46 protein-coding genes and 1 riboswitch are annotated in these 50,024 nt (G+C 72.6%); of the genes, 12 read left to right on the forward strand and 34 right to left on the reverse strand.

Annotation, left to right across the window (positions count from 1 at the left end; all coding sequences use genetic code 11):
* Positions 1 to 164 precede the first annotated feature (164 nt).
* The 4 genes from fxsA to ACX6XY_RS23760 all read right to left on the reverse strand — a co-directional run bounded on the left by fxsA (position 165) and on the right by ACX6XY_RS23760 (position 4,346).
* Positions 165 to 755, reverse strand: coding sequence for an FxsA family membrane protein (gene fxsA / locus ACX6XY_RS23745; RefSeq protein WP_460334332.1), 591 nt, complete (start codon positions 753 to 755; stop codon positions 165 to 167).
* Positions 756 to 849: 94 nt separating this feature from the next.
* Positions 850 to 1,647 carry a polyprenol monophosphomannose synthase gene (locus tag ACX6XY_RS23750; protein ID WP_460334334.1) on the reverse strand — a complete coding sequence of 266 codons (798 nt, stop codon included), beginning with the start codon at positions 1,645 to 1,647 and terminating at the stop codon, positions 850 to 852.
* A gap of 586 nt (positions 1,648 to 2,233) precedes the next feature.
* Positions 2,234 to 3,862 (reverse strand): amidohydrolase, encoded by a 1,629-nt coding sequence (locus ACX6XY_RS23755; RefSeq protein ID WP_460334337.1) that lies wholly within the window; start codon positions 3,860 to 3,862, stop codon positions 2,234 to 2,236.
* Between the two features lie 43 nt (positions 3,863 to 3,905).
* Complete coding sequence (locus ACX6XY_RS23760; protein WP_460334340.1) at positions 3,906 to 4,346, reverse strand: Lrp/AsnC family transcriptional regulator; 441 nt, start codon at positions 4,344 to 4,346, stop codon at positions 3,906 to 3,908.
* Between the two features lie 231 nt (positions 4,347 to 4,577).
* On the opposite strand from ACX6XY_RS23760, the gene ACX6XY_RS23765 reads away from it, so the two are divergent.
* Complete coding sequence (locus tag ACX6XY_RS23765) at positions 4,578 to 5,048, forward strand: hypothetical protein (RefSeq protein ID WP_460334343.1); 471 nt, start codon at positions 4,578 to 4,580, stop codon at positions 5,046 to 5,048.
* Between the two features lie 59 nt (positions 5,049 to 5,107).
* Here the strand turns inward: ACX6XY_RS23765 and ACX6XY_RS23770 are convergent, their stop codons facing one another.
* Together ACX6XY_RS23770 and ACX6XY_RS23775 are read right to left on the reverse strand one after the other, a co-directional pair.
* Positions 5,108 to 6,202, reverse strand: a complete 1,095-nt coding sequence (locus ACX6XY_RS23770; protein WP_460334346.1) for a phosphotransferase family protein — start codon at positions 6,200 to 6,202, stop codon at positions 5,108 to 5,110.
* 128 nt (positions 6,203 to 6,330) lie between these two features.
* Positions 6,331 to 7,449, reverse strand: coding sequence for a hypothetical protein (locus ACX6XY_RS23775; RefSeq protein ID WP_460334349.1), 1,119 nt, complete (start codon positions 7,447 to 7,449; stop codon positions 6,331 to 6,333).
* A 206-nt stretch (positions 7,450 to 7,655) separates the two neighbouring features.
* Here ACX6XY_RS23775 and ACX6XY_RS23780 point away from each other — a divergent pair, with 206 nt between their 5' ends.
* Positions 7,656 to 7,991: a hypothetical protein gene (locus ACX6XY_RS23780; RefSeq protein ID WP_460334352.1), complete on the forward strand. Its 336-nt coding sequence runs from the start codon at positions 7,656 to 7,658 to the stop codon at positions 7,989 to 7,991.
* On the opposite strand, the gene ACX6XY_RS23785 is transcribed toward ACX6XY_RS23780, so the two are convergent.
* Together ACX6XY_RS23785 and ACX6XY_RS23790 are read right to left on the reverse strand one after the other, a co-directional pair.
* Entirely contained in the window at positions 7,954 to 9,126 is a 1,173-nt protein-coding gene (locus ACX6XY_RS23785) for an acyl-CoA dehydrogenase family protein (protein WP_460334355.1), read from the reverse strand. The two genes, ACX6XY_RS23780 and ACX6XY_RS23785, sit on opposite strands and share 38 nt — an antisense overlap.
* Before the next feature lie 266 nt (positions 9,127 to 9,392).
* The gene (locus ACX6XY_RS23790; protein WP_460334358.1) at positions 9,393 to 9,551 is read right to left on the reverse strand and encodes an SCO1431 family membrane protein; all 159 of its coding nucleotides are present in this window, start codon (positions 9,549 to 9,551) and stop codon (positions 9,393 to 9,395) included.
* A 198-nt stretch (positions 9,552 to 9,749) separates the two neighbouring features.
* On the opposite strand from ACX6XY_RS23790, the gene ACX6XY_RS23795 reads away from it, so the two are divergent.
* Positions 9,750 to 9,881, forward strand: coding sequence for a hypothetical protein (locus ACX6XY_RS23795; protein WP_460334361.1), 132 nt, complete (start codon positions 9,750 to 9,752; stop codon positions 9,879 to 9,881).
* Positions 9,882 to 10,002: 121 nt separating this feature from the next.
* On the opposite strand, the gene ACX6XY_RS23800 is transcribed toward ACX6XY_RS23795, so the two are convergent.
* A complete protein-coding gene (locus ACX6XY_RS23800) occupies positions 10,003 to 11,385 on the reverse strand; it encodes a peptidase C39 family protein (protein ID WP_460334364.1) in 1,383 nt (460 codons plus the stop codon).
* A 314-nt stretch (positions 11,386 to 11,699) separates the two neighbouring features.
* On the opposite strand from ACX6XY_RS23800, the gene ACX6XY_RS23805 reads away from it, so the two are divergent.
* On the forward strand, positions 11,700 to 12,338 hold the full coding sequence (locus tag ACX6XY_RS23805; RefSeq protein WP_460334367.1) for a uridine kinase family protein: 639 nt from the start codon (positions 11,700 to 11,702) through the stop codon (positions 12,336 to 12,338).
* Between the two features lie 428 nt (positions 12,339 to 12,766).
* Positions 12,767 to 14,686, forward strand: a complete 1,920-nt coding sequence (locus tag ACX6XY_RS23810; RefSeq protein ID WP_460334454.1) for an AAA family ATPase — start codon at positions 12,767 to 12,769, stop codon at positions 14,684 to 14,686.
* A 42-nt stretch (positions 14,687 to 14,728) separates the two neighbouring features.
* Here ACX6XY_RS23810 and ACX6XY_RS23815 read toward each other — a convergent pair whose 3' ends face one another.
* From ACX6XY_RS23815 to ribD, 10 genes are all read right to left on the reverse strand, one after another.
* Positions 14,729 to 15,844: a hemolysin family protein gene (locus tag ACX6XY_RS23815; protein WP_460334370.1), complete on the reverse strand. Its 1,116-nt coding sequence runs from the start codon at positions 15,842 to 15,844 to the stop codon at positions 14,729 to 14,731.
* Positions 15,841 to 17,184, reverse strand: coding sequence for a hemolysin family protein (locus ACX6XY_RS23820; RefSeq protein WP_460334373.1), 1,344 nt, complete (start codon positions 17,182 to 17,184; stop codon positions 15,841 to 15,843). The genes ACX6XY_RS23815 and ACX6XY_RS23820 overlap by 4 nt, the downstream gene beginning before the upstream one ends.
* A 231-nt stretch (positions 17,185 to 17,415) precedes the next feature.
* The gene (locus ACX6XY_RS23825; protein WP_460334376.1) at positions 17,416 to 17,859 is read right to left on the reverse strand and encodes a PH domain-containing protein; all 444 of its coding nucleotides are present in this window, start codon (positions 17,857 to 17,859) and stop codon (positions 17,416 to 17,418) included.
* A gap of 35 nt (positions 17,860 to 17,894) precedes the next feature.
* Positions 17,895 to 18,743 carry an ATP phosphoribosyltransferase gene (gene hisG / locus ACX6XY_RS23830; RefSeq protein WP_460334379.1) on the reverse strand — a complete coding sequence of 283 codons (849 nt, stop codon included), beginning with the start codon at positions 18,741 to 18,743 and terminating at the stop codon, positions 17,895 to 17,897.
* Between the two features lie 67 nt (positions 18,744 to 18,810).
* Complete coding sequence (locus ACX6XY_RS23835; RefSeq protein WP_460334382.1) at positions 18,811 to 19,083, reverse strand: phosphoribosyl-ATP diphosphatase; 273 nt, start codon at positions 19,081 to 19,083, stop codon at positions 18,811 to 18,813.
* Between the two features lie 35 nt (positions 19,084 to 19,118).
* Positions 19,119 to 19,604 (reverse strand): 6,7-dimethyl-8-ribityllumazine synthase, encoded by a 486-nt coding sequence (gene ribH, locus ACX6XY_RS23840; protein WP_460334385.1) that lies wholly within the window; start codon positions 19,602 to 19,604, stop codon positions 19,119 to 19,121.
* Between the two features lie 82 nt (positions 19,605 to 19,686).
* Complete coding sequence (locus tag ACX6XY_RS23845; protein WP_460334389.1) at positions 19,687 to 20,961, reverse strand: bifunctional 3,4-dihydroxy-2-butanone-4-phosphate synthase/GTP cyclohydrolase II; 1,275 nt, start codon at positions 20,959 to 20,961, stop codon at positions 19,687 to 19,689.
* Complete coding sequence (locus ACX6XY_RS23850) at positions 20,958 to 21,608, reverse strand: nicotinamide mononucleotide transporter family protein (protein ID WP_460334391.1); 651 nt, start codon at positions 21,606 to 21,608, stop codon at positions 20,958 to 20,960. Before ACX6XY_RS23850 ends, ACX6XY_RS23845 begins: the two co-directional genes overlap by 4 nt.
* Positions 21,605 to 22,237, reverse strand: coding sequence for a riboflavin synthase (locus tag ACX6XY_RS23855; protein WP_460334394.1), 633 nt, complete (start codon positions 22,235 to 22,237; stop codon positions 21,605 to 21,607). Before ACX6XY_RS23855 ends, ACX6XY_RS23850 begins: the two co-directional genes overlap by 4 nt.
* A 1-nt stretch (position 22,238) precedes the next feature.
* A complete protein-coding gene (ribD, locus tag ACX6XY_RS23860; RefSeq protein WP_460334457.1) occupies positions 22,239 to 23,360 on the reverse strand; it encodes a bifunctional diaminohydroxyphosphoribosylaminopyrimidine deaminase/5-amino-6-(5-phosphoribosylamino)uracil reductase RibD in 1,122 nt (373 codons plus the stop codon).
* A 215-nt stretch (positions 23,361 to 23,575) separates the two neighbouring features.
* Positions 23,576 to 23,706, reverse strand: a riboswitch (FMN riboswitch).
* Positions 23,707 to 23,947: 241 nt separating this feature from the next.
* Between ribD and ACX6XY_RS23865 the strand changes: the two genes are divergently transcribed.
* Positions 23,948 to 26,287, forward strand: a complete 2,340-nt coding sequence (locus ACX6XY_RS23865) for a chitinase C-terminal domain-containing protein (protein ID WP_460334396.1) — start codon at positions 23,948 to 23,950, stop codon at positions 26,285 to 26,287.
* A gap of 137 nt (positions 26,288 to 26,424) precedes the next feature.
* On the opposite strand, the gene ACX6XY_RS23870 is transcribed toward ACX6XY_RS23865, so the two are convergent.
* On the reverse strand, positions 26,425 to 27,633 hold the full coding sequence (locus ACX6XY_RS23870; protein WP_460334399.1) for an ROK family transcriptional regulator: 1,209 nt from the start codon (positions 27,631 to 27,633) through the stop codon (positions 26,425 to 26,427).
* A gap of 139 nt (positions 27,634 to 27,772) precedes the next feature.
* Here ACX6XY_RS23870 and ACX6XY_RS23875 point away from each other — a divergent pair, with 139 nt between their 5' ends.
* The gene (locus ACX6XY_RS23875) at positions 27,773 to 28,969 is read left to right on the forward strand and encodes an MFS transporter (RefSeq protein WP_460334402.1); all 1,197 of its coding nucleotides are present in this window, start codon (positions 27,773 to 27,775) and stop codon (positions 28,967 to 28,969) included.
* Between the two features lie 103 nt (positions 28,970 to 29,072).
* The gene (locus ACX6XY_RS23880) at positions 29,073 to 29,855 is read left to right on the forward strand and encodes an ABC transporter permease (protein WP_460334405.1); all 783 of its coding nucleotides are present in this window, start codon (positions 29,073 to 29,075) and stop codon (positions 29,853 to 29,855) included.
* On the opposite strand, the gene ACX6XY_RS23885 is transcribed toward ACX6XY_RS23880, so the two are convergent.
* Both ACX6XY_RS23885 and ACX6XY_RS23890 read right to left on the reverse strand, forming a co-directional pair.
* Positions 29,834 to 31,210 carry a uracil-xanthine permease family protein gene (locus tag ACX6XY_RS23885; protein WP_460334408.1) on the reverse strand — a complete coding sequence of 459 codons (1,377 nt, stop codon included), beginning with the start codon at positions 31,208 to 31,210 and terminating at the stop codon, positions 29,834 to 29,836. The genes ACX6XY_RS23880 and ACX6XY_RS23885 overlap by 22 nt on opposite strands.
* Positions 31,211 to 31,305: 95 nt before the next feature.
* On the reverse strand, positions 31,306 to 32,559 hold the full coding sequence (locus tag ACX6XY_RS23890; RefSeq protein ID WP_460334411.1) for a glycoside hydrolase family 6 protein: 1,254 nt from the start codon (positions 32,557 to 32,559) through the stop codon (positions 31,306 to 31,308).
* Between the two features lie 107 nt (positions 32,560 to 32,666).
* On the opposite strand from ACX6XY_RS23890, the gene ACX6XY_RS23895 reads away from it, so the two are divergent.
* Positions 32,667 to 33,395, forward strand: coding sequence for a DUF5995 family protein (locus ACX6XY_RS23895; RefSeq protein ID WP_460334414.1), 729 nt, complete (start codon positions 32,667 to 32,669; stop codon positions 33,393 to 33,395).
* 197 nt (positions 33,396 to 33,592) lie between these two features.
* Positions 33,593 to 34,156, forward strand: coding sequence for a GNAT family N-acetyltransferase (locus ACX6XY_RS23900; RefSeq protein WP_460334417.1), 564 nt, complete (start codon positions 33,593 to 33,595; stop codon positions 34,154 to 34,156).
* Here the strand turns inward: ACX6XY_RS23900 and ACX6XY_RS23905 are convergent.
* The 8 genes from ACX6XY_RS23905 to ACX6XY_RS23940 all read right to left on the reverse strand — a co-directional run bounded on the left by ACX6XY_RS23905 (position 34,144) and on the right by ACX6XY_RS23940 (position 43,008).
* Positions 34,144 to 35,217, reverse strand: a complete 1,074-nt coding sequence (locus ACX6XY_RS23905; RefSeq protein WP_460334460.1) for an IS110 family RNA-guided transposase — start codon at positions 35,215 to 35,217, stop codon at positions 34,144 to 34,146. The genes ACX6XY_RS23900 and ACX6XY_RS23905 overlap by 13 nt on opposite strands.
* Positions 35,218 to 35,452: 235 nt before the next feature.
* Complete coding sequence (locus tag ACX6XY_RS23910) at positions 35,453 to 37,162, reverse strand: flavin monoamine oxidase family protein (protein WP_460334420.1); 1,710 nt, start codon at positions 37,160 to 37,162, stop codon at positions 35,453 to 35,455.
* A gap of 104 nt (positions 37,163 to 37,266) precedes the next feature.
* Positions 37,267 to 38,064, reverse strand: a complete 798-nt coding sequence (locus ACX6XY_RS23915) for a carbon-nitrogen hydrolase family protein (RefSeq protein ID WP_460334423.1) — start codon at positions 38,062 to 38,064, stop codon at positions 37,267 to 37,269.
* A 191-nt stretch (positions 38,065 to 38,255) separates the two neighbouring features.
* Entirely contained in the window at positions 38,256 to 38,711 is a 456-nt protein-coding gene (locus ACX6XY_RS23920) for an Lrp/AsnC family transcriptional regulator (RefSeq protein WP_156721454.1), read from the reverse strand.
* Between the two features lie 10 nt (positions 38,712 to 38,721).
* Positions 38,722 to 40,176 (reverse strand): amino acid permease, encoded by a 1,455-nt coding sequence (locus ACX6XY_RS23925; protein ID WP_460334426.1) that lies wholly within the window; start codon positions 40,174 to 40,176, stop codon positions 38,722 to 38,724.
* Positions 40,177 to 40,548: 372 nt separating this feature from the next.
* Positions 40,549 to 42,015 carry a GuaB1 family IMP dehydrogenase-related protein gene (locus ACX6XY_RS23930; RefSeq protein ID WP_460334429.1) on the reverse strand — a complete coding sequence of 489 codons (1,467 nt, stop codon included), beginning with the start codon at positions 42,013 to 42,015 and terminating at the stop codon, positions 40,549 to 40,551.
* Between the two features lie 169 nt (positions 42,016 to 42,184).
* Positions 42,185 to 42,571, reverse strand: coding sequence for a barstar family protein (locus tag ACX6XY_RS23935; RefSeq protein WP_460334432.1), 387 nt, complete (start codon positions 42,569 to 42,571; stop codon positions 42,185 to 42,187).
* Positions 42,568 to 43,008, reverse strand: coding sequence for a guanyl-specific ribonuclease (locus ACX6XY_RS23940; RefSeq protein WP_460334435.1), 441 nt, complete (start codon positions 43,006 to 43,008; stop codon positions 42,568 to 42,570). Before ACX6XY_RS23940 ends, ACX6XY_RS23935 begins: the two co-directional genes overlap by 4 nt.
* Positions 43,009 to 43,073: 65 nt before the next feature.
* Here ACX6XY_RS23940 and ACX6XY_RS23945 point away from each other — a divergent pair, with 65 nt between their 5' ends.
* Positions 43,074 to 44,612 (forward strand): ATP-dependent DNA ligase, encoded by a 1,539-nt coding sequence (locus tag ACX6XY_RS23945; RefSeq protein ID WP_460334437.1) that lies wholly within the window; start codon positions 43,074 to 43,076, stop codon positions 44,610 to 44,612.
* Between the two features lie 66 nt (positions 44,613 to 44,678).
* Here the strand turns inward: ACX6XY_RS23945 and ACX6XY_RS23950 are convergent, their stop codons facing one another.
* From ACX6XY_RS23950 to fmt, 4 genes are all read right to left on the reverse strand, one after another.
* A complete protein-coding gene (locus tag ACX6XY_RS23950; RefSeq protein WP_460334440.1) occupies positions 44,679 to 45,764 on the reverse strand; it encodes a sugar-binding transcriptional regulator in 1,086 nt (361 codons plus the stop codon).
* Between the two features lie 81 nt (positions 45,765 to 45,845).
* Positions 45,846 to 46,556, reverse strand: coding sequence for a ribulose-phosphate 3-epimerase (gene rpe / locus ACX6XY_RS23955; RefSeq protein ID WP_460334442.1), 711 nt, complete (start codon positions 46,554 to 46,556; stop codon positions 45,846 to 45,848).
* Positions 46,557 to 46,664: 108 nt separating this feature from the next.
* Positions 46,665 to 48,080 carry an RsmB/NOP family class I SAM-dependent RNA methyltransferase gene (locus tag ACX6XY_RS23960; RefSeq protein ID WP_460334445.1) on the reverse strand — a complete coding sequence of 472 codons (1,416 nt, stop codon included), beginning with the start codon at positions 48,078 to 48,080 and terminating at the stop codon, positions 46,665 to 46,667.
* Between the two features lie 80 nt (positions 48,081 to 48,160).
* Complete coding sequence (gene fmt, locus ACX6XY_RS23965) at positions 48,161 to 49,093, reverse strand: methionyl-tRNA formyltransferase (protein ID WP_460334448.1); 933 nt, start codon at positions 49,091 to 49,093, stop codon at positions 48,161 to 48,163.
* Between the two features lie 272 nt (positions 49,094 to 49,365).
* On the opposite strand from fmt, the gene ACX6XY_RS23970 reads away from it, so the two are divergent.
* Positions 49,366 to 49,896: a hypothetical protein gene (locus ACX6XY_RS23970; protein WP_460334451.1), complete on the forward strand. Its 531-nt coding sequence runs from the start codon at positions 49,366 to 49,368 to the stop codon at positions 49,894 to 49,896.
* The last annotated feature ends 128 nt before the right edge of the window (positions 49,897 to 50,024 follow it).

Genomic DNA, 50,024 nt, shown 5'->3' on the forward strand with positions numbered 1-50,024 from the left:
CGCCTGCCCCGGCTCCCGGGGGGGTTGGGGGGGGCGCCGCGCGCCCCCCCCGGGGGGGGGGGGGCCCCCCGGTGGGGGGCGCCCCCCACGGCTTTGTCATGCGTGAGGCACGTGAGGGTCGCCTGTGAGGCTCAGCGGACGCCCCAGGGGGCAAGCGGCAGGCCTCAGGGGGTGAGCGGCGGGCGCGGGCCCTCGTCGGGGCGCGGGGCGTCGCCCCGCGGGTCCTCGTCGTCCCTGATGACCTCGCCCTGGACGACCTTGCCGTCCGGGCGGTGAATGCGGGACTGCTGGAAGGCGTCCTCGAAGCTGCCCGGCTGCGCCTGCCGGACCCGGCGCTCGAAGGCCCGCTCCGCGTACCGGCTCACGGCGGTGCGCACCGGAGGCAGCAGACAGAGCAGGCCCACGCCGTCGGAGAGCACACCGGGCGTCATCAGGAGCAGGCCGCCCAGCATGACCATGCCGTTGCCCCCCGCCTTCTCGGCCGGGACCGGCGGCTCGCCGCGCTGCTGACGCTGGAGCGTCTCGGTGAGGTTCTGAAAAGCCCGCCGCCCGGCGCGCTTGACCACCGCGGCGCCGACCACGAAACCCGCCACGAGCAGCAGGAAGACCGTGAGGCCTCCCGTCGCGCCCCCGATCACGATCAGCAGCCAGATCTCGGCCACCAGCCAGGCGGCGATGCCCAGCGGCAGAAACCTCAGCAGCCGTGAGCGCGGCGGGCGGGCGGGGTCGGTCGGGCGCGGAGTGCCGGTCGTCATACTCCCAGTGTGCCGGGCCCGACGTCCGTACGGAGTAAGCGGGGTACGCGCGACACGCCCGTCCGCCCGCGCGATCCGCCGGGCGGAACCCAGGTCAGCCGGGCCGCTTGTCGCCTGACGTCTGGTTTGTCCGGCTGTGGCCCGTGATCCGGCCGACGCGTTCCCGCACGCCCCAGGCGGTGACCCGCCACAGTGCCTCGACGACGATGTCCCGGCTCATCTTGGAGTCACCCAGCTCCCGCTCGACGAAGGTGATCGGCACCTCCACGACATGGAAACCGGCCGCCACCGCGCGACGGGCCAGGTCCACCTGGAAGCAGTAGCCCTGTGAGGCCACCTCGTCCAGGCCGAGACCCTCCAGGGTCTCCCGCCTGAAGGCCCGGAAGCCGCCGGTGACGTCGCGGATCGGCACGTCGAGGAGCAGCCGCGAGTACGTGCTGCCGCCACGGGAGAGGAACTTCCGGGACGCGGGCCAGTTCACGACCCTGCCGCCCGGCACCCAGCGCGACCCGAGTACCAGGTCGGCGCCCCGTAGCGCGGTCAGCAGCCGGGGCAGTTCCTCGGGCTGATGGGAGCCGTCCGCGTCCATCTCGACCAGGACGCCGTAGCCGTGCTCGATGCCCCAGGAGAAGCCCGCGAGGTAGGCGGCCCCGAGGCCCTCCTTGCCCTCGCGGTGCAGTACCTGGACGTGGTCGTCGTCGGCCGCGAGCTCGTCGGCCAGCTTGCCGGTGCCGTCCGGGCTGTTGTCGTCGGCGACGAGAATGTGCGCGTCGGGCACCGAGGCCCGTACCCGGCCGACGATCGACTTGATGTTCTCGGCCTCGTTGTAGGTCGGGATGATCACCAAGGCTGTGCCGAGCGGGCCGTACCGCCGCTCTTCGCCGTCCTTCACTGCTGCCCCTTAAGTCCGTCCGCAGAGGCCCACCATAGTCGGAGCCGCGCCCGGACTCCCGGTCGCCCGGCGGATGATGTCCGCCGTGGCGGCGGATCGGGGCCCGGCGCCCTTCGGGCCGACCTGGGGCCCGCTGGCTGCGGGTCGACCGAGAGCCGTTGTCTACTGAGCGTCCGGGCCCCACCCGGGTCGCACCCTGCCGACCGGGCGGAACCTTCCTGCCCCCGAGGCGCGGGCGCTGGACCTGGCTGCCAGGGGAGATGAACCGGTGCGGCGCACCCCCCGTGACCCAGCGGCGTTCGACGACTGTGCGGAGGTTCCCCGGTCGGACGTCCTGTGGTGGACCCGGCAGAACCTACCCGGCGCGGTCCGCCGTCTGTCAACAGTCGCGTGATCTGCGGCTCCGCACCGAATCGCCAGGTCAGCGCGGAGGATACGCAGGTCGCGCGACGGGCCGGAAAGCATCGATCGGCGGACGGCGCCGTTCGAGGATCACTCGTTAGGCCCTACCCGGCGCCCGGCCCCGCGCGCGACCCGTTCTCCGCGACGCCACGGTCTCGTCCCGCGCGGGCGTCGCGGCCTCGTCCTACGCGACGTCGGACGCCGCGTAGACGGTCTCGCCGCGCACCACGGTCCGCAGGCAGACCGGCAGTTCGGCGTCCGGGGAGAGCGCGGGCAGCCCCGGAGTGCCGGACCGCGGGTCGGTCGACCAGCGGGCCACCCGGTCGTCGGGGGCCTGCACCACGAGGTCGTCGGTGCGCCACACCGCGTAGTCCGCGGGCGCGCCCGGCACCAGCACCCCGGCGTCGTCCCGGCCGATCGCCCGCCAGCCGCCGCGGGTGTGCGCGGTGAACGCGGCCCGTACGGAGACCCGGTGCTCGGGGGTGCGGTGGAACGCGGCGGCCCGCACCGTGCCCCACGGGTCGAGCGGGGTGACCGGGCCGTCCGAGCCGAAGGCCAGCGGCACGCCGGAACGCAGCAGCGCCGCGTAGGGGTTGAGCGTACGGGCGCGCTCGGCGCCCAGACGCTCGGCGTACATGCCGTCCGAGCCGCCCCACAGCGCGTCGAACGCGGGCTGCACGGACGCGGTGAGCCCGAGCTCGGCGAAACCGGCGATGGTCTCGGGGGTGAGCATCTCGGCGTGCTCGACGCGGTGCCGGGCCGCCCGGACGCGGTCCGCGCCGACCTTCCCGGCCGCGGCGCGCACGCCGTCCACGACGGCGGTCACGGCCGCGTCGCCGATGGCGTGGAACCCCGCCTGCAGGCCCGCTTCGGTGCAGGCCGCCACGTGCGCGGCCACCGCGGCGGCGTCCAGGTAGCCGGTTCCGGTGTGCGCGGCGTCCGCGTACGGCTGGTGCAGACAGGCGGTGTGCGAGCCGAGCGCGCCGTCCACGAACAGGTCCCCGGCGGCGCCGAGCGCCCCGAGGTCCCGGATCCGGTCGGCGTCCGCCGACCCGGCGACCGCTTGCGCCCAGTAGCCGAAGACCCGCGGCCCCGGCTCGTTCGCGGCGAGTTCCAGGAGCCCGGTGAAGTCGTCCTCGCCGGAGATGTCCGGGCCCGCGCACTCGTGTACGGCGCCGATGCCCAGACAGGCCGCGCGGCGCAGCGCCGCCCGCTGGGCCTCGGTGCGCTGCGCGCCGGTGACCGCGCCGTGCGCGGCGGCTCGTACGGCGTGGTGCGCGTCCTTGGTGAGCGGGGCGTCGGCCGCGTAGCCGGGGCGTTCGGTGACGCCGGGCACCAGGTCGAGCAGGGCCGTGGTGACCACCGCGGAGTGCACGTCGATACGGGACAGATACAGCGGGCGGCCGCCGGTGGCCACGTCGAGCTCGGCGCGGGACGGGGGCCGCCGCCCCGGCCAGCGGGCAGCGTCCCAGCCGTGGCCGAGCAGCACCCGGTCGCCCGGCCTGGCGGCGGCGTGGGCGCGTACGAGGGCCAGCGCGTCCTCCAGCGTGCGGGCGCCGGAGAGGTCGAGGCCGGTCAGGGCCAGGCCGATCGCCGTGGTGTGCACATGGGCGTCGGTGAACGCCGGAGTGACCAGCGCCCCCTCCAAGTCGACGACCTCGGCGACGCCCTCGGCGAAGGCGTCGGCCGCGCCTTCGGAGCCGACCCAGGCGATATGCCCGCGTTCGACGACCATCGCGGTGGCGAAGGGGTCGGCGGGGCTGTGGATGTCTCCGCCGCGCAGCAGCACGGTGCGGTTGGCGCTCTCGGTCATGGGGCCAGTCTCTCGCCTGCCCCCGGCCGCGCCGACCACGGGGTCAGATCCGTGGCGGCCTGGCCTCGTACGGCGTGGAGAGGACCACCGTCGTACGGGTGGAGACCCCGGCCAGGGCACGCAGCCGCGCCAGCAGCTCCTCCAGCTCCAGCGGCGTCCCGACCCGGACCTTGAGGATGTAGTTCTCCTCACCTGCCACGCTGTGGCAGGCCTCGATCTCGGGGACTCCGGCCAGCCGTTCCGCGATGTCGTCGGGGGCGCTGGGGTCGAAGGGTTTCACCGAGATGAAGGCGGTCAGCGGCAGCCCCACGGCCTCGGGGTCGACCTCCGCCGCGTAGCCGCGGATGACGCCGCGCTGTTCGAGGCGGCGCACCCGCTGGTGCACCGCCGACGTGGACAGGCCCGTGGCCTTGCCCAGGTCGGTGTAGCTCATCCGCCCGTCCTTGACGAGCAGCTGCACGATCTGCCGGTCCAGCTCCTCCATGACGCAAGAACCTACAGGGCCTTGATCTCCGGGTATACCTGGGTCACTCTCCCGCGACGCCCCGATGACTCCGATGACTCCCGGACGCATGCGCGCCGGGCATGTGACGAAAGCCACACAGCTGTGGCCGTGTCCACCGGGGCGGCGGGATTACGCGTGGGGCGTGGCGGGCAATGCTTGCTGTGGTCGAGGCCGCAGCGCCTTGTCGGCCCACCCGAGGGGGAGAGACCCATGCAGAGTCACAAGCACTCCAACCGTGGTGCACACCACCGGCAGCAGCCAGCCGCCGAGCCCTCGCCGGAGGGCGTCGAACCCGGTGCCGACGGCGGCGGATACGACAGTTGGGACGGCTCCGGCGGCCCCGGTGACACCGACGACGCGTACGACACCTTCGAGATGTACCGGGTGATCTGCCCGGACTGCGCGCAGCCGATCGCGCTTCTGGCGGACGAGGACGCGCTGCCCGAGCACGCCAAGTGCCCCACTCCGTGGAACCCGTTCGGGCTGACGGTGTGCGAGGGCACCGGCCGCCCGGCCGCCGACGCCCGCCCGGCGGATGAGCTGACGGGGCCCCAGGAGCAGGACACCGCCCTGTTGTTGACGCTCCCGCAGGGACTGGACTGGCGGACGCAGCCGTTCTCGCATGTCGGCGGTCCCGGCTCGCGCCCGTTGAAGGCCGCACAACTGCGCCGCGCGGCCTAGGAGGTGGCCAGGGGCGTGTCCTGGGGCCTGCCCGGCGGGTCATCCGCGGCCGCCGCCCGTCAACTCCAGTAGTCGCCCCGCACCATGGCCGCCAGTGAGGCGTGGTGCAGGATCAGCTGGTCCGGGTCGGCGGGTACCGCCGCCTCGCCGAAGTGCACCTGCCGGTAGGCGATGCGCAGCATGATGACGGCCTGCCGCAGCGCCGCGTACAGCGTGTAGAACTCCATGTCGCGCGGGGCGTGGCCGGTGAGCCGGGCGTAGCGCTCCTCGACCCGGTCCCGGCGCAGGAACTCCGGAAGTCCGGCCTGCCCGGAGCTCTCCGTCAGGTCCTGGAAGAACCGGTGCAGATAGACGGTCCAGCCGAGGTCCACCTCGCGCGGGGCGAGCGCCGCCATCTCCCAGTCGAGTACGGCCGCGGGCGTGAAGCCGTCGTAGATGACGTTGCCGATCCGGGCGTCGCCCCAGCTCAGCACCGGGTCTCCCTCATCGCGCGGCCAGAGTTCAGCCAGCCGTGCGAAGCCGCTCTCGATCAGGGGCGAGCGGGGCAGCCCGTCCACCACCCAGGCGTAGTAGGCGCGTTGGGCCTCGACATGCCGGTGCAGGGGGCTGCCGTCACCCGGCAGGGCGAGGAACGCCGCCTGGTCCACGGGGAACTGGTCGTGCAGGGCGGCGATGACGCGTACGGTGTCGGCCTCCAGTGCGGCCCGCTGCGCGTCGCTCGCGGCGTGCAGCCAGTTTCCCTCGTATGTGTAGGGCATCACGTCGGGCGGCACCCGCCCCTCGACACGTTCCATCACGAAGAAGGGCGCGCCGAGCGGCGCGGGGTCCTCTTCCAGCCAGCGCACCGCGGGCACCGGCAGGTCGGTGTGCTCGGCGACCAGGCGCATGGTGCGGTACTGCCGCGGCAGGTCGTAGACGGGGAAGACGGTGTACGCGGCCGGGTCGGCGGCCAGGCGCAGGGCGCAGGCTCGCAGGGGCGGGTCGGGGTGCTCGATGTCGAAGAGGAGGGTCTCGCTCGACATGCCGTTGGAGTCGGGCAGGCGTACCCCGGTGGCCTTGGCGCCGGGCAGCCTGGCGGCCAGCCAGGCTCCGAGGCGGCGGGTGAGTTCCTCGGGGTCACGGGTGGTGGTACGCGGGCGGGGTGCCGTGGCCATCGTCGTACTCCTCTCGGAGGGGGCTGGCGCGCGAATTCGGGGCGCAGAAGGGCGGAACGCGGGGACGCGGGACGTGCGGGGCTCGGCGACGCGGGACGTACGGGGCTCGGGGCTCGGGGCTCGGGCTCTCAGGGCGCGACCGAGTCGAACCCGGTGAAGCCGCTGGGGTCGTGCCTGCCGAAGCTGCCGTGCTCGAAGATCCCGTAGCCGATCCGCCCGTCGAGGGTGAAGCGCGCGGCGTGGTCGGTCACCCCGTACGCGGCGAGGGGGTGGGCCGCCGGGTCGGACAGGTCGTAGGCGTGCCGGTCGGTCCAGCCGCGCCCCCGCCAGGTGCCGTGCTGCCAGTCGTCGGCGGGCGGGTACCCGGCGCCGATCGCGAGCGGTGAGGAGGTGAGGACCTCGACGCCGAGTTCGAGTGACTTGCGGTCCTGGTCGGTGAGGTGGATGACGGCGCGCTCTGGGTGGCGGGTGCCGGGCCGGTAGCGGATGTCTGCGTGCGGCCAGCCGAGCTGGACGTCGCGGGCCCCGTCGCGTACCAGAAGCGCCTCGTTGAGCGAGCGGTGGCCGTCCGCGTCCTCCTGTGCGATGACCATCACGAAGCGGTCGTCGAAGCGCACCGGCGCCCAGATCCAGTGGAAGCCCTCGGTCCGGTGTTCGTCGGCGGCGCGGCCGCCCTCCTCGCCGGGGATCGGCCGCACTCCCCAGCTGCGGTCCCTGGTGCCGGTCCACTCCCCCGGTGCGAGGGGGATCTCCTCGCCTCCGGCCCGGATGACGCCGTGCACGCCGCCCGCCTGGACGAAGCGGCGGCCCTCCAGGGTCAGCCGGTCGCCGCGCCGCTGGATGTGATGCGGTTCCCAGACCGCGGGGAACTCGGCGGTCCAGGTCAGGTCGTACGAGAGCGAGTCGGGGCCGTCCGGGTCGCAGCTCAGGCGCAGGCGCCTGAGGGGTTCGTCGACGGTGATCCGCAGAGGTCCGACGGCGAGCCGCATCCGGTCGTCGCCCAGGGCGTCCGACGCCCGCACGGCGTGCAGGGTGTCACCGGTGCGCAGGGTGGCGTAGGCGTCGATCACCCCCGCGTTGGGGTAGACCCCGAGCCCGAGGATCAGCAGGAACCGGCCCTCGTGGTCGAGGACATGGAAGATGCAGCGGTCGTAGGCGTTGCGGTCCCCGGTCGCGACGTGCTTCATCGACAGCGGGACCTGATGGACGGGGTACTCGTCGAGCGGTATGGGGCGGTCGTCGGCCATGGTGAGCCTCCCTGGACGCGATGGCGGGCGTCGCACGGAGGGGTGCGGCCCCCGGCGGCGAGATTTGACGGTACGTCAGATCTCGTGCGGGGGGCCATACTCAGGATGCCGCCGGCCGGGGGCGCGGCGCGTATGGGCAGCTCTCTGAACTGACGCTCGAATCAACCTGGCGGTGACTTCTGCGCCATGCGCGGCGTTTGCCTGACATGAGCACCCTGTACGAGGCCGTCGACCAACGCCATCGCACGCTGTACGTTCCGGCTCCGACCTTTGCAGAAACGCTTCAGCAGCCCGGCCAGCACACCAGCTCCGGCCAACACCTCGGCCCGCACTCAGGTCAGCACTCCGATCAGCGTCCGGGCTCGGCGGCCGAGATCCACCCGTCCGACCCGCCGATCTACCGGGCCCTGCTGCTCCGCTGGGCGGACCAGGGCAGAACCCTGCCGGGGCACCGCGACCCGGAATGGGCCAGGCTCACGGCGCCCCTGGTGCGGCCAGGGCAGTTCAGCGCGACTCGGGACCCGCGAGGTGGCGGGCGATGACCATGCGCTGGATCTGATTGGTGCCCTCGACGATCTGCAGCACCTTGGCCTCCCGCATCAGACGCTCGACCGGGAAGTCGGCGGTGTAGCCGTACCCGCCGAGCACCTGTACGGCGTCGGTGGTCACCTTCATCGCGGCGTCGGTGCAGAACAGCTTGGCCATCGCGGCCTGCCGCGAGAACGGCCGGCCCGTGTCGCGCAGTCGCGCGGCCGCGAGGTAGAGCGCCCGGCCCGCCTCGATCTGGGTGGCCATGTCGGCGAGCAGGAAGCGCAGCCCCTGGAAGTCGGCGATGGGGCGGCCGAACTGCTTGCGCTCGGCGGCGTACGCGAGGGCCTCGTCCAGGGCGGCCTGGGCCACCCCGATCGCGCAGGCGGCGATGCCCAGACGCCCGGAGTCGAGTGCGGACAGGGCGATCGCGAAGCCCTGGCCCTCGTCGCCGATACGCCGGGCGTCGGGCACCCGTACGCCGTCGAAGTGCAGCTGGGCGGTGGGCGAGCCCTTCATGCCCATCTTGCGCTCGGGCGCGGCGGCGCTCAGCCCCTCCGCGTCGCCCGGCACCAGGAAGGCCGTGATGCCGCGGGCGCCCTCGCCGCCGGTGCGGGCCAGCACGGTGTAGAAGTCGGCCAGGCCGCCGTGGGTGATCCAGGCCTTCGTACCGGTGATGACCCAGTCGTCGCCGTCGCGCACGGCCTTGGTCCGCAGCGACGCCGCGTCGGAGCCCGACGCGGGCTCCGAGAGACCGTAAGCGCCGAGCAGGCCGCCGCCGAGCATCGCGGGCAGGTGGTCCGTCTGCTGCTCCTTGGTGCCGTAACCGGCGAGCGCGTGGCAGGCCAGCGAGTGGACGCTGACGCCGAGGCCCACCGTGAGGCGGGCGGCCGCGAGCTCTTCGAGTACCTGGAGATACACCTCGTACGGCTGGTCGCCGCCTCCGTACGCGGAGTCGTAGGGCAGACCGAGCAGGCCGGACTCCGACAGCAGGGTGAACAGCTCGCGCGGGAAGCGCCCGGCGTCCTCTTCCTCGGCCGCCGTGGGCGCGATCTCCCGCTGAGCGAGCTCACGCACCAGCGCGAACAGGTCCCGTGCCTCTTCGGTGGGCAGTTGACGTTCCACCGGCGGTACGGCGCGGTCTGTCATGGCGGCGCTCTCCTCCCTGTCGGGCGCTCCGGCGGGCGCGCGGGGGTGGGGCGGCGCCGCCGAGTTCTGAACCGTGCCCAGCCGGTGCCGCCCGTTCCGGGTCTCGGACCAGGCTGACCAGCGACTGTGGCGCGTTGAGTATGCCCGATCAGAGGCCGCACGTCACCAGGTTCACGACCGTTCACTCCACTTTTCACCGTACCCCCATAGGGGCCGGTCCACGCGGCGAGGGAGCCGAACGGTACGGGACGGCGGCGGGGGCTCCGTCAGAGCAGGCCCGCCTGCGTGACGAACATCGCCAGGACGACGACCAGGGTCCAGCCCAGCACGTGCTCAAGAACCTTGGGGCCGTCGTCCTCGGGGCCTCCGGTGCTGGTCCGGGCGGGTGCGACGGCGGTAGCGCTGGCGGCGGCGGTGGCGGTCATGGCGGCCTCGGGTTCGGCTGGCTGTGGGGGTCACTGATCCGACCACCATGCCAGCCGCGTCCGCCGCCGCGGGCGAGACCTTGGTCACGTACGTGCGGGGAGTGACGAATCCGTAGCGGATTGTCAGACCCTGCCCCTAGGCTTTACCGCATGTCCCCGAACGCTGAGCGAAGTGGTGCCGTGCGGTCCGCTGCCGTGGTGAATGACCAGATACGCGCCTTATGGGAGGGTGCCCGCGGGCGTCTGAGCATGGAGGAGCGGCGCGAGTACGAACGCCTGGTCACGGAGTGGGCGGCGGCACGGCGCAGCGAGGTCGTCGAGGTGGCCTAGGGATCGTCCCGGCGGCCGGAGGGCCAGGCCGTGCGCGGGCCAGCGGTCCAGGCGTACGGAGGGCGGAGCGCGGTCGTTTCGTCACGGGCGGCGCGCTCCGCCCCGCGTGCGCCGGATGGCGTCAGCGGATGCCCACCGAGGCCAGGGCCCTGCGCTGGGTTCCGGTGAGGCGGGCCGGGAAGTACAGGTAGCAGACGCCTCCGGTGCCCGAGACGACCCTGCCGTCGGCGTGGTAGCGCTTGGTGCGCAGCCAGATGTTCTCCCACTCGCGACGCCGGTAGACGCGGCGTACGGCCTCGTTGGTCGGGGAGTTGGGGTCGTTGGCGATCACATCGCCGGACTCGGTGAATCCGATCACCGTCATCAGGTGGCCCGATGTACCGTATCCGGCCCCGGTGAGCTCGTCGGCGCGGAAGGACTGGGAGGTGATCGCCGGAATCCCGGCCGCGATCAGGGTCTCCAGTTCGGTGAGCGAGCCGAGCCGGGTGACGACGCCTCGCAGGTCCTCGTACGTGGCCGCGTAGGCCGCGTTGAAGGGCCAGTTGCCGCAGCCTTCGTACTGGTAGTCGTAGGTGTGGCGGGCCGCGTGGCAGACCTGCGGGTCGTCGAACTCCGGGTTGACCCAGGCCAGATCGTCGGCGGTGGGCTCGCGGCCCCAGTACTCGATGATCATCTGCGATGAGGTGGGGCTGCACCAGGCCTCGCCGCCGTTGTCGTACTCGGGGTACTGGCCGATGTGCGTCTCCTGCGAGTAGCGCGGCACGATCAGCTCCCGCGCGACGCAGGGCTTCGACGCGGGCACCTCGAAGCGGTCCGGGATGTCCGAGCCCATGGCGCCCAGCCGCCAGACCTTCGGTGTGGCGGAGCTGCCGGGCCTGCGCAGCAGGGTCAGGCGCAGCTGGTAGGAGACCAGTCGCAGGCCGGAGTCGGCGTCGTCGATGGCGAAGGTGTCGGTCCAGACGGAGCTCTTGCCGTCACGCTGGCCGTCGACGCTGGTGCGGCGGATGTCGACGCCGTCGGCGTCGCCCGAGGTCCAGCGTCCCATCACGTACCAGGGGGTGCGGGTGCCGTCGCTGTAGTCGCCCCGCAGCTCCACCTGGAGCCAGGTGCCGGGCGGGGTGTCGGCGTTCCAGGAGGCGATCGCCTCGGTCGAGCGGACGGAGAGCCGGTGGACCGGCGAGGTCCAGTCGGCGTACTCCCAGCCGGCGGTGGTCCCGGTGTGCGGGTCGGTGTAGTCCCTGCGGCCCGCGGGCTCGGCGATGACCAGCGCGGGCCTGGCTCCGGGGACGGCGGTGGTTCCGCGCGCGACGCCGCCGCACCAGTCGCGGTACGAGGTCCAGAAGCGGTTGTCGATGGGCCGCTCGGGTGGCCTGGGCCGGGATGCCGCCGCGGCGGGAGCGCCGGGCGCGGCGGCGGCCGCGGAGGCGGTGACGCCGGTCGCGGCCGCGGCCAGGGCGACGGTCAGCACGGCCCTGCGCGAGGTGGAACGGGACGGTCGGGTCATGAAGAGGACCCCCAGTCGAAGGCGGGTACGGACGGGGCGCCCGGATGGCCCCGTCCGGCCGGGCAACCGGCCCACGGACGGCAGGCGCACGACAGTGAGACAACTATCCCTGGTCACCGCCGACTTCTGCCAGCATCTCGGCCCGCATGGTGACCGGCAATCACGGCGGGCCGCCAGGCGGGGCCCGGCCCGCAGGGCCCGGCAGGCGGGGCCCCGCAGGAGACGCTCCGGCATACGCGGTCCGGGCACACGCGGCTCGGGCATGCGGGGCTCGGGCATGCGGGGCTCGGGCGCGGAAACATAGGCTGGCCGTGATGAACGGCCACACCCCACTCCCCCAGCTCGCCGCGGAGCTGCGCGGGCTCCCCGCGTCCTGCGGGCCGGTCCGGCTGGTCGCGGTCGACGGACACGCCGGGTCGGGCAAGTCGACCTTCGCGGACCGGCTGGCCGAAGCCCTGGACGGCGCCCCGGTACTGCACCTGGACGACTTCGCGACCCACGACGCGCTCTTCGCGTGGACCGACCGGCTGCGGCGCCAGGTCCTGGAGCCGTTCGCGCGCGGCCAGGCGGCCCGCTGCACCCCGTACGACTGGCGGCTGCGCCGCTTCGGGCCCGAGCACGCCGTACCCCCCGCGCCGGTCGTGCTCCTGGAGGGCGTGGGCGCCGGACGGCGGGCACTGCGGCCCGAGCTGGCGCGGCTGTACTGGATGGATCTGCCGCCCACGGACGCCTGGCGGCGCGGACGACGGCGGGACGGAGCCGAGCAGCGGGTCTTCTGGGACGGCTGGGAGCCCGCCGAGCGACGGCATTTCGCCGAAGACCCGTCGCGCCCCTTCGCCGACGCCCTGGTGCGGCAGCGACCCGAGGGATATCTGGTGCTGCCAGCGGGCTCCGGTGCGCCCGGCGACACTCGAGTCGTCACCCACCGTGAAGGGCCGTCAGCGGTGCGCTGAGCTGCCGGAACCCGCTTCCACGACTCCCCCAACTCCGCTTGACCGGGGGGTCATACAGGTCTTACGTTCTCAATGTGCGGTTCTTCGGAACCGCCCGCAGATGCGAGGCCCCCGGTTGTTCCCCCGTGATCGGGGGCTTCGTTCTGCCCTTTGTCCGTTATCGGACCACACCGCCCCGCCCGCCTCTCACCCAGGGTAGTCGTCCGGGATTCCACCCCACGCCCGCCCGCGCGCGGGTCTTTCGCCCGGCGCTCTTCGGTCGACGGCGGGCTCGCGGGTACGATGCCCGTGAGTGCGGCCTGCCGCACGCTGGAGTCGGCATACTGGTCAACTCCTGTTCGCGATGCGAGAGTTCGGTGGGTACGAAGCACGCCGCCGACGGGCGCTCGCTCGACGGCGCATCACGGGGCACGGTGGTGGGGGACGTGATGGACTTCGACGCGACAGGCTCGTCGACCCCGGCCGACCTCGCCTGGCTGCGCGGGGTCGACGCCTACACCATGGGCGCCTACCCGCAGGCCGAGGAGGAGTTCCGGGCCGCGGTGGGGATGGACCCCGGCATGGCGGACGGCTGGCTCGGGCTGCACGCGCTGCGCGTCGACACCACGACGGCGCTGCTGCGGATGTACCACCACCAGGGCCGCTTCGGCGAGCAGCGCGCCCGCCACCGCCGTACGCTCAACTCCTGGTACTGGCTGGGCTGGTGGGTTCAGCCGGTACTCGAGTCGACCCGCGACCTCCAGCTCGCGCACGCCTCGCACTGGCTCGACGGCCGCCATGTCCCGGAGCTGGACCGGGCGCTGGCCGGGCTGCCGCCGGTCGACGCCGACCGCCAGGTGCGCTTTCTGCACGCCTGCCGCTGCTATCTGGTCAAGGACTGGGAGCAGCTCGTACGGCACACCGACCCGCTGCTCGACGACCCGGTGCTCGGCATCGAGGCGGGCCTGTTCGGCGGCATGGCGCGGGTGCGCCTGGAGATGTACGGGCAGGCCGACCCGCTGCTGTGCACGGCGCTGATGCGCTGCCGCAGCGAGCAGCCGCAGCGCAAGGAGCTGCGCTACTGGCTGGCCCGCGCGCACGAGGGCACCGGGCGCAGCGCCGCCGCGCTGCCGCTGTACCGGGCCGTGCACCGGATCGACCCCGCCTTCATGGACACCGCGGCGCGGCTCGCGGCGATCGCCGAGTACGACGGCTTCGACGGGACCGACGACGAGTGCGCCGATCTCGCGTCGGTGACCCTGGGAGGCGTCGGCCAGGAGGGCGCGGACCGCCAGGAGAACGGCGAGGGCACGCTCGGCGTCGAGGGCGTGCTCGGCGCCGAAGGCCGCGAGGCGCAGCTCGACCTCGACCCGCAGGCACCGGGCGCGGGCACGGGCGTGGGAGGGAGCCCCGAGCGTTCTGACGACGTGCGGGAGAAGGCGGTGACTCCCCGCCAGCCGGGCCCCGCGCATCTGCCGGCCGGGCCCGCGGACCCCGAGCTCCTTGAGCAGGCCCTCGCCGAGCTGGAGCGGATGGTCGGGCTTGAGCCGGTGAAACGCCAGGTCAAGGCGCTCTCGGCGCAGCTGCGGATGGCGCGCCTGCGGGCCGGGCAGGGGCTGCCCGTCCAGCCGCCGAAACGGCACTTCGTCTTCTCCGGGCCCTCGGGCACCGGCAAGACCACCGTGGCCCGCATCCTGGGCCGGGTGTTCTACGCGCTCGGGCTGCTCGGCGGCGACCATCTGGTGGAGGCCCAGCGCGCCGATCTGGTCGGCGAGTTCCTCGGCCAGACCGCCGTCAAGGCCAATGAGCTGATCGACTCGGCGATCGGCGGCGTGCTGTTCGTGGACGAGGCGTACGCGCTGTCCAACTCGGGCTACAGCAAGGGCGACGCGTACGGCGACGAGGCGCTCCAGGTGCTCCTCAAGCGCGCCGAGGACAACCGCGACCACCTGGTGGTGATCCTGGCGGGCTATCCGGAGGGCATGGACCGGCTGCTCGCCGCGAACCCCGGACTCGGCTCCCGCTTCACGACACGGGTGGACTTCCCCTCGTACCGTCCGCTGGAGCTGACCGCGATCGGGCAGGTGCTGGCCGCCGAGAACGGCGATGTGTGGGACGAGGAGTCCGTGGAGGAGCTGCGCTCCGTCAGCGGGCATGTGGTCGACCAGGGCTGGATCGACGAGCTCGGCAACGGCCGCTTCCTGCGCACCCTGTACGAGAAGAGCTGCGCCTACCGCGACCTGCGGCTCTCCGGCTTCGCCAGCACCCCGACCCGCGACGACCTGGCGACCCTGCGGCTGCCCGACCTGATGCAGGCGTACGGCGAGGTGCTCTCGGGGCGCGGCCCCCAGGACCCGGCGGGCCCCTGACATCCGCTCCCCGCTCGGGGGAGCGGATGTCAGGGTGCCGGGTCAGCGCACCAGGACCCGTGCGCCGTCCGCGGTGTCCGTGACGTCCGCGACCTTCGGGGCCGCCGGGGCGCGGGTTCCCCTGGGCGTCACCATCCGGTGGGCCGGGTCGCGCACCTCGCCGACGAGGTGTTCGAGTACGTCCTCCAGGGCGACCAGGCCGAGCACCCGGCCGGACGCGTCGGCGACCTGCGCCAGATGCGTCGCGGCCCGGCGCATGACGGACAGGGCGTCGTCCAGGGGGAGTTCGGCGCTCAGGGTGGTCATCGGACGCCAGACGCGCTGGGGCACGGCCCGCTCGTCGTCCTCCAGGTCCAGCATGTCCTTGACGTGCAGGTAGCCCATGAAGGCGCCTCCTTCGGCGCACACCGGAAAGCGGGAGTAGCCGGTGCGTACCGTCAGCTCCTCGATCCGGCGCGGTGTCACCGAGGGGTCGACGGTGATCAGCGCCGCGCGGTCCAGGAGGACGTCGGTGATCGGGTGCGAGCCGAGTTCCAGCGCGTCCCCGAGCCGTTCCTGCGCCTCGGGCTCCAGCAGGCCCGCCTGACGCGAGTCCGCCACCATGCGGCCCAGCTGCTCGCTGGTGTAGACGGCGTCGACCTCCTCCTTGGGCTCGACGCCGAACAGCCGCAGCACCGCGCGGGAGCAGGCGCCGAGCGCCGTGGTGACCGGCTGGCACAGCCGCGCGAACGCGACCAGTCCCGGACTCAGCCGCAGTGCGGTCTTCTCGGGTGCCGCGAGGGCCAGGTTCTTGGGCACCATCTCGCCGATCACCAGGTGCAGGAAGACCACGGCGGCGAGCGCGATCACATAGCCGAGCGGATGCACCAGGCCGTCCGGCACCCGCGCGGCGTGGAAGACGGGTTCGAGCAGCCGCGCGACGGCGGGCTCGGCGACGGCCCCGAGCGTCAGCGAGCAGACGGTGATCCCGAACTGGGCGGCGGCCATCATCCGCGGCAGGTGCTCAAGGCCGTAGAGCACCTGGCGGGCCCGCGCGGACTCCGCCGCGAGGGGCTCGATCTGGCTGCGGCGTACGGAGACCAGCGCGAACTCGGCGCCGACGAAGAAGCCGTTGCCGAGCACCAGGAGCAGGGCGAGGAGGAGGTACAGCACGCTCATCGGACGCTCTCCCCGGTGGCGGCGAGCGGGGCGGCGGGGGCCAGGCAGACCAGCCGGACGCGGGCGGCGCGGTAGTGGTCGACCTGGCGCACTCGCAGCCGCCAGCCCGGCAGTTCGGCCCGGTCACCGGGTGCGGGGATGCGGCCGATGAGGGTGGCGACGAGTCCGGCGACGGTTTCGTACGGCCCTTCGGGGACGTCCAGGCCGATCCGCCGCAGGGTGTCCACGCGGCAGCCGCCGTCGGCCTCCCAGGCGGGCCGCCCGTCCTCGGGGGCGGCCGCGGCGAGTTCCGGCAGGTCGTGCCCGTCGTGCTCGTCCCGTACCTCGCCGACGAGTTCCTCGACGATGTCCTCGAGGGTCACCACGCCCGCCGTGCCGCCGTACTCGTCGACGACCACGGCTATCGGCTGTTCGCTGCGCAGCCGGTCGAGCAGCGGCTGCACCGGCAGGGTGCGCGGGACCAGCAGCGGGGGCAGCGCTATCCGGCCGACGGCGGTGCGCTGGCGCTCCCGCGCGCGGACCGCGAGGGCGTCCTTGAGGTGCACCATGCCGATGATCTCGTCGAGCCGCTCCCGGTAGACGGGGAAGCGCGACAGGCCGGTGGCGCGGGTGAGGTTGACGACGTCGGCGGCGGTCGCCGACGCCTGGAGCGCGTTGACCTTCACGCGTGGGGTCATCACATGCTGCGCGGTCAGCTCACCGAGTGACAGCGTGCGGACGAACAGGTCGGCCGTGTCCGGCTCGATCGCCCCGGCCCGTGCCGAGTGCCGGGCGAGCGAGACCAGTTCGCCGGGCGTACGGGCGGAGGCCAGCTCGTCGGTGGGTTCGACGCCGACGGCGCGCACCAGGCGGTTGGCGACGGTGTTCAGCGCGGCGATCACCGGGCGGAAGAGGGTCGCGAACAGGTGCTGCGGTCCGGCGACGAACCGTGCGACCCGCAGCGGCCGGGAGACCGCCCAGTTCTTGGGCACCAGTTCGCCGATCACCATCTGGACGGCGGACGCCAGCAGCATGCCGACGAGTACGGCCAGTCCCGGCGCCGCGGAGTCCGGGACACCGGCCGCGGTGAACGGTCCCGCCAGCAGGCGGGCCAGCGCGGGCTCGGCCAGCATGCCCACCGCCAGAGAGGTGAGGGTGATGCCGAGCTGGGTCCCGGAGAGCTGGAAGGACAGCTCGCGCAGGGACGTGACGACGCGGCGGGCCCGCCGGTCGCCGTCGGCCGCGGCGCGCTCGGCGTCGGCGCGCTCGACGGTCACCAGGCCGAACTCGGCGGCGACGAAGAAGCCGTTGGCGAGTACCAGGAGGAAGGCGGCCGCGAGGAGCAGCAGGGGAAGGGTCATGCCGCCGCCCCCGCGATGGGCCGGGAGGGGGCGGCGCACGTACTACAGGACGATCCGTCCATTGCCGGAGAGGGTCACTCCTCGGTGAGCAGGAGCCCCGGCCGGCCGGGGCCGGACAAGGCGGAGGCCACGGGTGGCGTCCGCCCCCAGGTTAGTCATGGCACGGCGTTCCGTGTCAGCCCTGCCGCCTCAGCACTCAGCTCTGCCGCCTCAGCACTCAGCCCTGGCGGTTCAGTCCTCCGCGCCGGTGCCGTGTGCCTGGGCGAGTGCGCGCAGGGCGCGCGCGTCGCTGATGGCGCGCGCCTTGCCGTTGCCGGGCTGGATGCCCATGGCCGGGAGGCTGGTGCCGTCGCTGAGGTCGAGGAACACCCAGGGGTCGCCCGGACGGAGGTTGACCTGGAGGATCTCCGCCCAGGCGAGGTGCCGCCTGCTGGTGAGGTTGACGACCGTGACGCCGGACGCGTCGGCGACGACCTTGGGCCTGCTGAGCAGGACCAGCGCGCCGAAGAGCAGGGCGCCGGTGAAGATGAAGCTGACCCGCTCCCCCGGCCCCAGGTTCTCCAGGATCAGGGCGATCGCCGTGATCACCACCACCATCACGACGCCGACCGTGAGCAGCACGATCCGGGTGCGGGTGGGCCGGAAGACGACGGGCAGGGTGGGGACTTCGGACATCGACGTGCTCCGCTGTTCTGGTGTTCCGCTGCGCGTCAGAGCCGGCAGGCGTGGATGGCCGTGGTGAGGATGGCCCGCGCCCCGATGTGGTACAGGTCGTCCATGATCCGCTGGGCCTCCTTGGCCGGGACCATGGCGCGGACGGCGACCCAGCCCTCGTTGTGCAGCGGGGAGATCGTGGGCGACTCCAGGCCCGGAGTGAGGGCGACGGCCTGCTCCAGGTGCTCGGCGCGGCAGTCGTAGTCCATCATCACGTAGGTGCGGGCCACCAGGACGCCCTGGAGGCGGCGCAGGAACTGCTGCACCTTGGGGTCGTCGCCGTCCGCGCCCGTACGGCGGATGACGACGGCCTCGGACTTCATGATCGGCTCGCCGAAGACCTCCAGGCCCGCGTTGCGCAGGCTGGTGCCGGTCTCCACTACGTCGGCGATGACCTGGGCCACGCCCAGTTCGATGGCGGTCTCCACGGCGCCGTCCAGGTGGACGACGGAGGCGGCGACGCCCTCGTCGGCGAGGTGGGCGGCGACGATTCCCTCGTACGAGGTGGCGACCGTGTTCCCGGTCAGGTCCTTGACGCTGTCCGCCGTGCCCGGCTTCGCGGCGAACCGGAAGGTGGAGCGGGCGAAGCCGAGCGGCAGGATCTCCTCGGCGTCGGCGCCCGAGTCGATCAGCAGGTCGCGCCCGGTGATGCCGATGTCCAGCTTCCCGGACGACACGTAGATCGCGATGTCGCGCGGCCGGAGGTAGAAGAACTCGACCTCGTTCTCCGGGTCGACGATGCGCAGTTCCTTGGACTCGCGGCGCTGCTGGTAGCCGGCCTCATGCAGCATCTCCGCCGCAGGGCCTGACAGGGAACCCTTGTTGGGGACGGCGATGCGCAGCATGGGGTCGGCTTCCTTTGCTCGGTGTGCGTGAGATACGGGGTGTACGTGAGAGGCGGGCGGGGCGGGATCAGAGGTGGGCGTAGACGTCTTCGAGGGAGATGCCGCGCGCGACCATCATCACCTGTACGTGGTACAGGAGTTGTGAGATCTCCTCGGCGGCGGCGTCCTTGCTCTCGTACTCGGCGGCCATCCAGACCTCGGCGGCCTCCTCGACGACCTTCTTGCCGATGGCGTGGACGCCCTTGTCCACCAGCTCGGCGGTGCGGGAGGTGGCAGGGTCGCCGCCTGCGGCCTTGTGCTGGAGCTCGGTGAAGAGCTCCTCGAAAGTCTTCTGAGACATGGTGGTGCTCACTCTACGCGGCGCGGGCGTCCGGATCAGCGCCAGGGTTCCGAGACGGCGCGCAGCGTGGCGGCGGTGGCGACGGCCGCGGTGACCGCTTCGTGCCCCTTGTCCTCGTTGGAGCCCTCCAGGCCCGCGCGGTCCAGGGCCTGCTCGTCGGTGTCGCAGGTCAGCACCCCGAAGCCGATGGGCACGCCGGTGTCGATCGAGACCTGGGTGAGGCCCTGGGTGACGCCCTGGCAGACGTAGTCGAAGTGCGGGGTGCCGCCGCGGATGACGACGCCGAGCGCGACGACCGCGTCGTAGCCGCGGTCGGCGAGCACCTTGGCGACCACGGGCAGCTCGAAGCTGCCGGGGACGCGCAGCAGCGTCGGCTCGTCGATGCCCAGCTCGTGCAGGGCCCGCAGGGCACCGTTGACCAGGCCGTCCATGACCTTCTCGTGCCACTGTGCCGCCACTACCGCCACCCGCAGGTCGCCGCAGTTCTTCACGCTCAGTTCGGGTGCGCCCTTGCCGCTCACGTCTCTCCTCGGTGCTGTGCTCGGTGCTGTGCTGTGCTGTGTGCTGGTGGTGCCTGGTATCGGGTGCCTGGTGTCGGGCGCGTCAGTTCGCGTCGAGCCAGGGCAGGTCGTGTCCCATCCGGTCCCGCTTGGTGCGCAGGTACCGCAGATTGTGCTCCCCGGTCTGTACGTGCACCGGCTCGCGCCGGGTCACCCGCAGGCCGTGGCTGACCAGGGCCTCGGTCTTGTCGGGGTTGTTGGTCATCAGCCGCAGGCTGCGTACGCCCAGGTCGGCGAGGATCTGGGCGCCCGCGGCGTAGTCGCGGGCGTCGGCTGGCAGGCCGAGTTCCAGGTTGGCGTCCAGGGTGTCGCGGCCGCGCTCCTGGAGCTCGTACGCGCGCAGCTTGGACAGCAGGCCGATGCCGCGTCCCTCGTGGCCGCGCAGATAGACGACCACGCCCCGGCCCTCGTCGGTGATCCGGTCCATGGAGGCCTGGAGCTGCGGTCCGCAGTCGCAGCGCAGCGAGTGGAAGACGTCGCCGGTCAGGCACTCGGAGTGCACCCGTACCAGGACGTCCTGGCCGTCGCCGATGTCGCCCTGGACGAGGGCGACGTGCTCGACGCCGTCGACGATGGAACGGTAGCCGTAGGCGGTGAACCGTCCGTGGGCCGTGGGCAGCTCGACCTCGGCCTCGCGGCGCACGGTCGGCTCGGCGGTGCGCCGGTAGGCGATCAGGTCCTCGATGGAGATGATCGTCAGGCCGTGCTTGCGGGCGAACGGGATCAGCTCGGGCAGCCGCAGCATCCGGCCGTCCTCGCCGGCGATCTCCACGATCGCCCCGGCGGGGCGCAGTCCGGCGAGCCGGGCCAGGTCGACGGCGGCCTCGGTGTGGCCGTTGCGAACCAGGACGCCGCCGGGCCTGGCGCGCAGCGGGAAGATGTGTCCGGGCCGGACGAAGTCGTCGGCGTCGGCCGTGCCGCCGGCCAGGAGCTGGAGGGTGGTGGCGCGGTCGGCCGCGGAGATGCCGGTGCTCACGCCGTGCGCGGCGGAGGCGTCGACCGAGACGGTGAAGGCGGTCTTCATCGACTCGGTGTTGTCCTGGACCATCTGCGGGAGCGCCAGCCGGTCCAGTTCCTCGCCCTCCATCGGGGCGCAGATCAGGCCGCGGCACTCGCTCATCATGAAGGCGACGACCTCGGGGGTGGCCTTCTCGGCGGCGATCACGAGGTCGCCCTCGTTCTCGCGGTCCTCGTCGTCCACGACGACGACCGGGCGTCCTGCCGCGATGTCGGCGATGGCCAGCTCGACGGGGTCGAGGGCGAGGTCCGCGGTGTCGGCGGTGTCCGCGGGGCCGTACCAGACGGGGGCGGTAGTCATACCAGTGCTCCTTCCAGGGCGGGCTCGGCCGCACGGGAGCGCAGCCACCAGTCGCGCATCCCCCACAGGACGAGGGCGAGGTAGATCACGTACACCAGGCCGGAGAAGGCCAGGCCGCTGCTGAAGGCGAGCGGGACGCCGACGAGGTCGACCAGGAGCCAGGCGAACCAGAACTCCACCAGGCCGCGGGCCTGGGCGACCATGGCGACCAGGGTGCCGACGAAGATGTAGGCGTCGGCCCAGGGGCTCCAGGACAGCGACGGGAAGGCGGTGAACAGGCCGCCCACCACAAGGGTGCCGAGGGCCGCTCCGGTCAGCAGCAGTCCGCGCTCGCGCCAGGAGGCGAAGCGGACGGCGACGGAGCCGTCCTGGGCCCGCTGCCGCCCCTGCTGCCACTGCCGCCAGCCCCACACGGCCACGCCGATCACCAGGAGCTGCTTGCCGACGCCGCCGGACAGCTGCGCGGAGGCGTACGCGGCGACCAGGATCAGCCCGGACAGCAGCTGTGCGGGCCAGGTCCATATCGAGCGCCGCCAGCCGAGCGCGAGCGCGGCCAGGCCGACGCTGTTGCCGATCATGTCGGACCAGATGACGTGCTGGCCGAAGACGGCGAAGGCCTCGGTGTTGAGGAAGTCGAAGGCGCTCATTCGGCGCGCTCCCCGGCTGGCGCCTCGGCTGACACCTCGGCCTGGGACCCGAGCAGCCGCTCGACGTACTTGGCGATGACGTCGACCTCGAGGTTGACCGGGTCGCCCGGCTGCTTGACGCCGAGGGTGGTCAGCGCGAGCGTGGTGGGGATCAGGCTGATCGTGAAGAAGTCCGGGCCCGCCTCGACGACGGTGAGGCTGACGCCGTCCACGGTGATGGAGCCCTTCTCCACGACGTAGCGGGAGAGCCCGGCGGGCAGCGAGACCTTGACGATCTCCCAGTGGTCGGACGGCTGGCGGTCCAGGACGGCGCCGGTGCCGTCCACGTGTCCCTGGACGATGTGGCCGCCGAGCCGGGCGCCGACGGCGGTCGGGCGCTCCAGGTTGACCCGCGAGCCGGTGGTGAGCGCGCCGAGGCTGGAGCGGTTCAGGGTCTCGGCCATCACGTCGGCCGTGAACTCCTCGCCCTCGCGGTCGACGACGGTGAGGCAGACGCCGTTGACGGCGATCGAGTCGCCGTGCTTCGCGTCCTCGGTGACGACGGGGCCGCGCAGGCGGAAGCGGGAGGAGTCGCCGAGGTTCTCGACGGCGGCGACCTCGCCCAGCTCTTCGACGATTCCGGTGAACACTTCAGTGCTCCTTCGAGGCGGGGGTGGCGGTATGGGCGGGACGGTCGGTACCGGCGGGCGTCGCGGGGACGGCGGTGACCCGGAGATCGGGGCCGATGCGTACGGTCTCGGTCACGTCGAGCCGCAACGCCTGGGTGATCGTGGTGACCCCGGCGTCGGCGAGCGCGGCCGGGCCCGCGCCGAGCAGGACCGGGGCGAGATAGCCGACGACCCGGTCGACGGCGCCCGCGGCGACGAACGCCCCGGCCAGCGTCGGTCCGCCCTCCAGAAGGACGGAGCGGACTCCTTCGTCGTACAGGGCGGCGAGGAGCGCGGGGATGTCCAGGCCGGTGGCGGCGCGCTTGACGCGGAGTACTTGCGGCAGGTGCGCGGTGGCCTCGGGGGCGAGGTCCGCGGCGACCGCGACGAGCGTGCGGGCGGCGTCGTCCAGGACGCGCGCGCCGGGCCGTACGGCGGTGGCGTTCGTGTCGACGACGACCCGCAGCGGCTGGGCCGCGGCGGCGTCCGGGCCTGCGGGGCCGCGTACCGCGAGGTGCGGGTCGTCGGTGCGGGCGGTGCCGGAGCCGACGAGGACGGCGTCCGCCTCGGCGCGCAGCCGGTGGACGTCGGCGCGCGCGTCGGCGGAGGTGATCCAGCGGCTGGTGCGGTCGGCGGCGGCGATCCGGCCGTCCAGGGTCGCGGCGTACTTCCAGGTGACGTACGGGCGGCCGGTGCGTACGGCGCTGAGCCAGGCGATGTTGCCCGCGGCGGCCTCGGCTTCGAGCAGCCCCGACGCCACGTCGACGCCCGCGGCGCGCAGGCGCTGGGCGCCGCCGGTCGCGGTGGGCGTGGGGTCGGCCACGGCGTAGACCACGCGGGCGATCCCGGCGTCGATCAGGGCCTGGGCGCAGGGGCCGGTGCGGCCGGTGTGGGCGCAGGGTTCGAGGGTGACCAGGGCGGTGCCGCCGCGGGCCAGGACGCCTGCCGCGCGCAGGGCGTGGACCTCGGCGTGCGGGCCGCCCGCGCGCTGGTGGTAGCCCTCGCCCACACGCTCGCCGGAGGCGTCGAGGATGACGCAGCCGACGACGGGGTTGGGGCTGGTCGAGCCGAGTCCGCGCGCGGCGAGCTCTATGGCGCGGCGCATGGCGGCGCGCTCCGCGTCGGGCGCTGCTGCGGTGGCCACCGGGTCCTCCTGCCTCGTCGGGCACGGACTCCGGGGCCTGTCGCTGAGGACAGAATGGACGAGCTGGCACCTCTCCCAGGCCGTACGGCCCAGGACGTACGACGCGCCGTTCAACGATCCGCCGACGAGGGCGGACCAACGGCGGCGTCCTACCGCGTTACCGCGGTGCCTGCTCGCCGCGCACTGCCTCCCATCCGGACTTTCACCGTCGGTCCAGGAATTTCACCTGGTCAACCGGCCACTGGATGCGGCCGGGTCGCGGACTGTAACCGCCGGTTCGGAATTACACCGACCCCGGAGTGCGCTGCTGTTGGTACAGGGTCAGTGTGCCACGGACGGGCGCTGTCCATGCGGGCGTTCATCTGTGGGCTGACTCACAGCGTGCTGAGTCCACGCCTTTGTTGCGGATTGGACCATACCTATTGACGCACTGGTCTAGTCCTTTTAACGTCTGCGTCACTCCGCGGAGTTGGCCCGGCTGGTGTGCGCACATCGGGGCCGTGCCCAGATTCGTTGTGTGACACCGACCCTCCTCGGGAGGAACCACCGTGCTGTCCCCCACACGCGCCAGAGCCACGGCGCTCGCCGCGGGTGCGGCGGTCGCCGGGATGCTGCTCAGCGGCCTCACCGCGACCACCGCACACGCCGCGGACACCGCGACGGACCACGCCTCATGCCGCCCCGACGGCCTCTATGCGACGCCGGGCGTCGACGTCCCGTACTGCACCGTCTACGACGCCGACGGCCGCGAGAAGATGGGCGCCGACCACCAGCGCCGCGTCATCGGCTACTTCACCGGCTGGCGGACCGGCGAGGACGGCACGCCCGCCTACCTGGCCAGCGACATCCCCTGGGACAAGATCACCCACATCAACTACGCCTTCGCGCACATCGACAGCGCGAACAAGCTCTCCGTGGGCTCGGACACCGCCGAGAACCCTGCGACCGGGATGACCTGGCCGGGCGTCGAGGGCGCGGAGATGGACCCCTCGCTCCCGTACCAGGGGCACTTCAACCTGCTGAACAAGTTCAAGAAGCAGAACCCCGACGTCAAGACCCTGGTCTCGGTGGGCGGTTGGGCCGAGACCGGCGGGCACTTCGACGACAACGGCGACCGGGTGGCCGACGGCGGCTTCTACAAGATGGCCACCAACGCCGACGGCTCGGTGAACCACGCGGGGATCGAGACCTTCGCCGACTCCGCGGTCGACTTCATCAAGAAGTACGGGTTCAACGGCGTCGACATCGACTACGAGTACGCCACGACCATGAAGGACGCGGGCAACCCGCTGGACTGGTCGATCTCCAACCCCCGGCGCGCGGGCCTGGTCAAGGGCTACGACGTGCTGATGAAGACGCTGCGCGAGAAGCTGGACCGGGCGGGCGCCGCCGACGGAAAGCACTACCTGCTCACCGTGGCCGCGCCGTCGTCCGGCTATCTGCTGCGCGGCATGGAGACGTACCAGATGCAGAAGTATCTGGACTACGTCAACATCATGTCGTACGACCTGCACGGCGCCTGGAACGAGTACGTCGGGCCGAACGCCTCGCTCTTCGACGACGGCAAGGACGCGGAGCTCGCCGCCGCCGGGGTGTACACCACGTCCCAGTACGGCGGCATCGGCTACCTCAACGCCGACTGGGCCGCGCACTACTTCCGCGGGTCGATGCCCGCGGGCCGCGTCAACATCGGACTGCCGTACTACACCCGCGGCTTCAAGAACGTGCAGGGCGGCACGGACGGGCTGTGGGGCAAGGCGGCCAGCACGGACTGCCCGGCCGGTTCCGGGCTCACCAAGTGCGGTGACGGCGCGTCCGGCATCGACAACCTGTGGCACGACAAGGACGAGAACGGGCAGGAGTCCCCCGCCGGCTCCAACCCGATGTGGCACGCCAAGAACCTGGAGAAGGGCATCGTCGGCGACTACGTCACCGACTACGGATTCCCGGCCGACACCACCCTGACCGGCGACTACGCGCGCAAGTACGACGCGACGCTGGTCGCGCCGTGGCTGTGGAACGCCGAGAAGAAGGTCTTCCTGTCCACCGAGGACGAGCAGTCGGTCGCCGCCAAGGCGGACTACGTCGTCGACAGCGGCCTCGGCGGCACCATGGTCTGGGAGCTGGCGGGCGACTACGGCTGGAACGCGGCCAAGGGCCAGTACGAGATGGGCGACACGCTCACCACGGCGATGTACGAGAAGTTCAAGTCGGCCGCGCCGTACGGCGCGCAGCGCGCCACGACCCCGATGCCGACCGAGGCGGTCGACATCGAGGTGGGCTTCGGGGACTTCCCGCTCGGCGACTCGAACTACCCGATCAGCCCCAAGCTGACGATCACCAACCACACGCAGACGACGCTGCCGGGCGGTACGGAGTTCCAGTTCGACTACGCCACGTCGGCCCCGGCCAACGCCAAGGACCAGTCCGGGTTCGGCACGGAGATCATCCGCAGTGACCACACCGGGGACAACGTCGGCGGCCTGAAGGGCGACTACCACCGCGTGTCGCTGAAGCTGCCCGGCTGGCAGTCCCTCGCGCCGGGTGACTCGGTGCAGCTCGACTTCGTCTACTACCTGCCGGTGTCGACGCCGTCGAACTGGACGGTCTCCTTCGGCGGCGACACCTACGCGCTCGCCGGTGACCTGGCGCGCGGCACGACCGTGGTCGAGCCGGGCGACGGAAACGGCGGGGGCGACGGTGGCGGAGACGGCGGAGGCGGGGGCGGCGAGTGCGCCGACCCGGCCTGGAACGCGACCGACGTGTACAACGGCGGCTCCGTCGTCTCGCACGGCGGGCACTCCTGGAAGGCCAAGTGGTGGACCCAGGGCGACGAGCCCGGCACCACGGGCGAGTGGGGTGTCTGGGAGGACCTCGGCGCGTGCTGACGGTCTGACCCGCTGAACCACCCGGCGGCGGTGTCGACGGCCCTTGCCCGCCGCCGGGTCGCCCTCTTCCGGCTGGCTGTGCCGCGCCGGACACGCCCTAGGCCCTGCCTCCCCCGACCTCTACGGGAGGACAGGGCCTAGGGCGTGTTCGGCGCCGCGAGCAGATCGTCCTGGGCCGCCTCGCGCGCGGCCAGCAGGGCGCCCCGCAGGACCGCGCCACCGCCCAGGGCTCCCGCCCGTACCTCGGTGGCCAGCGGCGTCAGCTCCGCCAGCCGGGCCGCGACCCGGTCCGCGAGCTCCGCGCCGCCCGCGCGGCCCACCGCACCGCCGAGCACCACACAGCCGGGGTCCAGGACGGCGACCACCGACGCCACGCCGACCGCCAGCCGGTCGGCCAGCGCGTCCAGGAAGCGCGCGCCGTCCGCCGCGGGCGCGGCCGCGGCCGCCGTCGCCACGGCCGCCGCCGCGTGCCGCTCGTACGGTGCGTCCCGGCCGTCCAGGCCCGTCGCCGCCAGCAGTCCGTGCCGCGCGGCCAGTTCGCAGACGGCCGCCGCCCCCGCCAGCGAGTGGAAACCTCCCTCGCACCCCGTCGCCGACGGCAGGCCGCCGGTGCCCGGCACCGGGAGGAAGCCGATCTCCCCGGTTCCGCCGGACGCCCCCCTGCGCAGCGTGCCGTCCAGCACGACGGCCGCGCCGACGCCCGCGCCCAGCCAGAGCAGCACGAAGGTCTCGCGGTCCGTCACCGCGCCGCGGCGCTGTTCGGCGACGGCGGCGAGATTGGTCTCGTTCTCCACCAGGACCGTCGCGGTAAGGCGCTGCCGCAGCGCGGCGACCAGGCGGCGGTGCCAGGCGGGGAGCCCGGTCGTGTCGCGGAGTTCGCCGGTCGCCGGGTCGATCAGCCCCGGAGCGCCGATGCCGACGCTGTGCAGCGACCGCGCCCCGGCCGTCGCGGCCGTGCGCTCCAGCAGGGCCACGGCCTGCTCGACGGCGGGCTCGGTCCCGGCGTCCTCGTCGATCGGCAGCGTCTCCTCGGCCAGGACGGCGCCGAGCAGGTCGGCCACGACGACGGAGACGCCGTCGGTGCGTACGTCGAGGGCGGCGAGGTGGGCGCGGTCCGCGACGATGCCGTACAGCCGCGCGTTCGGGCCGCGGCGCTCGGCGCCCGACTCGCCGACGACCGTGATCAGCCCGGCGTCCTGGAGGCGTTCCACGAGGTCGGCGACCGTGGGCCGGGACAGGCCGGTGAGCCGCTTCAGCTGGGTGGCCGTCAGCGGGCCCTCCCGCTGGAGGAGGCGGAAGGCGAGCCGGTCGTTGATGGCCCGTGCGGTGCTCGGTGATGCGGGCATGTCGACGATCTTTCCATCCTCCGCGGCCGCTGCGGGACGCCGGGTAGCGGCGGGGCGCGCCGAGCACCCCGTTTTCATCAGGCAGGGTTCCTGATAGTTTACGCGCGCTGGGGGAAGCCACCATGGGGAGGGCTGGCCGATGGGTCAGGGGCAGGGCCACATCACCGTTGACGGACAGCGGTCACCGCTGCGGCGGGCGCGGTACGCCGTGGCGGCGGTGTTCTGTGTGCACGGCGCGGTCACCGGGTCCTTCGCGACCCGCGTGCCGTGGATCCAGGAACACACCGGCGTGAGCGCGGGACAGCTCGGGCTCGCGCTGGCGTTTCCCGCGATCGGCGCGTCGGTGGCGATGCCGCTCGCGGGCGCGGTCAGCCACCGCTTCGGGGCGCGTGCCGCCCTGCGCGGGCTGCTCGCGCTGTGGACGATGGCGCTGGCGCTGCCGTCCCTGGCGCCGAATCTGCTGACGCTGTGCGCGCTGCTGTTCGTGTACGGGGCGACGGCGGGGATGTCCGATGTGGCGATGAACGCGCTCGGCGTCGAGATCGAGAACCGGATGGACCGCTCGATCATGTCGGGGCTGCACGGTATGTGGAGCGTGGGCGCGCTGGTCGGTTCGGCCGCGGGCATGCTCGCCGCGCACCTGGGGGCCGACGCGCGGCTGCACCATCTGCTCGCGGCGGGGGCGCTCACCTTCTTCGGCGTCGTGGCCTGTCAGGGCGTACTCGATCTCCGCGGGGACCCGGACGAGGCGCCGCCGCCGCGGTTCGCGCTGCCGCCGAAGTCGGCGCTGCTGATCGGCGCGGTCGGGTTCTGCGCGGTGTTCGCGGAGGGGGCGAGCCTGGACTGGTCGGCGGTGTATCTGCGGGATGTGCTGAACGGTTCGCCGGGGGCGGCGGCCGCGTCGACGACGGCGTTCGCGCTGACCATGGCGGTGGCCCGGCTGTGCGGGGACGCGGTGGTCGACCGGTTCGGCGCGGTGCGCACAGTGCGGGTCGGCGGGGTGTGCGCGACGGCGGGCGGGCTGCTGGTGGTGAGCGCGCCCACCGTGGCGCTCGCGCTGACCGGCTTCGCGTTCGTCGGACTGGGGGTCGCGGTGGTGGTGCCGCTGGCCTTCGCGGCGGCGGGGCGCAGCGGGGACAGTCCCAGCCGGGCCATCGCAGGGGTCGCCACGATCACGTACACCTCGGGCCTGATCGCCCCGTCGGCGATCGGCGCGGTGGCGGACGCCACGTCGCTGGTGGTGTCGTTCGCCCTGGTCACCACGCTGGCCTTCGGCCTCGTCGCCTGCGCGGGGGTACTGGGTGCGGCGGGACGGGGATCCGCACACCCCGACTAGCCCTCATGCCCCGGCCCGGGGGCACCGTCCCGGCGGTGCACAGGGCACCGCCCCGGCAGGCGCGCGGGGCGACACTCACGGGACTTCCGGGTAAGGATGCCGCGTGCGCCAGCTCTCCGCCGACACCCTGCTGCCCGTCAACCCCGCCCTCGCCGCCGCGCTCCTCGTGCTCCTGCTCGCCGCCGGCGCCGTGGCCGCGCTCTTCCGGCTGTCCCCCGACGGCTCCCGCCGTCGCACCCGCGAGATCCTGATCGCGGGTGTGCGCGCGGCCGCGCAGCTGGCCGCGGTCTCCCTGGTGATCGGCTGGGCCGTGCGCCACACCGCGGCCCTCGTCGGGTTCCTGCTGCTCATGCTCGCGGTCGCCACCCGCACGGCCGGGCGGCGTATCACCGCGAACCGCACATGGTGGTGGGCCGCCCTGCCGATCGTGGCGCCCGTGGCCCCGGTCGTCGCCGGGCTGGTGCTGGCCGGTCTGCTCACCGTGCCGGGCATCGCCATCGTCCCCGTGACCGGCATCCTGATCGGCGGCGCGCTCACCGCGACGGTGCTCGCAGGGCGTCGGGCGCTGGACGAGCTCACCCAGCGTCAGGGCGAGGTCGAGGCCGCCCTGGCGCTGGGCTTCCTGGAACGCGACGCCCGCCTGGAGATCTCCCGCGGGGCCGCGTCCGACGCGCTGCTTCCCGCGCTCGACCAGACCCGCACCGTCGGTCTCGTCACGCTGCCCGGCGCGTTCGTCGGCATGCTTCTGGGCGGGGCCTCACCCGTGGTCGCCGGCGCCGTTCAGGTGTTCGTCCTGATCGCGCTGCTGGCCGTCGAGGCACTCGCCATCGCGGTGACCGTCGAACTCGTCGCCCGCCGCAGGCTTCACCGCGACGCCTTGTCGTAGTCGGTGGTGCCGCCGTCCAGGAGGGGCGGCCGCCGGGTCCCGGCGGCTCGGGAGAGCCAGCGCAGCGCGTGGTAGCCGGTCAGCACGATCAGGGTGCCGAGCGCGATGCCGCTGAGCTGGAAGTCGTCGGTGAATTCCAGGGAGACGTCGCCGATGCCGATGATGACGCCGGCCGCCGCGGGCACGAGGTTCAGCGGCTGGGAGAAGTCGACCTTGTTACGGACCCAGATCTGCGCGCCGAGCAGGCCGATCATGCCGTACAGGATGACGGTGATGCCGCCGAGCACCCCACCGGGGATCGCGGCCACGGTCGCCCCGAATTTGGGGCACAGGCCGAACAGCAGGGCGAAGCCCGCGGCGGCCCAGTAGGCGGCGGTGGAGTAGACACGGGTGGCGGCCATGACGCCGATGTTCTCGGCGTAGGTGGTGGTGGCCGGTCCGCCCGCGGCCGTGGCCAGCACCGACGCGGTGCCGTCGGCCATGATCGCGGTGCCCATCTTGTCGTCCAGCGGATCGCCGGTCATCTCGCCGACCGCCTTGACGTGCCCGGCGTTCTCCGCGATCAGGGCCACCAGGACGGGCAGGGCGACCAGGATCGCGGAGGCGGAGAAGTTCGGGGCATGGAACGTGGGCAGGCCGATCCAGTCGGCGTCGGCCACGCCGGAGAAGTCGATCCGCCAGTGGTCGGTGACCTGGCCTGAACCGTCGGCTGAATGGATCTGCCCGAAGACCCGGTCCAGGGCCCAGGACAGCACGTAGCCGAAGAGCAGGCCGAGGAAGATCGCGATCCGGGACCAGAAACCGCGCAGCACCACCAGGGCCAGACCGGTGAACAGCATGGTGGCCAGCGCCGTCCACTGATCCTGCGGCCAGTAGGTGGCGGCGGTGACCGGGGCGAGGTTGAAGCCGATGAGCATGACCACCGCGCCGGTGACCGCCGGTGGCAGCACGGCGTGGATCGCCCGTGCGCCGAGGATGTGGATGGCGATGCCGCAACCGGCCAGGCACGCGCCGACCACCAGCATCGCCCCGGTGAGGGTGCCCGCGTCGCCGCCCTGGCCCGCGATGACCGCGGAGACCCCGACGAAGGACAGCGAGGAGCCCAGATAGGAGGGGACGCGGCCGCGGGTCATCAGCAGGAACAGGACCGTGGCCACACCGGACGCCATCAGGGCGAGGCTGGGGTCCAGGCCCATCAGGACCGGGGCGACGAAACACGCGCCGATCATCGACACGACGTGCTGCGCGCCGAGGCCGACGGTGCGGCCCCAGGTCAGGCGTTCGTCGGGCTTGACCACGTCGCCCGGCTTCAGGTGTTTACCGTCGCCGTGCAGCTTCCAGCCGACGCCCGCCATGTTCTCACTCCACGTTGCCGTGCCCTGTACGACTCAGGGCCGAAGTGATTAATAGTCGATCGGCCCGGCGTGGGACAAACCGGGCCGCCCCTGTCTCAGCCGCCGGTCGCCAGCTCGTAGGCGTAGTCGGGGGCGAAGCTGCCCGCCGCGCCGCGGCAGCCGTCCGCCTCGCCCGGCAGCTTGATCCACAGGTAGCCGTCGATCCGCGACTGGCCGGTGCTGAGGGTCGGGGGCTGGCCCAGCTTGCGGCCCGCGGGGTCGCACCAGGCGTTGTCGGCGGGCGGGCCGTTGCCGTTGCGGCTGGTGTCGATGACGGCGCCGAGTGAGGCGGGACCGCCCAGCGCGGAGAGCACCCGGCGGGCGTAGGCCGCCTCGTCGGCGGTGCGGTGGAAGTTGGAGACGTTGGTGTACACGCCGTCGGACGAGGCCGTCGACGCGGCGCCCGCCTGGCGCAGCAGCCCGGCCATCTTGGCCGCCGGGTGCCAGCCGGAGTGCCCCGCGTCGTAGTAGACCCTGGCCTTCGGGTTGGCGGCGTGCAGGGCGCGGCCCGCGCGGGCCAGCGAGGCGAACCGCGCCTGCCGCTGCCCGGCCGAGAGGCAGTCGGAGAGCGCGATCGCGTCCGGCTCGAGTATCACGATGACCTCGCCGGAGCCGAGCCCCGCGGCGAACCTCTCGATCCACCGGTCGTACGCGGCGAGGTCGGGCGCGCCGCCCTGGGACGCGCCGCCGCAGTCGCGGTCGGGGATCGCGTACGGCACCAGGACCGGCACCCGGCCGCCGGACGCCGAGGTGACCGCGCGCACCCGTGCGGTGATCACGTCCGGGTTGTACTCGGCGAACCACACCGCCGCGGGCCTGGCCGCTATCCGCTGCTCGATCAGCGGGCGTCGCGGGTCGCCGCGGTTCGCCCTGACCCAGTCGAGCACCTGCGACTGGCCGTGCCGGTAGAGCTTGCTGTCGGCGGGCCGGGCCGGTTCGGCGGGCTTGTCCGTCTTGGCGGGCGCGGTCTTGGCCGGGCCCGTCTTCTTGTCCTTCTTCTCCGGCGTCGGGGACGGCTGCTGGGTCTTCTCCGGCTTCGACGGGGACGCGGACGGCGACGGAGACGGCGATGGAGACGGCGATGTGGAGCGGGACGGTGTCGGGACCGCCGGCAGCGGTCTCAGGGTCGGTTTCCGGGTCTCCTCCGGCCGCGCCTCGTCCCGTTCACCGCCGCCTTGCACGGTCGACAGCACCCCCACCGCCGCCCCCACGGCGACCACGACCGACGCGGCCGCGGCCGTCGCCTGCCGCGCCGCCGCCCGGCGGCGTCCGACGCGTTCGCCCCTGCGCCGCGCGCGTGAGCCTGACACACCGCATCCCCCCGCACTGACGTGCCTGTCACCGGCCGTTCCCCCGTTTCGGGGAAGCTCGCGGCCTGGTGAACCCCGCGCCAGCTTACGACTGGGACGCTGAGCGCATGGCGCAGACCCTGCATTCCTCCGGGCCGCACACCCCCGCACCCCGGCACGGGAAGACGGCTCCGGCGGGGGCGTCCGACGTCGGTGCCCTGATCGCGCGGATGCGCGCGCTGGGCGCGTCCTGGCCCGCGGGCGACGGGGTGGCCGTCTTCCACCGTACGTATCTGACGGTGACCGAGGAGGCCGGGCGGCGACTCCGCTTCGGGGCGTGCCCAGACGCTCCCGCGGCGCTCGGCGTCCGGCTCGCCGAGCGCTACCTGGCCGCGGTCGACACGGTGGCCGACGGGCGGCGGCCCGCCGCGTGCTGGCGGCCGCTGTTTCAGCAGCGGCGGCATCCCGGCGTACGCCCGGTGCAGTTCGCGCTCGCGGGGATCAACGCGCACATCGGGCACGACCTGGCGCTCGCCGTGGTGGACGCCTGCCATACGCTCGGCTGCCGACCGGTCGACCTGGAAGACGAGTTCGACCGGGTCGGCGATCTCCTGACGGCGCTTGAGGAGCGCATCAGGGAGGACCTGACGCCGGGGCCCGACCTGCTGGAGGTCACCGATCCGCTGACCCATCTGGTCGGTGTGTGGAGCCTGGAGCGGGCCTGCTCGGCCGCCTGGTCGGCGGCGCGGGTGCTGTGGGGGCTGCGGGAACTCCCGGAGCTGGCCGAGGAGTTCAGGGTACGGCTGGACGACGGTGTCGGCCTGGTCGGCCGCTGCCTGCTGACACCCTGGCGCTGAGTCCCGCCGTACGCCCGCGGGAGGTGCGGCCGCTCCGGCGGGACCCGGTGGCCCCGCCGGAGCGGACCGGGATGCTCCTATGGATGTCAAGTGGTTTGAGGGGGACAGGACGTACTGCTGGGGTAGCAGGGCGTGGCACGTACCATTCGGAGTCGTTGAGGCCGTTTCTGCCTGTGCTTGTTCTTCTTGGAGTCACCATGCTGTTGCCCTGTCCGGAACTGCTGCCCGGCGAGGGCTTCACCCTGCGTCGGCACTGCTCCGCGGACCGGGAGGCGTTCGCGGCCTTCCTCACCGACCCCGAGGCCACCCGCTACATGGCCTTCACGGCAGAGCAGAAGACCACGCAGGGTGCGCAGGGCATGCTCGACTACGTGATCTCCGCCTACGGCTCTGATCACGAGGTTCTGTCCCTGACCATCGCGGACGCGGCGGACGACTCGTACCTGGGCTCGATCGGGGGCACTGCCACGGAAACGGAAGGGGTAGTGGAGATCTACTACACGGTCATCCCCGGCGAGCAGGGGCGTGGCCTGGCTACCGGCGCCGTACGGCTGCTGCTCGCGTATCTCTTCAAGCTTCCTGGTATCACCTCGGTTCGCGCGGACGTCACCACTGAGAACCAGCCGTCGCTGCGTGTGCTGGAGAAGCTGGGCTTCCAGGACCGCGGGCCAGTGGAGCGGAACGCCGGCGGCGGCGAGCTCGCCTACGACTCCCTCACCGGACGCCGGTACGTACTGGACGCTGACACCTACGAGGCGTGAGCCGCCGCCGACGCGGTTCGGCGGTCGAGGGATCGCATGAGGACGCGGTAGACCTCGCGGGCGATGTGGCGCTTGAGGCATCGCATGATGTCCTTCTTCGACAGCCCCTGCTGGGTGCGCCGTTCCACGTAGGTGCGGGTGCGTTCGTCCCAGCGCAGGCGGCAGAGCACGATGGTGTGCAGAGCGTGGTTGGCGGCCCGGTCCCCTCCCCGGTTGAGGCGGTGGCGGTCCCGGCGGCCTGAGGAGGCAGGTATCGGCGCGACACCGCACAGGTGGGCGAAGGCAGCCTCGGAGCGCAGCCGGTCGGGGTTGTCTCCGGCGGTGGCCAGCAGCTGCCCGGCCACGTCCGCGCCGACGCCCTGCAGGGCCAGCAGCTCGGGGGCGGCCTGGGCGGTGAGCGTCTTCAGTTCGGCCTCCAGCTCGTCGATCTCCTCGGTCAGGGTCAGGATCCGCCGGCCCAGCCGTCGCAGGGCAGCCTTGGCCGCGTGCAGCGGATCGGCGAGGTCGTCACCGGGCCGCAGCCGGGCACACGCCTTCGCCAGCTGGACGGCCGTCAGCCCGCGCAGCTGGGCGCGCAGGCTCTCGGGGGCGGTGACCAGCAGCTGCCGGGCCTGGTTGACCGCCTGGGTACGGGACTTGACCGCAGAGCGCCGCGGAACCCGCAGGGCTCGGACCGCTTCCACCACGCCGTTGCGGGTCTTGGGCGTCCCGCTCGCCCGGCCGGAGGCTACCGCCACAGCGGCGGCATAGGCGTCGATCGGGTCGGACTTCCCTTTCAGCCTGCGGGTCTTGCGGTCTGGGCGATCGACCTCGACCACCTTCAGGCCCGCCTGTCGCAGGACACGGGCCAGCTCGGCCCCATAGGCGCCGGTGCCCTCCACCCCGACCGCGGCCACCGTGCCCTGGGCCAGCAGCCAGGCCAGGAGCTTGCGGTATCCGGGGCCGGTGGCCTCGAACTCCCGGTCGGCCAGGTGACGGCCGAGGCGGTCGACTACGGCCGCGTGATGGGTCTCGCCGTGCGTGTCGATGCCGCCTGTGACTTCCACGGCCTGGTCCGTCATGCTGGTCACTGCCGTCCTCTCGCTGATCCCGGTGGGGCGGCACGCGCCGGTCGGGCGGGCGGACAGGACAGTGGCGGGGCGTTTTGACCAAGCTCCTATAAGGTCACGAACGCCCGTCCGGTCGCGTGCGAGGCGGCTCCTCCGAGCGGATCGACAAATCCCAAACAAGACAGTCGAAACGTCGGTCAGTCCGTGAGTCAGACCCACCGGAGAAGCGCGCCTCACATCCTCACTGTCAGTCCTCGGGCAGCTCGACCGGGGCGATCTCGTCGTAGCGGTCGCCGGGGCCGGGGTTGGCCGGGTCGGTGGCGCCGCCGAACTGGTGCATCACGCCCCACACGGCGTTGAGCGCGGTCTGCACGGCGCCCTCGGCCCAGCCCGCCGTCCAGGAGATGTCGTCGCCCGCGAGGAACAGGCCGCGCTTGTCCTCGGCCAGCCGGTCCTGCATGAAGTGGGTGAACAGACGCCGCTGGTAGCGGTAGTGGCCGGGCAGGTTGGCCTTGAACGCGCCCATGAAGTACGGCTCGTTCTCCCAGGACACGGTGACCGGGTTGCCGATGATGTGCCGCCGGATGTCGACCTTCGGGTAGATCTCGCCGAGCGACTTGAGCATGACCTCCATCCGCTCGTTCGCGGACAGCGGCAGCCACTTGAGGCTGTCGTCGCACCAGGTGTACGACAGGCAGATGACGGCGGGCTGGTCGGGGCCGTTGTCGAGCAGGTAGGTGCCCCGCGTCATCCGGTCGGTGAGGGTCATCGACATCACGTCACGACCGGTGTCCTCGTCCTTGTCCAGCCAGAACGGCCGGTCGACGGGCACGAAGAGCTTGGAGGACTCCATGTAGTGGGTGCGCTCGATCGCCGTCCAGTGGTCGATCGGGAAGAGCGAGTCATCGCACTCGATCTTGGACAGCAGCATCCAGGACTGGGCGGTGAAGATCGCCGCACGGTAGGTGCGGATGTCGCCGGAGGCGTCGGTGACGGTGATGCCGTTGCCCGCGGTGCGGTGCAGCCGGGTCACGGCCGGGCGCGGGTCGCCGTTCTCGTGCAGCGACTTCAGCGACGTACCCTGCGCCCAGTGCACGATCTTCTCGGGCTCGCGCTCCCAGAGCCGCAGCGGGAGCTGCTGGCTGCCGCCGACGATGCCGCGGTGGTGGTCGTCGGCCTCGGTGTAGACGACGCGCAGGATCTCCAGGATCGAGTTGGGGAAGTCGGTGTCCCAGCCGCCGGTGCCGAAGCCGACCTGGCCGAAGATCTCGCGGTGCCGGAAGGACTTGAAGGCCTCGGACTCGCAGAGGAAGCCGTAGAAGGTCTGGTTGTCGAGCTTCTCGACGAGCCTGGCCCAGATCTCCCGGATGCGGGGGACGTCGCGCTCGCGCAGGGCGCGGTTCATGTCGGAGAAGTCGGCGCCCTCCTCCAGGCAGGCGTTCCACGCGTGCATCACGTCGCGGTAGACCTGCGGCAGGTCGTCGACGGTCTCGGCGTAGTGCGACTCGCCCTTGAGGTCGACGACCGTGGACGGGGTGTCCGGGGCCAGCGGGTTGGGGAACGGCCGGGTCTTGAGGCCCACCAGGTCGATGTAGTGCTGGAGGGCGGTCGAGGACGGCGGGAAGCGCATCGCGCCCATCTCGGCGGTGAGCTCCCCGTCCTCGTCGGCGGCGGAGCAGCCGGGGAAGCCCACCGTGCGCAGGCGGCCGCCGATCTGGTCGGCCTCGTACACGACGGGCTTGAGGCCCATCTTCAGCAGCTCGTAGGCGGCCACGATGCCGGAGAGGCCGCCGCCGATGACCGCGACCTCGGCGCCGTGCTCGGTCGCGGGTATCTGGCCGAGGCCCGCCGGGTGCGCGAGGAAGTCGTCGTAGGCGTACGGGAAGTCCGGACCGAACATGGTGATCGGCGGCTGCGCGTCGGTGTGCTGGACAGCGGTGGGCACCGTGGACGTCATGGGGTACGGGCTCCTTGCGCGTGGGGAAGAGAAAAGGGAAGCGGGGGGCGTTGCTCAGACGAGGTCAAACAAGACCAGACAAGATCAGACGAGGTCAGACCAGGTCAGACGAGGGAGGTATACAGGCCTGGTCGGCGGTCACGGAGATACGGGTTCTCCGCCCGCGACGCCGCGAGGAACGTCGGGTCGACGTCTCCGGTCACCAGTTCCTCGCCGCGCCCCGCGCGGGCGCGGGCCGTGCCGTCGGGGCCGACCAGGGTGGAGAGCCCGGCGAACTCGAACGCGCCCTCGGGTCCGGTCCGGTTGGCGTAGGCGAGATACATCTGGTTCTCGAAGGCCCGGACCGGCAGCAGGGACTCGGCGACGATCTGGAAGGGGTGCATCAGCGCGGTGGGGACCAGAAGCAGGTCGGTGCCCGCCAGGGCGTGCGCCCGTACGTTCTCCGGGAACTCCACGTCGTAGCAGATCACGACGCCCACGGTCAGACCGCCCAACTCAGCCTGGACCACCGGCTGGTCGCCCGCGGTGAACTGCTCCGCCTCGAACTCGCCGAAGAGGTGGGTCTTGCGGTAGTTCACCAGGCGGACGCCGTCGGGGCCGACGAGCTGGGCCGAGTTGAAGACCTGCGCGCCGGACCGCTCCGGGTAGCCGTACGCGATCGCGATGCCGTGCCGCCGGGCGATGCCGGCGACCCGCTGGGCGGCCGGGCCGTCCGCCGGTTCGGCGAGCCGGTGCAGGTCGTCGCCGATCGCGTAGCCGGTCAGATACAGCTCGGGGCAGACCAGCAGCCCGGTGCCGCAGGCGGCCGCCCGGCCCGCCTGGGCGTCCAGCAGCTCCAGGTTCCGCGCCACGTCACCGGGGCGTCCGGAGCTCTGGAGCAGGGCGGTGCGCAGCGGCGGCATGGGCTTCCTCGGGCGGTACGGGAGGGGTGCGGGGGACGCTTTTGACGGTACGGCCCTCAGGCGCGCCCGGACAAGGCGCTACCGTTGCGCGGCACTGAGCGATCTGTTGCGTGTTGTCGACGCCCGGCGGCGATTCGTTGCGCACCCGGCGAGGCGGGGGACCGTACGTGCCCGGCCAGGGCCCCGTACGGCTACGCCACCGACCCCGAGGTGAAGCGCCTGAGCAGCGGCGACAGCACCAGGACCGACTTGGTGCGCTCCACGAACGGCTCACCCGCGATGCGTTCAAGGACTCGTTCAAAGTGGCGCATGTCGGAGGCGAAGACCTGGACGACGGCGTCCGCGTCCCCGGTGACGGTGGACGCGGACACCACTTCCGGATAGCGCTCGAGACCTCGGCGGATGTCGTCGGGCGCGGTGTTGTGGCGGCAGTAGATCTCGACGAACCCCTCGGTCTCCCAGCCGAGCGCCGCCGGGTCGACCCGGACCGTGAAGCCCGTGATGGCGCCTTCGGCGCGCAGCCGGTCGACCCGCCGCTTCACGGCGGGAGCCGAGAGCCCCACTTCGGCGCCGATGTCCGCGTAGGAGCGGCGGGCGTCTTCGGCGAGGGCGTGGACGATGCGTTCGTCGAGATCGTTCAGTCGCACTGCGGGTGGTTCACTTCTCTGCGATGGCCAGTCGGGAGCGGCGCATGCCGTATTGGAAGTAGAACACGAGCCCCACGATCATCCAGCCACCGAACCACACCCAGGTGACGAGCGGCAGGCTGAACATCATCCAGGCGCAGAACCCGAAGCCCAGGACGGGCGTCAGCGGGAACAGCGCCACCTTGAAGGTTCTCGGCATGTCGGGCCGCTGCCGGCGCAGAATGACGACCGCGACGTTGACCAGGGCGAACGCGAAGAGGGTGCCGATGCTGGTGGCGTTGGCCAGCTCGCCCAGCGGGATGGTCGCGGCGAGCACGCCGCAGAACAGGGCGACGATCACGACGTTGGCCCGCGGGGTGCCGGTGCGCTCGTCGACCTTGGCGAAGACCCTGGGCACCAGGCCGTCGCGGGACATCGCGAAGAGAATGCGGGTCTGGCCGTACAGCACGGCGAAGACGACGCTGGCGATGGCGATCACCGCGCCCGCGGCGAGCACCACGCCCCAGAAGCTGTGCCCGGTGACGTCCTTCATGATCTGGGCGAGCGCGGCCTCGGTGCCCTCGAAGTCCTCCCACGGCATGGCGCCGACGGCGACCAGCGCGACCAGGCAGTACAGCGCGGTGACGATCACCAGGGACAGCATGATCGCGCGCGGCAGGTCGCGCTTGGGGTTCTTGGCCTCCTCGCCGGCCGTGGAGGCCGCGTCGAAGCCGATGTAGGAGAAGAACAGCGTGGCCGCGGCGGCGCTGATGCCGGTGACGCCGAGCGGGGCGAGCGGGGTGTAGTTGCCGCCCTTGATGCCCAGGAAGCCGATCGCGCAGAAGAGCACCAGCGTCGCGATCTTGATCACGACCATGATCGTGTTGACCCGCGCGCTCTCCTTGGCGCCGCCCATCAGGAAGACCATGGCGAGCAGGACGACGACGAGCGCCGGAAGGTTGATGAAGCCGCCCTCGCCGAGCGGCGCGGACACCGTCTCGGGGATGGTGACGCCGATGGTTCCGTCAAGCAGCTCGTTGAGGTACTCGCCCCAGCCGACCGCGACGGCCGCGACCGACACCCCGTACTCCAGGATCAGGCACCAGCCGCAGACCCAGGCGATCAGCTCGCCCATGGTCGCGTACGAGTACGAGTACGAGGAGCCGGAGACCGGCACGGAACCGGCCAGCTCCGCGTAGGAGAGCGCCGAGAACAGGGCGGTCAGACCGGCGATGACGAAGGAGATCGCCACGGCCGGACCGGCCAGCGGCGTCGCCTCGCCGAGGACGACGAAGATGCCGGTGCCGAGGGTGGCGCCGATGCTGATCATGGTCAGCTGCCACATGGTGAGCGAACGCCGCAGCGTGCCGCCCTCGCCCTGACCGCCCTCGGCGACCAGCACGTCGACTGGCTTGCGGCGCATCAGCCGGGCCCCGAGTCCGGGGGGTCGTACGGCCGTGGGGGGTGCCGAGCCTTGGTCCAACACTGGGGGACGCTCCTTGTCGTGCTGCGGGTCGAGCGGCGGTCGACCACGACGGGCCCGCGGCAGGGCAGGGGGAACGCACCTGTGGCAGGGACCGCCGAGCAGGCGGTCGCCGCCACTCCACGTACAGCGGTTGAGCCTATGAGCTGGGCGTTCCCGTACGTAATGCACCAACCTTGCGCATCAGTGCATGATCATTGCGCGCAAGCCGTACAGATGGGGTTTTGTTGCGCCCTGCCGTTATGACTCGCACAAAAGGCCCGTCCGCGCCGCCTGCGGGACGGGTGCGCGCGCGGGTGTGGAACGCGTCACGGCCCCGACCGTACGAGGACGGTCGGGGCCGTGACAGGCGGGCGGGGAGCCGGAGCCGGGCGGTCAGCTCCAGCTGGCGTGCAGCGGCTTGCCCTCCGCGTAACCGGCGGCGGACTGCACACCGACGACGGCGCGCTCGGCGAACTCCTCCAGCGATCCGGCGCCCGCGTAGGTGCAGGAGGAGCGGACGCCCGCGATGATCGAGTCGATCAGGTCCTCGACGCCCGGACGGGTCGGGTCGAGGAACATCCGCGAGGTGGAGATGCCCTCCTCGAACAGCGCCTTGCGGGCGCGGTCGTAGGCGGACTCGTCGGAGGTGCGGTTGCGCACGGCACGCGCCGACGCCATGCCGAACGACTCCTTGTACAGCCGCCCGTCGGCGGACTGCTGGAGGTCGCCGGGCGACTCGTAGGTGCCCGCGAACCACGACCCGATCATGACGTTGGAGGCGCCGGCGGCCAGTGCCATGGCGACGTCACGCGGGTGGCGGACCCCGCCGTCGGCCCATACGTGCTTGCCGTACTTCCTGGCCTCGGCGGCGCACTCCAACACGGCCGAGAACTGCGGCCGCCCCACGCCGGTCATCATCCGGGTGGTGCACATGGCGCCGGGGCCGACGCCGACCTTGACGATGTCGGCGCCCGCCTCGATCAGGTCCCGGACGCCCTCGGCGGCGACGATGTTGCCCGCGACGATCGGCACCCGCGGGTCCAGCGCCCGTACGGCCTTCACGGCGGAGATCATCGACTCCTGGTGGCCGTGCGCGGTGTCCACGACCAGGGTGTCCACCCCGGCGTCGATGAGCTGCTTGGCCTTGCCCGCGACGTCGCCGTTGATCCCGACGGCCGCGGCGATCCGGAGCTTGCCCTGCGCGTCGACGGCGGGCTGGTACAGGGTCGCGCGCAGAGCGCCCTTACGGGTCAGGATGCCGACGAGACGGCCGTCCCGGTCGACGGCGGGCGCGACCTTGCGGTGTCCCGCGTCCAGCTGGGTGAAGGCCTCACGCGGGTCGATCTCGGCGTCGATGAGCAGCAGCTCCTTCGACATGACCTCGGAGAGCTGGGTGAAGCGGTCGACCCCGGTCAGGTCCGACTCGGTGACCACGCCGACCGGCCGGTGGTCGTCGTCCACGACGACACCGGCGCCGTGCGCCCGCTTGGGCAGCAGCGACAGCGCGTCGGCGACGGTCTGCGTCGGGGCCAGGATGATCGGGGTGTCCAGGACGAGGTGCCGGGTCTTGACCCAGCTGATGACCTCGGTCACGACCTCGATCGGAATGTCCTGCGGAATGACGACCAGACCGCCCCTGCGGGCGACGGTCTCCGCCATCCGGCGACCGGCGATCGCGGTCATGTTCGCCACGACCAGCGGAATCGTGGTGCCCGTGCCGTCCGGCGCGGCGAGGTCCACACCCTGCCGGGAACCGACGGCGGAGCGGCTCGGCACCATGAAGACATCGTCGTACGTCAGGTCGTAGGGGACGGGAGAGGACTCCACGGGGCGCCCGGTACCTGGCTCAAGGAAACGCATAAGTCTCACATTTTCACGCGAAACGGCGCAGGTCACTCCCACAGAGACACAGCGAAACGCCCCCGCGATCGTGTGATCCTCCAGGGAGGTACGGGGGCTCGTGCAGGACAGTGGGCCTGCCTTACGTCAAAAGGTTACCCGAGCGCGGACCGGCCGACGAGCGCACACGTCACGCGGGGTCCCGGTCCAGCGTGAGCACCACGGAAAGTCGCGTATCGGCGGTACTCCAGTAGTCCACCGCGTCGGCGAACACCTCTTGGGCGATGCCCCACTCCCGTGGCTGCGCACAGGCGTAACCGCGCCAGCCCGACACCACCACGAGCCGCCCGCCCGTGGCCGGTGCCCAGGACAGGTCGCCGAGGCAGTCCGCGAGCGCGTCCCAGTTGCGTCCGAACCACGCGGGCAGCGCCAGGTCGCGGGCGCAGCACGCCATGAAGGCGTCTTTGTCGCGCGCGCCGTCGAGGTCGAGTACGGCGGTGTGCCAGCCCATGGCGCGCGCGGCGGCCAGCACCGGGGCGAGGGGGGCCGCCGGGGGCGGCGCGGCAGCGTCGGTCATCGCAGAACCGCCTTGAACGAGGTGTAGTGGTCGTGCGTGTAGTACGTCTCTCCGCCGTCGCCGGTGACCAGCCGTCGCGCGCCGCGGGTGCGCTCCCCCGGTGTGCGCACGGTGTACTCGCGGTAGTAGCCGCGTTGCTGACGGGGCAGCAGCCGCTCGAAGTTGCCGAAGACCGTGCCGTCCTTGTCGTACGGGAAGGGCCCGCCCGCGTCGATCAGGCGCAGCGTCTCGCGTGCCTCGGGCGGCAGCTCGGCGGCGCGGACGGTGGCCATGCCCGCGGCCCAGTCCGGTGTCGCGGAGGCCGACGGCCCGCCCGTCGTACCGGTGCCGGCCGGCGTGGCGCAGCCGCCGAGCAGCAGCGCGGCGGCGGACAGCAGAGCGAGCAGGAACACGAGCGGACGGCGGCGGGGCCGTCCCTGACGAGGCCGGTGCGGCATGCCGCAGATGCTGCCACACAGACCGTGCCGCTGCGGGCCGGCCGACGCTGGGCCACGATGTGTTCATGCTGCTCGCCGACGTGGCCAGGACCTCGCGGGAGATCGCCGCGACCCGCTCCCGGTCGCGGAAGACCGCGCTGCTCGCCGAGCTGTTCCGCGGGATGTCACCGGCCGACGCGCCGGTGGTGGTGTCGTATCTCGCGGGGCGGCTGCCGCAGCGGAGGCTCGGCGTGGGCTGGGCGGCGTTCAAGGAGCGGCAGCCGCCCGCCCCGGCCGCCCGCCTCACGGTCCAGGAGGCCCACGCGGCGTTCGAGCGGATCGCGGCGGTCTCCGGCCAGGGCGCCCAGGGCGAGCGCAGACGCCTGCTGCGGGATCTCCTCACCGCCGCGACCGAGGACGAGCAGCGCCTGCTGTACGGCCTGGTCGGCGGCGAGCCGCGGCAGGGGGCGCTGGACGCGCTCGCGGCCGAGGCGCTGGCGGTCGCGGCCGGCGCCGACCCGGCGGAGGTCCGGCGGGCGGTGATGCTCGCGGGGCGGCTGGACACGGTGGCGGCGGCGCTGGCCGCGGACGGGGTACGGGCGCTGGACGGGTTCCGCCTCGCCGTGGGCCGGCCGGTGCTGCCGATGCTCGCGAAGAGCGCGAAGGACGTGGACGAGGCACTGGACCGGCTGGGTCCGTGCGCGGTCGAGGAGAAACTCGACGGCATCCGGGTGCAGGTGCACCGGGACGGCGACGCGGTGCGGGTGTTCACCCGGACGCTGGACGAGATCACCGCGCGGCTTCCGGACGTCGTCGCCGCGGCCCGCGAGCTGGCGGCCGACCGGGCGGTGATCGACGGTGAGGTGATCGCGTTGGACGAGCGGGGACGGCCGCGGCCGTTCCAGGACATCGCGGGCCGGGTCGGTTCCCGCCTGGACGTCGAGGGCGCCCGTGCCTCGCTCCCGCTGGTCCCGGTCTTCTTCGACCTGCTGGCCGTGGACGGCCGCGACCTGCTCGACCTGCCAGCCCGGCAGCGGCACGCGGAACTGGACCGGGTGGCGTCGCCGTCGCGCCGGGTGCGCCGTGTGGTGATCGACGACCCCGGTGACGTACGGCAGCGGGAGGCGGCGCGGCGGTTCGCCGCCGACGCCCTGGAGCGCGGGCGGGAGGGTGTCGTACTCAAGGCGCTGGACTCCGTGTACAGCGCGGGGCGGCGCGGCGCGTCCTGGCTGAAGGTGAAGCCCGTGCACACGCTGGACCTGGTGGTGCTGGCGGCGGAGTGGGGGCACGGGCGGCGCACCGGGAAGCTGTCCAACCTGCATCTGGGCGCGCGCCGCCCGGACGGGTCGTTCGCGATGCTGGGCAAGACCTTCAAGGGCCTCACGGACGCGCTTCTGGCCTGGCAGACCGACCGGCTGCGGCAGTTGGCGGTCAGCGACGACGGGTGGCTGGTCCGGGTGCGCCCCGAGCTGGTGGTGGAGGTGGCGTTCGACGGCGTACAGCGCTCGTCGCGCTATCCGGAGGGCGTGACGCTGCGCTTCGCGCGCGTGGTGCGCTACCGCGAGGACAGACAGGCGGCCGACGCGGACACGGTCGAGACGGTCCACGCGCTCTACGACCGGTAGCACACCGGAACACTCACCACACACGCCCCACACAGAGCACACCCGCCCCATACAGCCGACGCTCGGCTACCGCCCCTGCGCGGCCTCACTGTCCGGATCGGCGCGGTCCAGCGCGGGGCGGGGCTCCGGTCCGGTCCGCAGCAGCTGGTCCGCCGCGGCGGTGTCCGTGACCAGGCTGGTCACCAGGCCCGAGCGCAGCACCGCGTCGATCGCGCCCGCCTTGCGCAGCCCACCGGCGATCGCCACCACCTCGGGGATCCGCCGCAGCCGGTCGGCCTCGACCGTGATGCATCGTTCCCCCAGGTCACGGCCGACCCGGCGGCCCTGGGCGTCGAAGAGGTGCGCGGACATCTCGGCGGCGACGCCGAGCGAGGCGTAGTGGCCGCGCTCGGCGTCGGTGAGCATGTCGTGCACCGTGGAGATGCCGGGCTCCCAGGAGCCGATGGAGACCGCGGCGACGGTGACCTTGTCGAAGTACTCGAAGGCGCGGGCGATGCCGGTCTGGTTGCGCAGTGCCGCCGCGGTCGCCGGGTCCGGCAGCAGCATCGGCGCGTAGATGGGGTGCGCCTCGCCGCCGGACACCTGCGCGGCCCGCCGTACCGCCTCCACCGAGCCGCGCTCGGCGGTCCCGGCGTCGTACACGCCGGTGAGCTGGACGACGGTGCACGGCGGCAGCCGGTCCAGGGCGGCGGCCATGTGGATGGTCGAACGGCCCCAGGCGAGCCCCAGCACATCGCCCTCGGTGACGAGTTCGCCGAGCAGGTCGGCGGCCACCTCGCCCAGGTTCTCCGGATCGGGCGACTCGTCGGCCAGGTCGGCCGGGGACTCGACGACGACCGCGTGCCGCAGGCCGTAGCGGGCCCGCAGCCGGTCGGAGCGCTCCGCGTCGAGTTCCGCGGGCACCCGGATCTCGATCCGCACCAGGTCCCGTTCGAGTGCGGTCTCCAGGACCCGTGCCACCTTGAAGCGGCTGACGCCGAACTCCTCGGCGATCTGGATCTTGGACTTGCCCTCGAGATAGAAGCGGCGGGCCATGGCCGCCGCCTGCACCAGCTCAGCGGGTCCCATCCGCAGGGCTGGCCGACCCGCCGACATGCCGGACACGGCAATCTCCTCACTGTTCACACGTTCACTGGGCGACTCACCGTTCATCCTCGCAGATCCGGCGGCCTTGATCAGTCCTGCGGTACCGCGTTCATCTGGCCGTGGCCCGGCGGACGCGCCGTCGACGCCTCAGTGGTCGCACGCCCAGGCGGCCGCGGCGGTCACGACCCGCTCATGCGAGGCGGCGGCCGCCTCGGCCTTCGCGCGCAGCGAGCGCATGGCCGCGGCCGGGTCGTCCTTGCCGAAGACCGCGGAGCCCGCCACGAAGACGTCGGCGCCCGCGTCGGCGCAGCGTTCGATGGTGGACTCCGCGACGCCGCCGTCGACCTGGAGCCACAGCTCCAGGCCGTGCTTGGAGATCAGCTCGCGGGTGCGGCGGATCTTCGGAAGCATGATGTCCAGGAAGGTCTGGCCGCCGAATCCCGGCTCCACGGTCATGATCAGCAGCATGTCGAGCTCGGGGAGCAGGTCCTCATACGGCTCGACGGGCGTCGCGGGCTTCAGCGCCATGGAGGCCCTGGCCCCCTTGGCCCGGATCTCGCGGGCGAGCCGCACGGGCGCGGCCGCGGCCTCGGCGTGGAAGGTGACGGACCCGGCGCCCGCCTCCACGTACTGCGGCGCCCAGCGGTCGGGGTCCTCGATCATCAGATGGCAGTCCAGCGGGGTGTGCGTGGCCCGGCTCAGGGACTCCACGATCGGCACTCCGAGCGTCAGGTTGGGCACGAAGTGGTTGTCCATCACGTCGACATGGAGCCAGTCCGCGCCGTCGACGGCCTTCGCCTCGTCGGCGAGCCGCGCGAAGTCGGCGGACAGGATGCTGGGGTTGATCTGAACGGCCATGCCCCCCAGACTGCCATGCCCGCGCGGCTTTCCACGCCCCGGTCCCGTCCGGCCGCCCCGACCGCCCCGGAACCTCACCTTCCGTACCGTTCTGACGTATTGGCCGCTTCACTCAGTACGCCGCAGCACCGCCAGATACATCGCGTCCGTGCCGTGCAGATGCGGCCACAGCTGTACGTCGGGCCCCTCGCCGAGCGCCGGGACACCGGGCATCAGGGGGCGCGCGTCGACGAGTTCGGCGCCTCCCTGCCGCAGTACGTCATCGACGACGGCACGGGTCTCGGCGAGGTGCGGCGAACATGTGGCGTAGCCGACGACGCCGCCGACGCGTACGGCCGCCAGCGCCTCGCGCAACAGCCCGCGCTGGAGCGGGGCGAAGCCGTCCAGGTCCTCGGGGCGGCGGCGCCAGCGGGCCTCGGGGCGGCGGCGCAGCGCGCCGAGCCCCGTGCAGGGCACGTCCATCAGCACCCGGTCGAAGCTGCCGGGCCGCCAGGCCGGACGGGTCCCGTCGGCGGCGATCACCTGGTACGGCCCCGGATTGCCCTCCAGGGCCCGCGCCACCAGCCGCGCACGGTGCGGCTGCTTCTCCGAAGCCAGCAGCACCGCGCCGCGCTGCGCGGCGAGTCCGGCCAGCATGGCGGCCTTGCCGCCGGGGCCCGCGCAGCCGTCCAGCCACCGCCGGTCGGGACCCTCGAGGGGCGCTTGGGCGAGCGCGAGGGCGACCAGTTGGCTGCCCTCGTCCTGCACTCCGGCCCGCCCCTCGCGCACCGCGTCCAGCGCCCCCGGCTCGCCCCCTTCGGCGAGCCGTACGGCATGCGGCGACCAGCGTCCGGGCAGCCCGCGCTCCTCCCCGAGCACGCCCAGCAGCTCTTCGGCGGTACTGCGCCCCGGCCGGGCGACCAGGGTCACCTCGGGCCGCTCGTTGTCGGCCTCCAGCAGGTCCTCGATCCCGGCGCGCCCGCCGCCCAGCGAGTCCCAGAGCGCGGACACGACCCAGCGGGGGTGGGAGTGCACCACCGCGAGATGTTCCTCAGGATCTTCCTCATAGGGCGGCGCCACCTTCTCCACCCACCCACCGAGATCATCCGCCGCGATCTTCCGCAGCACGGCGTTGACGAACTTGGCCCGCCCGTCGCCCAGCACCACCCGCGCCAGCTCCACACTCGCGGACACCGCCGCGTGGCTGGGAATCCGGGTCCCGAGCAGCTGGTGCGCCCCCAGGCTGAGCACGTCCAGAACCGGCGGGTCGACCTCGCGCAGCGGCCGGTCGACACAGGCCGAGATGATCGCGTCATACGTGCCCTGCCGCCGCAGCGTGCCGTACACCAGCTCGGTGGCCAGCGCCGCGTCGCGCCCGTCGAAGTCGCCCTTGTCGCGGGCCTTCTTCAGCAGCGGCGGCAGGACGAGGTTCGCGTACGCGTCCCGCTCGTCCACCGCCCGCAACGCCTCGAACGCGAGCATCCGCACGGGGTCCTTCTGCGGCCGGCGGTACTTCCGAGGAGGGCGACGAGACTGATCGTTCACGAAAAGGTGCTCCGGATCATCGATGGAGGTGCGTTCCCAGCCTACGGCGACCCGCCAGCCAGGCCCACTCACCACATGCGTCAGCCACCCAGCACCTCACCGGGGGCGATCCGCACCCCGCGCGCCCAGTCCGCCGCCCGCATCGGCTTCTTGCCCTGCGGCTGCACCCACTCCAGCTCCACGGCGTGCGACCCGGTACCGACGTACACGTGGTTCTTGCCGACCGCCAGCTCACCGGCCGCCAACTCCCCCTGGTCCGGCACCAGCCGCACCGAAACGAGCTTGAGCCGCTCCCCGCGGAAGGCCGTCCACGCCCCCGGCGCCGGAGTGCAGCCGCGCACCACGCGGTCGATCCGCAGCGCCGGAGCGGCCCAGTCCACCCGAGCGTCCTCGACGGTGATCTTCGGCGCGAGCGAAACACCGTCGACCGGCTGCGGTACGGCCTTGACCGAGCCGTCCTCGATCCCGTCCATGGTCGCCGCGAGCAGCCCGGCGCCCGCGAAGGCGAGCCGAGTCAGCAGATCACCGCTGGTATCAGTAGACCGCACCTCCTCCGTGACGGTCCCGTACACCGGCCCCGAGTCCAGCCCTTCCTCGATCAGGAAGGTCGATGCACCGGTGATCTCATCCCCCGCCATGATCGAGTGCTGCACAGGAGCGGCCCCGCGCCACGCGGGCAACAACGAGAAATGCAAATTCACCCACCCCCGAACAGGCACATCCAACGCCACCCGCGGCAGCAGCGCGCCATAGGCCACGACCGGACAGCAGTCAGGCCCGATCTCGCGCAGCCGCGCCAGGAAGTCCTCGTCCCGTGGCCGCCGGGGCTTGAGCACCTCGATACCGGCCTCGGCCGCCCGCTCGGCGACGGGACTCGCGACCAGCCGCCGCCCCCGGCCCGCGGGCGCGTCGGGGCGGGTGACGACCGCGGCCACCTCATGGCGGTCCGAGGCGATCAGGGCGTCCAACGCGGGTACCGCGACTTCGGGGGTGCCTGCGAAGACGAGCTTCATCTGATGGCCTCTCAAGCTGGTGCGAACACTGACTGCGATGAGCAGCGCACCAGTCTGCGACTCCGCCGCGGCCAAGCCCTGACCGCTGCCCAGGGGCAGGGCGCAAGACTACTACGTCGGGGTGTACAGGCATCCGCGCGCCCTGCGCATATGCGCATACGCCCCCGCACCGTGACCACATGGCTCAGGGCGCGTTGGTCAAGAAAGAGTTGACCACAACGGGCCGCGCATGCGGCCCGATCCTTTTCACCGCCGGTTCGAGAGGCTTGTTCATGGCCGACCACGCAACCCACGACGCCCAGGCAAGGGCCAGCCTGCATCTGCTGGTGCGGGACATCGAGCGGGTCCGCCGACAGGTGGACGCGTTGCGCACCCTCACCGCCCAGCTGGGCAACGTCTACCGTCCGCGCCGCTCCGGGCCCTCCACGGGCTTCGTCGTGTACGGGCGCGCTCCCGCCCCGACCGTCCGCCTGGCCCAGGAACTCCGCGACAGCGTCGAGACCCTGGTCACGGCGGCCGTGGACTTCGACCGCTCACTCGGCTTCTCCTGGGACGCGGTGGGCTCGGCGCTCGGTGTCACCAAGCAGGCGGTGCACCGCAGATACGGTGCGCGGCGGGCGACGGCGCAGGCGGCGGCGGAGGCCGAGCGCTCCGCCCCGGCCGCGGGGGGGCGCGCGGTCTCCGTCGGCACGGTGCCGAAGGTTCCTGCTGCGCGGTCTATGCCCGCGCAGCCCACGGCGGGCAGCGCCGCGCTCCGCGACGAGGCCCGCCCAGGCGCCCTACCGGGCCCCCGCAACGGCTAGCCCCACGCTGCCCTCCCCGCGGCACGGGTCCCCCCGTGCCGCGGGGAGGGGGTCGCCCTGCGGGCCAAGCGAGAACGGTCACCGGGGTCGGGTGGGTTGTGCCCACCCGTTCCGCCCTGCGGAACGTA

The sequence above is a fragment of the Streptomyces sp. O3 genome, from assembly GCF_054788135.1.

Bases quoted from the DNA above. Each gene is read 5' to 3' on its own strand.
- fxsA (WP_460334332.1), bottom strand. From the start codon at position 755: ATGACGACCGGCACTCCGCGCCCGACCGACCCCGCCCGCCCGCCGCGC.
- ACX6XY_RS23755 (WP_460334337.1), bottom strand. From the start codon at position 3,862: ATGACCGAGAGCGCCAACCGCACCGTGCTGCTGCGCGGCGGAGACATC.
- ACX6XY_RS23760 (WP_460334340.1), bottom strand. From the start codon at position 4,346: ATGGAGGAGCTGGACCGGCAGATCGTGCAGCTGCTCGTCAAGGACGGG.
- ACX6XY_RS23765 (WP_460334343.1), top strand. From the start codon at position 4,578: ATGCAGAGTCACAAGCACTCCAACCGTGGTGCACACCACCGGCAGCAG.
- ACX6XY_RS23770 (WP_460334346.1), bottom strand. From the start codon at position 6,202: ATGGCCACGGCACCCCGCCCGCGTACCACCACCCGTGACCCCGAGGAA.
- ACX6XY_RS23775 (WP_460334349.1), bottom strand. From the start codon at position 7,449: ATGGCCGACGACCGCCCCATACCGCTCGACGAGTACCCCGTCCATCAG.
- ACX6XY_RS23780 (WP_460334352.1), top strand. From the start codon at position 7,656: ATGAGCACCCTGTACGAGGCCGTCGACCAACGCCATCGCACGCTGTAC.
- ACX6XY_RS23785 (WP_460334355.1), bottom strand. From the start codon at position 9,126: ATGACAGACCGCGCCGTACCGCCGGTGGAACGTCAACTGCCCACCGAA.
- ACX6XY_RS23790 (WP_460334358.1), bottom strand. From the start codon at position 9,551: ATGACCGCCACCGCCGCCGCCAGCGCTACCGCCGTCGCACCCGCCCGG.
- ACX6XY_RS23800 (WP_460334364.1), bottom strand. From the start codon at position 11,385: ATGACCCGACCGTCCCGTTCCACCTCGCGCAGGGCCGTGCTGACCGTC.
- ACX6XY_RS23805 (WP_460334367.1), top strand. From the start codon at position 11,700: ATGAACGGCCACACCCCACTCCCCCAGCTCGCCGCGGAGCTGCGCGGG.
- ACX6XY_RS23810 (WP_460334454.1), top strand. From the start codon at position 12,767: ATGGACTTCGACGCGACAGGCTCGTCGACCCCGGCCGACCTCGCCTGG.
- ACX6XY_RS23815 (WP_460334370.1), bottom strand. From the start codon at position 15,844: ATGAGCGTGCTGTACCTCCTCCTCGCCCTGCTCCTGGTGCTCGGCAAC.
- ACX6XY_RS23820 (WP_460334373.1), bottom strand. From the start codon at position 17,184: ATGACCCTTCCCCTGCTGCTCCTCGCGGCCGCCTTCCTCCTGGTACTC.
- ACX6XY_RS23825 (WP_460334376.1), bottom strand. From the start codon at position 17,859: ATGTCCGAAGTCCCCACCCTGCCCGTCGTCTTCCGGCCCACCCGCACC.
- hisG (WP_460334379.1), bottom strand. From the start codon at position 18,743: ATGCTGCGCATCGCCGTCCCCAACAAGGGTTCCCTGTCAGGCCCTGCG.
- ACX6XY_RS23835 (WP_460334382.1), bottom strand. From the start codon at position 19,083: ATGTCTCAGAAGACTTTCGAGGAGCTCTTCACCGAGCTCCAGCACAAG.
- ACX6XY_RS23845 (WP_460334389.1), bottom strand. From the start codon at position 20,961: ATGACTACCGCCCCCGTCTGGTACGGCCCCGCGGACACCGCCGACACC.
- ACX6XY_RS23850 (WP_460334391.1), bottom strand. From the start codon at position 21,608: ATGAGCGCCTTCGACTTCCTCAACACCGAGGCCTTCGCCGTCTTCGGC.
- ribD (WP_460334457.1), bottom strand. From the start codon at position 23,360: ATGCGCCGCGCCATAGAGCTCGCCGCGCGCGGACTCGGCTCGACCAGC.
- ACX6XY_RS23870 (WP_460334399.1), bottom strand. From the start codon at position 27,633: ATGCCCGCATCACCGAGCACCGCACGGGCCATCAACGACCGGCTCGCC.
- ACX6XY_RS23875 (WP_460334402.1), top strand. From the start codon at position 27,773: ATGGGTCAGGGGCAGGGCCACATCACCGTTGACGGACAGCGGTCACCG.
- ACX6XY_RS23885 (WP_460334408.1), bottom strand. From the start codon at position 31,210: ATGGCGGGCGTCGGCTGGAAGCTGCACGGCGACGGTAAACACCTGAAG.
- ACX6XY_RS23895 (WP_460334414.1), top strand. From the start codon at position 32,667: ATGGCGCAGACCCTGCATTCCTCCGGGCCGCACACCCCCGCACCCCGG.
- ACX6XY_RS23900 (WP_460334417.1), top strand. From the start codon at position 33,593: ATGCTGTTGCCCTGTCCGGAACTGCTGCCCGGCGAGGGCTTCACCCTG.
- ACX6XY_RS23905 (WP_460334460.1), bottom strand. From the start codon at position 35,217: ATGACGGACCAGGCCGTGGAAGTCACAGGCGGCATCGACACGCACGGC.
- ACX6XY_RS23910 (WP_460334420.1), bottom strand. From the start codon at position 37,162: ATGACGTCCACGGTGCCCACCGCTGTCCAGCACACCGACGCGCAGCCG.
- ACX6XY_RS23915 (WP_460334423.1), bottom strand. From the start codon at position 38,064: ATGCCGCCGCTGCGCACCGCCCTGCTCCAGAGCTCCGGACGCCCCGGT.
- ACX6XY_RS23930 (WP_460334429.1), bottom strand. From the start codon at position 42,015: ATGCGTTTCCTTGAGCCAGGTACCGGGCGCCCCGTGGAGTCCTCTCCC.
- ACX6XY_RS23935 (WP_460334432.1), bottom strand. From the start codon at position 42,571: ATGACCGACGCTGCCGCGCCGCCCCCGGCGGCCCCCCTCGCCCCGGTG.
- ACX6XY_RS23940 (WP_460334435.1), bottom strand. From the start codon at position 43,008: ATGCCGCACCGGCCTCGTCAGGGACGGCCCCGCCGCCGTCCGCTCGTG.
- ACX6XY_RS23945 (WP_460334437.1), top strand. From the start codon at position 43,074: ATGCTGCTCGCCGACGTGGCCAGGACCTCGCGGGAGATCGCCGCGACC.
- ACX6XY_RS23950 (WP_460334440.1), bottom strand. From the start codon at position 45,764: ATGAACGGTGAGTCGCCCAGTGAACGTGTGAACAGTGAGGAGATTGCC.
- rpe (WP_460334442.1), bottom strand. From the start codon at position 46,556: ATGGCCGTTCAGATCAACCCCAGCATCCTGTCCGCCGACTTCGCGCGG.
- fmt (WP_460334448.1), bottom strand. From the start codon at position 49,093: ATGAAGCTCGTCTTCGCAGGCACCCCCGAAGTCGCGGTACCCGCGTTG.
- ACX6XY_RS23970 (WP_460334451.1), top strand. From the start codon at position 49,366: ATGGCCGACCACGCAACCCACGACGCCCAGGCAAGGGCCAGCCTGCAT.